This is a genomic window from Mesorhizobium sp. M0983 (assembly GCF_040318975.1).
In the GTDB taxonomy this organism is placed as follows: Bacteria; Pseudomonadota; Alphaproteobacteria; order Rhizobiales; family Rhizobiaceae; genus Mesorhizobium.
This window is the reverse complement of record NZ_JAMYNH010000010.1, coordinates 1-54,514: the sequence shown is the minus strand read 5'-3', so window position 1 is coordinate 54,514 and position 54,514 is coordinate 1. Positions and strand designations below refer to the sequence as shown.

The following is a 54,514-nucleotide window of genomic DNA, read 5'->3' as shown; positions in this document are numbered from 1 at the left end:
GCTCTGTCGACTTCGGCGAATTCCTTCATCGAGCCGGACCTTGGCGGCCATTCCATGACGAAGGTGTTGCTGCTGATGGCGTCGCTGTCGAAATCCGCCTCGACGCACCATGCGATGACGAGCTTGCCGCCCGGCTGCCGGTAGCTGCCAAGGTGTTCGAAACCTCCATCGATGGCGACGCCGAGTTCCTCTTCGGCCTCGCGTTTTGCCGCCGCTAGCTCGTCCTCGTTCTCGTCGATCAAGCCCTTCGGGATCGACCATGCGCCGTCGTCCTTCTTCGCCCAGAATGGGCCGCCCGGATGCACCAGCAAGACCTGGAAATGTCCTTCGCTTCGGCGAAAGATCAGCAACCCTGCGCTGCGTTTGGCCATTGCGCTATTCCCCTGACGAAAATGAAACGAACGTTCTCGTCCGGGCGGGCCTATGGAATAGCCTGCCACGGCGGAACGATTTCCGCTCGCAGCCGTTCCGTCCGTTCGGCAAATGAGTGATCGACATGGCGACGCCACGAGCTGCCTGGAAGGGCTTTATGAAAGTCGGATCTGTTTCCTGTGGCGTCAAGATCATCGGCGCCGTCAGCGAGGCCGAGAAAGTGCATTTCAGGATCCTGAACCGCAAGGACGGTCTTCCGGTCAAGAGCGCCTATATAGACGAGGAGACCGGCGACACGGTCGAGGCGGCCGAGCAGGTAAAGGGCTACGAGGTCGAAAAGGGCGAGTTCATCCGCATTGAGCCGGACGAAATCAAGAAACTGAAGATGGTATCGCAGCATACGCTCGAGATCGGCGAGTTCGTGCCCACCGCCGAAATCGACGCACGCTACCTCGAAAAACCCTACTATCTCGTTCCGGCCGACGCGCCCTCCACGGAGGCTTTCGCGGTGATCCGGGACGCCATGGCCAGGAAAAAGGTAGCAGCCCGCTCCTGCGTCGTACTGTACCAGCGTGGCCGAGAGGTGCTGATCCAGCCGCTGGGCAAGGGCATGGTGATGACTGAATTACGCAACCACAATGAAGTGGTCGCGGCGGACGCGGTGTTCGAAGGGCTGAAGGATCGCAAGGTCGATCCGGAGATGCAGGAAATCGCGCAATTGCTGATCGACAAGAAGCCGGCCAAATTCGACCCGTCGAAGTTCGAAGATACGTATGAACAGGCGCTGGTTGCGATGATCGAAGCCAAGCGCAAGGGCAAGAAACCGCCCAAGCCGGCACCCGAGCCGAGGACGAACGTCGTCAATCTCGCCGATGTTCTGCGCAAGAGCCTGGCGCAAGAAGGCGGCAAGGCTCCGAGCAAAGGTCCGGGAACGGCCGCGAAACGCAAATCAGCCTGAATGTCCGAAAGCAGCCCGAACGGAACCGAAAACGCTCGCGCGCATTTAGATGACGAAGCAATCCGTCGGCAAGCCAAGCGGAGCGGGGGACTGGTGGACGTCGTTGAACTAAAGACTGGCGGAATCCCGCAAGTTTCCTCCGCCGATCTGATGCAGGCGTTGCCTGTGGCCGTCTACACCACCGACAGACAAGGCTACATCACCTTCTTCAACGAAGCCGCTGCCGATCTTTGGGGATATCGTCCGGTTATCGGCCAGGACCGCTGGTGCGGTTCATGGAAGCTTCGCCACCTCGACGGGGGACCGATGGCGCACGACGAATGTCCGATGGCCGTTGCCTTGCTGGAAGAGCGGGACGTTCGTGGGGGCCGGGCGATCGTCGAGCGGCCGGACGGCCAGTTCATCCCGTTCAGCGCGCACCCGGCCCTGCTTCGCGATGCGACCGGCGAGGTCGTCGGCGCCATCAACACCTTGCTCGACCTCCGCACGCAGGCGCTGGCTGACGACGTCGGCATAAGGCTCGCTGCCATCGTCGAATCCTCGATGGACGCGATCGTGTCGAAAGACCTGAACGGCATTATCACCAGTTGGAACGACGCCGCACAACGCCTGTTCGGCTACACGCCCGCCGAGGCGATCGGCCGCCCGGTGACGATCCTCATCCCGCCCGACCACCTGGATGAGGAAGCCATGATTATCAGCCGCATTCGCGCCGGCGAACGGATTCCCTCATACGAGACTATCCGGCAGCGCAAGGACGGCACCCTGGTACCGGTTTCGCTCACCATCTCGCCGATACGCGACGGCATCGGGCGTATCATCGGCGCCTCCAAGATCGCGCGCGACATCAGCCCGCATAAGGAGAGCGAACGGCGCATCCGCACACTCATGCGCGAAGTCAACCACCGCGTCAAAAACCAGTACTCGGTGATCGTCTCGATGATCCGCGAGACCAGCAAGCTGGCGGGGACGCCAGAGGCTTTCCTTTCACAGGTCCGGGAACGCATCATGGCGCTTTCGGAATCGCACGATCTGCTGGTCGATGCCGAATGGCGCGGCGCGACTATCGGCGAATTGATCCATGCCCAGACCAAGGCCTTCGCGACACAGGCCCGTCTGTCGATGAGCGGGCCGATGATCATGCTGCAGCCGAACGCCGTGCAATATCTCGGCATTGCCTTTCACGAGCTGGCCACCAATTCGGTAAAGCACGGAGCGCTGTCGCGCCATGACGGACGGGTCGAGGTCGAATGGACCGTGATGCCAGCCGCCGATGGCAGCGACGGCTTCCGCCTTGTCTGGCGGGAACTGGACGGGCCATTGGTGGATGAAAACACGCGACGCGGTTTCGGAACGGTTGTGCTCAAACGCGTCACGCCGCAGGCGCTCAGCGGCACCGGACGCCTGGAATTCGACAGGAGCGGCATCACCTGGACGCTGGAGGCGCCGCTGCACTTCGTGCAGATGTCGATGACTGGCATCGCGGCTGATTGAAGGCCGCTACACCGGCCGCGGCTTGGCGGCCGTGTGGCAACGCAATCCCTGTGGAGGCAATCAGGAGGAGCAACGATGAGTTGGCTGGGCACCTGGCGGAACCAGTACGGGTCGGTGGTCGAAATAACCGGCGAAGAAGGCGGACGGATCAGCGGAACCTTCAGGACGGCGCTGGAGGACAGCGCCTTCTTCGGCATGACGGTGCCGCTGTTCGGTGCCTGCCATGGAGACGTCATCGGATTCACCTGCGCGGCCGAAGGGCGGGTCGGAGCCGCAGCGGTGAGCTATACCGGCATACTCAGGAACGGGAAGCTGGAGATGCTGTGGCACACTGTTGCCGATGCCGCTTTGTCGGCGGAAAAGGAAGGGGCGCCGGCCCGAGCCAGGAAACTCCCCGCCTGGCGCGCCTTTGGAACCAGCCTCGACAGTTTTGAACGCGTCTCCTGACGTGTCGCGCCTGCTGCGGCGGCATTCAGCACGCAAGTGAGGGAGCAGGGCGTCCCGTTGTGCATCGGAACTCGCGCTGACTATGGCGCGTTGGTGCGCCAGGAATGCGCTGTTCGTTACGGGGTCGATCCGATGAGCGTGCTGTATCGCGCGGCAAAAATCGCCGAACAGGCCCATGCCGCACAGGCGGACAAGACTGGAAGGCCTTATATCGAACATTGCCGCCGGGTCGTCGATGCCGTCGAAACGCTCGACCAGAAAGCCATCGCCTATCTTCACGACGTCATCGAAAAAGGCGACGGCTGGAACCGCGACCGGCTTGAGGCGGCCGGGTTTGGACCGTCCATCGTATCTGCCGTCGATGCCATGACGCGGCGGCCGAACGAGGACGATGCCGCCTTCGTTCGCAGGGCCGCGGCTAACCCGCTGGCATTGCCGGTCAAGCGCGCCGATCTCGCCGACAATCTATGGCAGGCACGGCAGATCGGTGCCTCGACGGCGAAATACGAAGACGGCCTGCGCATCCTCAAGGAAGAGTTCCCGAGCTGACGGAAAGCTGGCGGCTATCGCCGATGTGGGTCTACTCGGTGACGTGCGGCGTGTGCCGCTTGTCTTCCGCGGGATCGGCCTCGATCCGCGCCCGGTCGGGATCGAACGCACCATGGCGGGCGATCGCCAATGCCGGGGTGTCGGGCGTCTCGTAGGCCCACATGAAGTCTTCTGCCGACGAACCGACCGCATGAACACGCCAATAGCTTGCCGTGCCCTTCAGCGCGCCGTGGCTCGTTGTGTTCGTCTTCTCCAACAGGTCGAAATAGATGTCCTCGAAGGGGATGTAGAAAACCGGATCATGGCCGTCTTCATAGAGCAGCTTTGCCCGCTCGCTCGACGCAATAATGGCATCGGAGAACCGAACGGTCACAGTTCCATCGAACGGGACAATCCTGAGCGGGCCTGGGCGGGGGGCGGAATCTGCGGCTAAGGACTGCATTCGACTTCTCCGTTGACTGCGCTGCCTTCCCGAAACGTGTTGTTGCCCGTCTGAGTTCCAGACCGCGGGCGCGCCGAGGCCGGTGGTGGAACGGTTTTGCAAGGTCGTCGTTGTTTCAGACCTCCGCACGCGCCATAATCGCAATGGCCGCCACTCACCGACTCAACCGCAAATGGATCACATGCTGGATCGATCGCCTACCCTTCCAAGGTCGCTTGGCGCTGCGCTGCGAAGGGAAGTGCCGCGGTTTACGGTACCCGGCAATGAAATTTCGTGCACCACGGTCGCATCCTACAATGTGCATAAATGCGTCGGCACCGACGGCAGGTTCGATCCGGAGCGGGTCGCAGCCGTGGTCAAGGAACTCGACGCCGATATCATTGCTTTGCAGGAGGCCGACGAAAGAACCGGAAGCAGGCAGGGACTGCTGGATCTCGCAGCGCTCGAGCGGGACAGCGACCTCGTCCCCACCCATGTCCCGGAAAACCGCCGCAGCCATGGCTGGCACGGAAATCTGATCCTGGCGCGACGCGGCGTGGTCGAAAGCGTGAACCAGATCCGGCTGCCCGGCCTCGAGCCGCGCGGCGCGGTTATCGCGGACCTGGAGCTGAAGGGCGTCTCGCTCAGGATCATAGCCGCGCATTTCGGCTTGCTGCGGCGCTCGCGCTCGCAGCAAGCCAACGCGCTTGTCGAAGCCACGCACCCGGTTCTGCGGCCGACAATCTTGCTCGGCGATCTCAACGAGTGGCGCGTCCGCAACAGGTCTTCGCTGCTGGCCCTGCTGCCGCATTTCGGTCCGATCGATGCGGTTCTGCCGAGCTTTCCGTCGCGCTTTCCGCTGTTTGCGCTCGACCGCATCCTGGCCAGGCCGCCGCACCTCATTTCCAGCATCGAGGTGCACAAGACGCCGCTGGCGCAGCGCGCCTCCGACCATCTGCCCATCAAGGCCCGCCTGAACCTGGACGCGATAAGGCAGCCGCGACTGCAACCAGAATGAACCTGAAGGGTTGTTAGTCAGATTTTCAGATCGTTTGCTTCGCTGACGTTCGCCGGTGCATTTCATGGATACAGCCATTTCGCGGTTTGCCCAGGACAAGATCGCGGCCGGTAATAGCGGACTGCTGCTGATCGCCGACAATTATGACGCGTTTGCCGCGCGAATCCTTGCCGCGCGCAGTGCTACCAGCAGCCTCGACCTGATGTACTATCTCTGGCACGACGACCATAGCGGCCGGCTGCTTATGCAGGAGGTCGTCAAGGCGGCGGAGCGCGGTGTCCGCGTCCGCCTGCTGCTGGACGATATCAATCCGCGCAACAGCGACGCCGCTTACCTGGCGCTCAACAGCTACAAGAACATCGAGCTGAGGCTATTCAACCCCAGCGGCATGAGGAACGGCAGCATCTTTCGCTCGCTGGAGATGGTCGCCCGGCTGTTTGCGATGACCCGCCGCATGCACAACAAGGCCTGGATCGCCGACGAGAGCCTGGCCATCGTCGGAGGAAGAAACATCGGCGATGCCTATTTCGACGCTGCGGAGACGAATTTTCGTGATCTCGACCTGTTGCTTCTCGGTCCTGCCGTAGGGCAGACGATGCAGATCTTCGAGGCGTTCTGGAATTGCGAGGCGGCAAAGCCGATCCAACTGCTCAATCCGGCTACGGCGGGCTCGCGCGCCGATTTCCTCGACAATCTCGATGCGACCGCGGACGGCCAGCTTTTGAACAGCCTGCGTGCCTGGCGCACGATCACGGAGTTCATTGTAGCGCACAGCGACGTCTGCTGGACGAAAGGCGTTCGCGTCATTTCCGATCCGCCGGAAAAGGTGCGCGGCAAGAGGCGCAGGAACTGGCTGACAAAGGAGCTGCTTCCCGCTATCGCGGCGACCAGGCAGCGCCTCGAAATTGTCTCGCCCTATTTCATCCCCAGCCGCACCGGGTTGGCCATCCTGTCGAAGCTGGTGGACCGTGGCGCCGAGGTTGCAATCCTGACCAACTCGCTCGCCGCGACGGACGTCGCCGCCGTGCACGGCGCCTATGCCAAATACCGCCGCAAGCTGCTTAAAAAGGGTATCCAGCTTTTCGAATTGCAGCCATTCGACCGCCAGGCCAACATCTCCGTTTTCGGCTCAAAGGGAGCCAGCCTCCACACCAAGGCCTTCACGGTCGACGACACGTTGGGGTTTGTCGGTTCCTTCAATTTCGATCCGCGTTCGGTGTCGTTGAATGCGGAAATGGGCGTGCTTTTCCATGATACCAATCTGGTGATGGAGTTGCGCCGGCGGTTCGAGCGCGAAAAGTCGGCGCAGACGAGCTACCAGCTGGTCTTGGACAAAGGCGCCTTGCGGTGGCTCGGCATGGCGGATGGCGAGATGCGGCAATACTCGCATGAACCCGAGGCCAGTCTCTATCGGCGCATCGTTGCAGCGCTGGTTGGATGCCTGCCTATCGAATCGCAATTGTAGAGGCGACGGATTTGCCGGAACGCAACTCTTTGCTGGAACGGAACTCCGGGATGACGAGTTGTAACCGTTGTCCGGAGCATGCCGATGAAGACCACGATATACAGTTTTCTTGCCGAGCTCTTGCCATTCTGGATGGCGCATAAACGCAAAATGCGCGCCGACCGTGTCGCTGAGCGGCCGACACGATCTGCCGCAGATGACGATGTTCGGCCGTCCGGCGACCCGAATCGCGCAACACCGGCGCGACGGCGCAACGCGTCTTAGGGCGGGATGCCTTCAAATTACATCCCGCTCCAACTGTCTGGTTAGCCGCATTTCTGCGACGCCAAATGATTTCCCTGGCTGCAAAGCTCTAGCTCCTTGGCGATCACGCTATTGTCAAGTATCGCTATTCGAAATCCGGCGTTGCCAAGCATCCATTTTGCAGCACGTACGTTAATGGCACTACAGTTTGCCGCTACAGGTGAGCCCCATGAGTGATAGTGCGATAGAATTCTTGCAGGACTGGATTCACGAAAACGTTCATGTGCCGCCGCCTCCGATCAGGCTTGAAAGAGAGGCGGAAATCCTCGCCAGGGAATGCGAGGAAGAGGCGGCCGACGCCGGCGTACCCATCGAAGACATCGAGGAAGAGGTTGGCGACCTCAAGGATCTGCTCGTCGCCAAGCTTGAAGACGCAGCCGAGGACGAGGCCCGGCATCTGAATGGCGATGGCCAAAGGGCTTCCATGCCCGCGGCCGAGCAAAAGCCGTCCGTGCAAAGCCGTTCCGGAGCCGCTGTAAGGGTATGAACGAGGTGCGCCGCTTCGGCCTATTGTCCGATCAGCGTCAGCCCGAACAGGATCATCAGCCAAAGCCCGGCAGCAGCGACCGCAAGACGCGGCAGGACGCCGGCGCTGGGCAGATGCATGAACAGGATGGCGATGACGGCAGCCTTGGCCGCGGCGATCGTCAGGTTGAGTGCCGAATTGAAGGCGCCAAGCGCCAGGAAGGACGAGCCGACAGTCAGGGCCAGCAAGGCCAGAAGCCCGACATAGGCAAGCGTGAGTTTGCGGAACTCGCTCATCTGTTGATCAGATAGAGGACGGGGAACAGGAAGACCCAGACGATATCGACGAAATGCCAATAGAGGCCGATTGCCTGCACGCGGCGGAACCGGCTGGCCTCGATCGTGCGCGGCCACAGAGCGAGGATGCCGCCGATGACGATTACGCCGCAAATCAGATGCAAGGCATGCAGTGAGGTCATCGCGAAATAGAGGCCGAAGAAGAATTCGGCATGGACAGGATCCGGGCCCTTATAGATGAAAGGCGCGCCGAGCACCGGCGCCAGCCCTTCGCCGAATTCCCTGGCGTACTCCGTCGCCTTGATCGCCAGGAAGACGACGCCGAGCAGCGCCGTCGCAGCCAATGCCCGGCCGGCGGCGCGCCATCGCCGCGCGGCCGTGTACATATGGGCGAGCGCCATGGCGAAACTGCTGGTGATCAGGACGACGGTATTGGCCGTGCCCAGTGGCAGCGACAGATGCTTCGCCGCGCCGGCGAAGGCGTCGCCATAACTCAACCGGGCAAACATGAAGACGAGCAGGATGGCGCCGAACAGCATCGCCTCGGAGCCGATGAACACCCACATGGCAAAGCTGGCGGCTGCCGTTTCGCGAGCCGGCCGGTCGAAGGCGATGCTTGTCATCGGTGACTTCAAACCAGATCCTCCACCGGGTCCGACCGTTTCTCGGTCAGGCCTTTCATCGGATAATCGTAGGCTGGCCTGGTGACGGTCGGCATGCGATCGAAATTATGCGCCGGAGGCGGCGAGCTTGTTTGCCATTCGAGCCCGGTGGCTCGCCATGGATTATCCGGCGCCCGCGCGCCTCGAAACAGCGACCACGCCAAATAGAGGAGCGGCATCAGATAGCCGATCGCCAGCACCACGGCGCCTGCCGACGAAAGGATGTGCCAGAAAGCGAATTCCGGCGGATAGGTATGGTAGCGCCGCGGCATGCCCAAAAAGCCGAGCACATATTGCGGAAAAAAGGTCAGGTTGAAGCCGATGAAGGTCACAGCCGCGGCTATACGGCCCCAAATCTCCGAATACATGCGGCCGGTGAGCTTCGGCCACCAGAAATGCAGCCCGGCCATGTAGGCGGTCACCATGCCGCCGACCATGATGTAGTGGAAATGGGCGACGACGAAATAGGTGTCGTGAACGTGGACGTCGACGGCGAGGGCGGCAAGGAAAAGGCCGGCCAGCCCGCCAAAAGTGAATAGCGCCAGGAAGAACAGGGCATAAAGCATCGGCGTCTCGAAGCTGATTTCGCCCTTGCGCAGCGTCAGGCTCCAGTTGAACACCTTTATCGCCGATGGGATCGCGACGCAGAAGGACAGGAACGAAAACACCACGCCGGCATAGGCCGACTGCCCGCTGACGAACATGTGGTGGCCCCAGACGAGAAAGCCGAAGACGGCGATCGCCATTGAAGCCAGGGCGACGGCCTTGTAGCCAAACAGTGGCCGGCGGCTGAAGCACGGCAGCACTTCCGAGACCACCCCCATGCCCGGCAGGATCATGATGTAGACGGCGGGGTGCGAGTAGAACCAGAACAGATGCTGGAACAACAGCGGATCGCCGCCGAGGTCGGGATTGAAGATGCCGATGCCGAAGACGCGCTCCAGCACGATGAGGATCAGCGATGCTGCAAGCACCGGCGTTGCCAGCACCATCACCAGGCTGGTGGCGTACAGCGTCCAGACGAAGATCGGCAGCCGGAACCAGGTGAGGCCGGGCGCCCGCAAGGTGTGGACGGTAACGATGAAATTGATGCCGGTCATGATTGTCGAAAAGCCGACGATGAAAACGCCAAATGCCGCGGTCGAGACAAAGCCGTTGGCATAGAGCGTCGACAGCGGCGTGTAGAAGGTCCAGCCGGTGTCGACGCCGCCCAAAAGCACCGAGGCGAGCGCGAACAGGCTGCCGAACATGAAGACATACCAGCTGGCCAGGTTGAGGCGGGGAAAGGCAAGATCGCGCGCGCCGATCATCAGCGGCAACAGGAAATTGCCGAGCGTCGCCGGGATCGACGGCACCAGAAAGAACCATACCATGATGATGCCGTGCAGCGAAAACAGCCGGTTGTAGACATCGTCGGAGACCAGGTCGCCGGCCGGCGTCGCAAGCTCGATGCGCATCAGCACGGCAAACGCACCGCCGAGGAAGAAGAAGGCCGTCAGCGAGACGAGATAGAGCCACGCTACCCGTTTGTGGTCGGTTGTCAGCAGCCAGGCGCGCGGCCAGGCACCCTCACTGAGATAGTTTGCCGGCGCCAAATCGCGATTCATTGCGGCGCCTCGCTGTTTGCCGCCGGGAACGAGGGAAATTGGAACGAAAGCGACTTGAGATAGGCCATCAGCATCTGCAACTCGGCTTCATCGACCAGACCGTCGAAGCTCGGCATCACCGGCTGGTAGCCGGCGGCGATTTCCTTGTTCGGGACAAGGATCGAATCGCGCAGATAGCGTTCGTCGGCGATGACCGTCTGCCGGTTCGCCAGCGCCACCGGCCGGCCGAAAATCCCATCGAGGCCGGGCGCCCGCACCTTACTGGAATTGCCATGACAGCCGGAGCAGCCGAGCGCGCGGAACAGTTTCCCGCCGCTCGCGGCGAGGCTTTCGCCTTCATCTTGGCTGCCCAGCCACGACGCATATTGCTCCGGAGCCAGCACCGTTACCCAGCCGCCCATTTCGGAATGCTGGGTGCCGCAATATTCGGCGCAGAACAGATGGTAGCGGCCCGGTTCGGTGGCAATGAACCAGACGTTGGTGGTGCGTCCCGGCACCGCATCCTGCTTCACCCGAAAGGCCGGCACATAGAAGGAGTGGATGACGTCCTGCGATGCCAGCGACACCACCACCGCCTTGCCGACCGGCACGTGCAGCTCGTTGATCTCACGCTGGCCGCCGGAATGGCGGAACTCCCACATCCATTGCTTGCCGAGGCCGGCGATCTCGATAGCGTCCGGCGGCGGATGGTCGCGCCGCACAAACAGGACTGCGCCCCAGCCGAAGAAGATGAAGGCCATCACCAGGCTGGCAATGCTCCATGTCATCTCCAGCGGCAGGCTGCGGGCACGCGCCCCGGTACGGTCGGCGGCGGAGCCGACGCGATATTTGACGGCGTAGCCGACCACGAGAACGGTCAGGAACAGGCCGAGCGCGGCCGCGAAGGCCAGCAATGTATAGAACAACGCATCGATGCTGCTTGCGATCGACGAGGCTTCCGGCGGGAAAAACCGGATACCGAAGCTCACGCCCGCCTCCTGCGCGCCAGCTGCAGTATGGCCGTCGCCAACCCCACCACCATCACGATGCTGGCGAGCTTCAAGGCAGCCCAAATCGCCGGCGTATATTGCCCCTTAGAGGTATCGAAGCCGGCGCAGAGCAGGAAGGCATGATCGGCGATCGAGCCGAGCTTGCCGGAAGATGCCTCGACAAGGGCAAGCTTAAGATCGCGCGGCGTGAAGCTCAGCGCCGGCAGCACCTGCGCTATCCGGCCTTTCGGCGTCAGCGCGATGACGGCGATCGGATGGGCGAACTGGTCGATCCTGGCGCGTGTGTCGAAGCTGATGCCAGCCTCCGCCGCAAGGGCGGCACCGGCGCCGTCGGCACTGGTCAGGAACCGCCATGCCGACAGGTTCCTCGCGTCGGCCACAGCGGCGACGGTGGTTTGCGCATCGCTCGCATCACCGGCCGTGTCGGCGGCATCGATCGAGACGAACAAAGCGCGATAGGTTTCGGGATCGAGCAACGTCTTTTTCAAATCCGAAGCGACCGCCTGTTGGGTCACACCACAAAGGTTCGGGCATTTGTCATAGCCGAAAATCAGCAGCGCCGGCCGGCCCGCAAGCGTTTGGCCGATCGTGCGCTGCACGCCGGATGCATCACGAAACACCCGGTCGAGGCTGAGCTGTGCGCCGATCTCGGGATCGAAGGCCGGGCGTGCGACGGCTGAGGCGGGCAGCACCACGAGGAGGGAAAAAGCGGTTAGCCAAGCCTTCACGGCCGGCCTCCCTGGCCTGGCGCGGTCCGGCAGCGAGCGGCCTGTGGCGCGCGTGGTATCTCGGCCTCGACCAATCCGCAGTCGGCGCCGGCGGCCACCGGCGGCTGCCCCCAGTTCGGCAAACCGTGGCTGACGATCGCCCACATGGCGTCCTCGATCGGAATGCGAGCAATGCCGGCGGTGCGGTCGACCCAGCCGACTTTGTTCAGTGCCTGCTCCTCCGCCTTGCGGAAGGCGGCTAGGTCGTCTTCCGGAAAGCGCTGCAAGGCGGGACTGGCTCGGTTGCCGGCCGACGATGGCCCCGGCAGCGGCCACAACGGTCTGGTGTCGAAGACGAGCCCGAGGACGATGGCTGATGCCGCCAGGAACAGCAGCAAGCCGGCCGCGAAGGCAAGCAGCGCGCCCGGCCAGATATCGCGCGTTTCGGGATGGCGGGCCGCCCTAGCCATGCGCCGGCCCCCGGCGCCAGAAGCCGATACCGTCCGGCCGGCCAAGCACGAAAAGCAGCAGCGCAAGCCAGAGGCCGCCGGCTCCTGCCAGCGCGGCAAGGTCGCACCAGAACGCTGTCACACCGCCACCGGCAAGCGGCGGTCTGATCCGCCACAGGACATCGACATAATGGCCGGCCAGCACGATGCCGCAGATCGACAGAAGGCCGGCATGGCTGCGCTTTAGATCCCGGCTGAGCAACCCGGCAAAGGGGATCGCGAATTGCAGCGCAATCAGCAGCCAGAGCAGATATTGCCAGCCATTGCTGCTGCGAATGAGGTACCAGCGGATCTCGTTCGGCAGGTCGCCGCCCCAGGTCACCAGCCATTGCATGAACGACAGGTAGGCCCATAGCAGCACGAAGCCGAACAGCATGTTGGCCAAATCCTCGCTCAGCGCGACATCCTCCTCGCCGCCCGGCATGACCTCGATCGAGCGGTTCGCACACAGCACCGTCATTGCCAGAGCGTAAGCGCCGACGACTTCGGCGGATACTTCCAGCAGCGCATAGATCGTCGAGGAGAACTCCGGCTCGAGCGAGAGCATCCAGTCGATGGCAAAGATCGTCACCGTCAGCCCATGCGCAATCAATCCAGCGGCATAGGCCTTGCCGCGGCCGGCGCTGCCGCGGCCGCTATCGGTCGTTGTCCAGTCGAGCACGCGCCACGCCAGCACCAGCCAGATCGCAGCGCAGGCGGCAAAGCGCAACAAAAAGAACGGAACGTTCAGATAAGAGAATTTCAGGCGCACCGTCTCGGGCAATGCAGCCGCGTCGGCACTCGCCCAGGGAAACACCAGGTCGAGCCTGGGCAGAACCGGCAGCAGCAGAAGCAGCGCCAGCGGCAGCGTCGTGACCAAGCCGCGTAGCGGCTGGCGGATTGCCTCGCCCCAGCGGCCACCGGTCAGCCCATGCACCATCAGGATGGTCAGCGCACCGAGCGGCAGGCCGAGCAGGAACAGCGCCGCAGGCAGCCAGCCGGCCAACATGGCTCTGAGGTCGAAGGCCAATCCCGCGGCGCAAAGCACAAGTCCGGCGGCGGCCACGGCAAGCGCCGGCAAAATCAAACGTTCGGTGGCAAGCCGCATCATCGATCTGGCTCCGCATTGAGCTCGGCGCGGAGGCTTTCCGGCAGTTCGGCAATTGGCGCCTCGCGCGAATATTGCAGGGCGCGGATATAGGCGACGATCGCCCAGCGGTCGGCAGGCGGGACGCGCGCCGCGTAGGAAAACATGGCGCCATAGCCGTAGCTGATGACCTCATAGAAATGCCCGTCACTCGCCTTGCGCAGCGCGTCCTGATGATAGGTGGGCGGCGCTGGAAAGCCACGCTCGACGACCATGCCGTGGCCGTCGCCGGTGCGGCCGTGGCAAGGCGAACAGAAGATGTCGAAGCGCTGCCGGCCTCGCCGCAGCAGCGTCATGGTGACCGGATAGGGAAACGTGTCCGGCACCGGCGAAAGATCGGCATCGCGTGCGACCGTGTCCTCGGCCGGCGCCCGCGCCGACATGCCGTTGGCGAACTGGTTGCTCTTTTCGAGCGGATCGTAGCGCGGCTGGTCCTCCATGTCCTGCCGGCAGCCGGCGAGCAGCAAGGCTGCCGCCAGCAGACTCGTGCGCATGTTCACGCCTCCACCTCCTCGACGGTTTCGGCGCCAAGCCGGGTCAGCTGGCCCTTGGTCACGCCCTTGCGGAACTTCGGATCGGCGGCTTCGACGAGCAGGTAGAACTTGCCGCCGCGCGCGTAGGTGAAGCTCGTGGCATTGAAGACCGGGTGGTAATATTCGGGCAGGCGATTGGCGGCCAGCCCGCCGAAGAATGCGGCCAGCGCGGCGCCAAGTATCGCCGCCTCGAAGGCAATGACGAGAAAGGCCGGCCAGGAATGCAGCGGCCGGCCGCCGACATTGAGCGGATAGTCGATCTCGACCGAATAGAGGATCAGCCCGTAGACAAACACCGCGCCAGCGACGGCGCCGCCAAGGATGGCCCACGGCAAGCGCGTCTTGCGCATGCCGAGCATCTCGGCCAACCCACGCACATAGAATGGCGAGAACGCGTCCATGCGCCGGTAGCCACGCGCCCGCATGGTGCGGACCGCCTCGGTCAGCGCTTCGGGATCGGCGAAAGCCGCGATGACGCCGTAAAGTCTCATCCTGCGCTGCCCCTTTCCTCGGCCAGCTCCTCGACCTCGAAGATGGTGATGGCCGGGAGGATGCGGATGAACAGGAAGACCAGTGCTAAGAAGGTGCCGATCGAGCCGAACAGGATGCCGAAGTCGAGCCACCTCAATGACTGCTCGCCCCAGGACGACGGCAGGTAATCGCGGCTTGGCCCGGTGACGACGATGACATAGCGCTCGATCCACATGCCGACGTTGATGATGAGTGCAATGGCGAACAGCCCCGGCATGTTGAGGCGCACCCGTCGGAACCAGAGCAATTGCAAAACTGCGCCGTTGCAGGCGAGCATGGCCCAGAACAGCGGCGCATAAGGTCCGAAGGCGCGCTGCCACATCATCGTGCGCTCGTAGATCTCGCCCGAATACCAGGCGAAGAAGGCCTCGGACGCGTAGCCATAGATGACGATCATGCCGGCGGCGATCATCAGCTTGGCGGCATTGTCCATGTGCCGCAGCGTGATCAGATCCTGGACCGAAAACGCCCAGCGCAGCGGGATGGCGATGGTGAGCACCATGGCGAAGCCGGACAGCAGCGCTCCGGCAACGAAATAGGGAGGAAAGATCGTCGAGTGGAAGCCCGGCGTGATGGCGAAGGTGAAGTCGAGCGAGACGATCGAATGCACCGAGACGACCAGCGGCGTGGCCAGTGCCGCCATCAGGAAATAGACCGTCTGATAGCGCGCCCAATGAAAGGCCGAACCGCGCCAGCCGATTGCCAGTATGCCGTAGAACAGCTGCGCCGGGCGCGATTTCGCTCGGTCGCGCAGGACGGCGAGATCGGGCAGCAGGCCCATATACCAGAACATCAGCGAAACGCTGGCATAAGTGGCGATCGCCGCGAAATCCCAGACCAGCGGGCTGCGCCATTGCGGCCAGTGCATATGGGTGTTGGGCAGCGGCAGCAACCAGTAGAAGAACCACGGGCGGCCGAGATGCAGGATCGGGAAAAGCCCGGCCATTGCAACGGCAAACAGCGTCATCGCCTCGGCAAAGCGATTGATCGAGGCGCGCCATGGCTGGCGCAGAAGCAGGAGCACGGCCGAGATCAGCGTGCCGGCATGGCCGATGCCGATCCACCAGACGAAATTGCCGATCATCGTGCCCCAGACGACGGGGACGTTGATGCCGTAGGCGCCAACGCCGACCGAGATCAGATAGGTGATCGAATAGAGGAAGATGAGGACGAAGACGAAGCAGGAAAAAAAAGCTGCCCAGAAATAGCGCGGCAGCCTGCCGTCGAGGACGATCGCACTGATACGGCCGCTGATCTCCGGAAGGTCGTGCCTGCCATGCAGAACGGGCAATGCGCCCGGTTTTGCAGCAAAAGCCTCAGCCATCGGCTTTCCCGCCTGACGAGAGACGGCCATTGATATTTATGATCTTGCCGAGATAGGTGGTGCGCGGTCGCGTATTCAGCTCCTCGAGCAAGGCGTAGTGATGCGGTGCCGCTTTTTCCTGCGCCACCCTGGCGCCCTTGCTGTTGAGATCGCCGAAGACGATCGCCTGCGTCGGGCAGGCCTGCTGGCAGGCGGTCACCACCTCGCCGTCGGCGATGGCGCGGTTTTCGATCTGAGCCTTGATGCGCTTTTCGGAAATGCGCTGGACGCAGTAGGTGCATTTCTCCATCACGCCGCGCGAACGGACGCTGACGTCTGGATTGTGCACGGCCTGTTCAGGTCCCGCGGCATCCTTGTCGAATTCCTGGAAGTCCAGGAAGTTGAAGCGCCGCACCTTGTAGGGGCAGTTCTGCGAGCAGTAGCGCGTGCCAATGCAACGGTTATAGACCTGCGCGTTGAGCCCGTCATGGGTGTGGGTGGTGGCGTTGACCGGACAGACGACCTCGCACGGCGCCTTCTCGCAATGCATGCAAGGCACCGGCTGGAAAAAGACGTCGAGATCGTCGAGCGGGCCGGAATAGTAGCGGTCGATCCGCAGCCAATGCATTTCATGGCCGAGTGCCGACTCGTCCGGCCCGACGGTGGCGATGTTGTTTTCCGCCTGGCAGGCAGAAACACAGGCCATGCAGCCGATGCATGCCGACTGATCGATCGACATGGCCCAGGCTTCCTGGCTGTATTGCCAGTCAGGATAGAGCGACTCGCTTGGCGTCGGCGGCACGCCGTCGCGCACGAAGTGCGGATCTTTGCGAAAGGCATCGAGCGAGGCATGGCGAACGATCGCCCTGCCCTCCATCGCCTGGTGGTGTTGTGTGGTGATGACCCGTGCGCTGCTGTCGCGCGGCGTGATCATGGCGCCATAGACGATCCAGGGAGCCTCAGGGCTTCGCAGCCTGTACGCGTCGTGGCCGTCAGCGAGTGCTGCCACCGAACCGAGCTTCCGGCCGAAACCCAGAGCAAGCGTCACGGTGTCGTCGGGATGGCCAGGCATGATCCAGACCGGCGCATCGATGTCCATGCCGTTCGAGGCGATGTTGACGACCCGGCCGTTTTCCACCTGAAGCCGTCCTGATGTCGCCGGCGACATCAGGGCTGCGTTGCCCCAGACGATCTTGCTCAGCGGCCGCGGCAGCTCCTGCAGCCAGGACGAATTGGCATTGCGTCCATCGCGCAGCCAGGGATCGGCAACGAAACGGATTTCGACGCCTTTTGCCGCTTCGATGCGCGGCTTCAGGCCGCGCAAATCCGGGGGCATCGCGACATCGGCTGGAATGCTGGCACTGCCGGACACAAAGCCGTCGCGAAGCGCCTTTCGCCACGCAGGATCGTCCAGTGTCTGCGCCCAGGTCCGGCGGACGAGCTGCAGCGCAGAAACAGCTAATTCACCGCCAAGCACGGCGAGGAGTTCATGCACGGTCCGCCCCCGGTAAAGCGGCCTGATCAGCGGCTGCACGATCGACGCGGTTCCGTCATGGGCGCGCAGGTCACTCCAGCTCTCGAGATCATGCGCAGCAGGGATATGCCAGTGTGCGACGAAGGCGGTTTCGTCGCGGTGGAGACCCCAGTGGACAAGAAGCTTCAGCTGCGAAAACACGTCGTGGACATCAAGTCCCGCAGGCGCAGTGTGGAGAGGATTGGCGCCAAGTATGACAACGGTGTCGATGTCCCGCGCGGCGATCGCCTGGCAAAGTGCCGCGAGGTCGCCCTCGATGGGCATCGCGTCGGGCGGCTCGATCAGTTCCACGGTGTTGCCAAGCGCACCAAGCCGCGCATTCATGGCAAGAGCGGCGGCATGGACGAACGGCGTTTGATGGGCGCCCGGCACGATCAGCGCCGAGCGGCCGGCCGCCTTCAGGTCGTTCGCGGCGGCAGCCAGCCAGGTCGGGTCCAATGCCAAGGCGCTTGGCGCCGCTTCGCCGCCAAGCACGGCGCTCAGCGCCGCTGCGACGGTTTCGACCTCGCTCGGCCGCACCGGCCGGCGATGATCGGCGGCAGCGCCGGTGATCGTCGGCGTCGACTCCACCGCATAGAGCCGGCTCATCGTATCGTCCGCCCGGCGCACGCGGCGTCTTGCAGCGAAATCACGGGCGTAGGCGAGACGACCGGGGCCTTCGCCCAGGAAATCCGCGTCGAGACTGAAAATCACGTCGGCGCGATCAAACCGGCAGACCGGTGCAAGCGCCCTGCCGAACAGGATCTGTGTGGCTTCGGTGCCGGACGGCGTCGCCAGGGGATCGTGCCGGAACAGCCTCAGCCTGGGATAGCGCGCGCGCAGCGCCTCGAGCTGCGCCTTCATGGTGGGCGAGGTCGTTGCTTCGATCAGCAGCGCCGTGCCAGCTCCAGCGAGCCGCGAGGTGAGCTCGGCCATGTCGGCAAGGAAGTCGTCATAGGCTGCGGGTTCGCCATGCTTCAGCGGCATGCGCGAGCGATCGGGGTCGAACAGCGACAGCACCGCCGCCTGCATGACAGCGTCCGTCGCGCCGCGCGAGGCCGGATGGTCGGGATTGCCTTCCACCTTGGTCGGCCGGCCCTCATGGCTTTCGACCACCGCACCGATGCCGTAGCCGTCGCTCGACAGCGTGGTCGCGTAATAAAGCGGCCGGCCGGGAACGATGTTTTCCGGCTGGCGGATATAAGGCAGGATGTCTTCGGCCCGGCTGCAGGCGGCAAGCCCGGCCAGCGACAGCGATGCACCCATCAGCTTCAGCAGCGTGCGCCGGTCGAGCCGCGCCGGGATGCGCTCGGCGATCGAAGGAAATTCGGCATCGACGAAGCGGCGGAATTCCGGTGTATCGGCGAGTTCGTCGAGGCTCCGCCACAGCTCCGGACCAGGCGAAAGCCGTTCGCGCAGGCCGGCCATGTCTGGAGCCGCAATCGGCTTGTCAGCGGTGGCAGACATAACAGTCGGTCATGGTCTCGGGGTGGATATCGAGAAGGCTGATGAGCGACCGGCGGATTTCGGCGATGCCGGCCGGCGGCTTCCAGTGCATCAGGAACACGTCCTGCGGCGGACGCAAATTGGGCTCGGGATCGCGATGGCATCCCAGGCACCATTCCATCGACAGCGCGTGCGTCCGCCGTATCAGCGGCATGTCGTCGACCTCGCCATGGCACGTCTCGCAGGCGACGCCTTTGGCGATATGGATCGAATGATTGAAATAGACGAAGTCGGGCACACTGTTCACCCGCTGCCACTGCAATGGCTGCCCGGAGGCAAGGCTCGCCCGTACCGGCGCCAGCATGTCCGCGTTGGTGAAGAGCTGCGAATGGCAGGTCATGCACACCTCCGTCGCCGGCAGACCAGCCGATGACGAAGTCTCGACGCCGCTATGGCAATAACGGCAATCGAGGCCGAGCTCGCCGACATGGTGCCTGTGGCTGAACGGCACTGGTTGCGCCAACGGCCGGCCAACGCCGGTGACGAAGTCCGAACGCAGGATGGCGGTACCGCCGAGAGCCGCAAAGATGGCCATGAAACACGCGCCCCACAGAGCGAAGCGTGAAATGCCGTTGGCGCTCCTTGAAAAGACCTGCGGCATCCCCTCGCCGATTTCACATCCAGCAACCGTATCCACCCCCCAAAGCCCCTAACTGCGGCTGCGTGGGTAAGTTCCGGCCGGGGCAGCGGAGATCACAGAATGGTTACCCCGCCCTGGCCCATCGGGTCGGCTGACCGGAAACCATCGAACACTCCATGCGTTCGGATGAGGTCACGTTTCGTTTCACCCGGACAACCATCATGACCATCCCCGACCTCCATCCCATTCGCCGCTGGGCGCGCGCGGCATGAATCTCGCCGCATCATTCGCCAGGCGTTTCGTCGAAGGCACGCTGGCCGGCTACACAAGCGAACGCCACCCGATAGGGCGACGGTGGATCACCCTCAGCGAGCGCATCCTGTCAATGGCCCGGTCGGACAATGGCATCATGCAAAGCTTCAGGAACGCGGCCTTCAGCGTCGTCGGCCATCTACCGCGGCTGCAACGGCCACTGCTGGAGCGGGTCGCCGGGCTGAAGGAATGAAGTGGTCGCATAAACCTTTTCGCCGGACGTGCGTTGTTGGGTTTCAAGCCAGGGAGATGACCATGCAGATGAAATCGGAAATCGCCGGCGAGGCCGCCAAGCAACGGCACATCCAGCGCCGTATCGACGAGAAGGACAAGTCCAAGTCCAAGGGCAAGCCAAAAGGCGCCATGCAGGCCGGTGCCCGCAAATATCCCGAGCCGCCCTTCCCCGAGCAGCACCAGCCGAAGCCGGGGCATGAATGGGCGATCGAGCCGGCGCCGCTTTACGATGCGCCATTTTATATCGGATCGAAAAAGCTCGACGGCAAAGTGGCCGTCATTACCGGCGGCGATTCAGGCATCGGCCGCGCGGTGGCCGTGCTCTATGCACGTGAAGGCGCCGATGTGGCGATCGTCTATCTGTCGGAGGACAAGGACGCCGAAGAGACCAAAAGGGCCGTCGAAACCGAAGGCCGGCGATGCATCCTGATCAAGGCCGATGTCAGCGAACGCGGCCACTGCCACAACGCGGTGGCTGAGATCGTGCAGCAGTTTGGGCGGATCGACGTGCTGGTCAACAACGCCGCTTTCCAGGTCCATTCCAGCGATTTCAGCGAGTTGACCGAGGAGCATTTCGACACCACGCTGAAGACCAACCTCTACGGCTATTTCCACATGGCGCAGGAGGCCGTTCCGCACATGAAACCCGGTTCGGCGATCATCAACACCGGTTCAGTGACCGGCATCGAGGGATCGAAGCAACTGGTCGATTACTCCATGACCAAGGGCGGCATTCATGCCTTCACCCGCGCGCTCTCGGGCAACCTTGTCGACAAGGGCATAAGGGTCAACGCCGTGGCACCAGGCCCGGTTTGGACGCCGCTCAACCCCTCGGACAAGGAAGCCGGCGATGTTTCGAAATTTGGCGCCGACACACCGATGAAACGACCGGCACAACCGGAAGAGATCGCGCCAGCGTATGTGTTCCTCGCCTCGCCGCACTGCTCGAGCTACATCACCGGCGAGATATTGCCAATCGTCGGCGGCTACTGACGACATGTATTTCATAGCCTTGGCCACCGACTACGACGGCACGCTGGCGCATGAAGGGATTGTCGCCGAAAAGACACTTGCGGCGCTTCAACGCTTCAAGAAGAGCGGCCGCAAGCTCATTCTCGTCACCGGGCGCGAGCTGCCCGACCTGAAACGCGTCTTTCCCGAAGTCGCGATCTTCGACAAGGTGGTCGCGGAAAACGGGGCGCTGATCTACACGCCGGCCAGCGAGGAGGAGCGGACGATATCTCCGCCGCCCGCCCCCGAGTTCATCGCCAAACTCAGGAAACACGGTGTCAAACCGCTTTCGGTCGGACGCTCGATCGTCGCCACCTGGGAACCGCATCAGGTTACCGCGCTCGAGGTCATCAAGAAATTGGGGCTGGAGCTGGAAATCATCTTCAACAAGGGCGCGGTGATGATCCTGCCCAGCGGCATCAACAAGGCGACCGGGCTGACAGCCGCGCTTCAGGACCTCAGATTGTCGCCGCACAACGTCGTCGGTGTCGGCGACGCCGAAAACGACCACGCCTTCCTGCGCGCCTGCGGCTTCAGCGTCGCCGTCGACAACGCACTGCCGGCAGTCAAGGATACGGCGGATCTCGTGACACGAGGCGCGCGCGGAAAAGGCGTCGAGGAACTGATCGCCAAGGTGGTCGAGCGCGATCGCGAGCTTGTGCCAAGCCGCGATGGCATTCTGCTTGGCTCGGACGATGGCAAGGAGGTGTATCTGTCGCCAACCGATACGGTGCTGATCGCCGGCAGCTCGGGCATCGGCAAATCGACCTTGGCGACCGCATTGACGGAGCGTTTTGTCGAGAGAAAGTTCCAGTTCTGCATCTTCGATCCGGAAGGCGACTACGATGGCCTCGAGGGCGCCGTCCGGCTGGGCGACGGCTCGAACGCGCCGACGAAGACGCAGTTGCTCGATCTCCTGGAGAAGCCGGACAACAATCTGGTCGTCAACGGCCTGGCGCTGCGCGTCAACGAGCGGCCGGACTTCTTTGCCGACCTGCTGCCGGGCCTTGGCGGTGTTCGCTTCCGCACCGCGCGACCACACTGGCTGATCATCGATGAGGCGCATCACCTCTTGCCGAAGCGGCGCGACGACACGCCAATGGTTCTGGCGATGGAATTGCCGGGCACGATCCTGATCACCGTTCATCCGGATGCGATCTCAACCGAAGCATTGCGGCTGGTCACCGCCGTCATCGCACTCGGCCCCAAGGCGAAAAAGGTCGTCAAGACGTTCTGTCGCGAGACCGGCACCGAACCGCCAAAGGACAAGGATCTGAGCTCTCCAAAAGACGAGCACGTGCTGTTCTGGCGGCCGCAGGCGCACAAGAAACCTGCCATGGTCGAGCCGATCGAGCCGCGGCAGTCGCTCAAGCGCCATAGCCGCAAATATGCCGAGGGCCAGCTCGACGAGAAGGGCAGCTTCTATTTCCGCGGCCCCGACCATGCGATGAACCTGCGCGCCCATAATCTGATGATTTTCGCCCAGATCGCCGAGGGCATTGACGATAAGACCTGGGAACATCATTTGCGCGCCGGCGACTATTCCAAATGGTTTCGCCACCAGATCAGGGATAAGGAGCTGGCGCGCGAAACCGCCGAAGCGGAGAAAGACGACACACTTTCGGCGCAGGAGAGCCGCAACCACGTCCTGGACGCAGTGCGCCGCCGCTATACCGCGCCCGCCACCGCGCCGAAGGAATAGATGCAAACTGCGCCTAGCCGGTCCGAAGCCGGCTGAGTTGGAGAGGTCAGACGATCAGGTGATCGATCCTGATCGGCAGGTCGCGAATGCGCTTGCCGGTGGCGTGGTAGACCGCGCTCGCGACCGCCGCCGCGGTCCCGACATTGCCGAGTTCGCCCAAACCCTTGACGCCGGCCGGGTTCACCTCGTGGTCGATCTCCGGAACCAGTATCACTTCCATCTGCTTCACGTCGGCGTTGACCGGCACGAGATAGTCCTGCAGGTCGCGATTGACGTAGCGCGCATAACGCTTGTCGATTTCCGTCGCCTCGTGCAAGGCTTGGCCGATGCCCCAGATCATACCGCCCATCAGCTGGCTGCGCGCGGTGCGGGTGTTCATGATGCGCCCCGCGGCAAAGGCGCCGACGATGCGCGGGACGCGGATCTCGCGCGTATGGCTGTTGATGCGCACCTCGACGAATTCCGCGCCAAAGGCGTATTTCACCGAATCCTTGTCCTGGTCGCCGCCGTGGAACTCCGATTGCCCGGCATAGAGCTTCTTCAGCGCCTCCGGTGACGATCCCTTTGGCGCGAATTCGGCATATTCCTCGATCGCACCGATCTGCATCGTCTTGAAAACATCCGACAGCTTGGCCGATTTGCCGTTGTCCGCGACGATTTTCTCTTGGCTCATTTCAAGCTTGGCGTTGCCGGACCCGGCCAGCGGCCCGGCTTCGGCGACGGCCGCGGCGAAGAGCTTTGCGCGGACGGCATCGCAGGCCTTCAGCACCGCCGAGCACACGCTTGCCGTCGAAATCGACCCGCCGGACACCGGTGCCGGCGGCAAGGCGCTGTCGCCCATTTCGACGCTGACCTTGTCCATTTCTATCCCGAGCCGTTCGGCTGCCATCTGCGCTGCCACCGTGCGCACGCCGGTGCCGATCTCATGCGAGCCGCATTGGACGCGAACCTCGCCGTCAGTGGTCAGGCGGACGCGGGCGGCGCATGGCGCAGCCGCCGTCGGATAGATTGCGGTGGCGCAGCCCATGCCGACCAGCCAGTCGCCGTCACGCATCGAGCCAACCGCGGCCTCGCGCTTGGACCAGCCGAAGGCCTCGGCGGCCTGGTCGTAGCATTTCACGAGCGAGCGGCTGGAGAAGGGCTTGCCGCCGATCGGCTCCTTCTGCGGCTCGTTGACGCGGCGGAACTCGACCGGGTCCATGCCGAGCGCCACCGCCATCTCGTCCATGGCATTTTCCAGCGCATAGACATAGGGCGTCTCCGGCGGCGAACGCATGTAGCCAGGCGTATTGCGGTCGGCATGCACCAGCGAGACGTGGGTCAGCACCGAGCCGTAATCGTACATGCGTCCGGTGGCCGAAGTGCCACCGACGACATAGGGATCGGGCCGCGACGTGACTTCCCAGCCTTCGTGTGCAAAGGCGGTGATGCGGCCGTCCTGGTTTGCGCCGATGCGGATGCGGTGCCGGGTCTCCGCCCTGTAGGTCTGCGTGCCGTACGCCTGAATGCGGCTGACGACGCAGCGCACCGGCCGGCCGACGCGGCGGGCCGCAACGGCAACGATCGCCGTGCGGGCCGTCATCGGCCCCTTGGAGCCGAAGGCGCCGCCGACATAGGGACTGACGATCCGCACATTGGCCGGATCGATCTTCAACTGCCGGGCGAGCTCGGCCTTCCAGCCGGTGACGTTCTGGCTCGGTTCATAGACCGTGAGCTGATCGCCCTGCCAGACCGCCGTCGTCGAGAACAGCTCGATCGGGTTGTGGTGCTGGGTCGGCGTCGAATATTTCTCGTCGATCTTCACTGCGGCTGCGGCATAGGCAGCATCGAAGTTGCCGGCTTTGACGTCCTCCTTGAACAACGGACTCTTGCCGGCGGCCGGCTCCATCTCCGTTCCCCTGGAATCGAAGCCGGCGCTGGGCGTCTCTTCGGCGTAGTCGGCGCGGATCAGCGCCGCGGCTTCCTCGGCCGCCTCGAATGTTTCAGCCACCACCAGCGCGATGATCTGGCCGTCGTGGAAAATGGCCTTGTCATGCAGCGGCGCGATCGAACTTGCACCGGTGTTGCCGAATTTCGGCTTGTCGATGCCGTCCATGTCGCCGACGCTGACGATATCGAGAACGCCGGGCACCTTACGCGCCCTTTCGAGCCGGACGGCGGTGATGCTGCCCTTGGCGATGCTGCTGGTAGCAAGTGCGCCATAGGCCATATTGGCGGTTGGAAGATCAGCCGAATAGCCGGCCTGTCCGGTGACCTTCAGGCGGGCATCGATGCGCGGAACGGGATTTCCCATGTTCTCTTTCGGCGCGGGAGCAGCTTGGTTCATGGGTCAGACCTTCATGTCGCGCGTTTCGAGCAGTGCCCGCACAAGCGTGCGCTTGCCGAGCGGTATCTTGAACGCATTGTGTTCGCGCGGTTTCGCCTCGGCGAACGCGGCTTCGGCGGCAGCTTCGGCCGCCTCATCGTCGAGTGCCTTGCCGCTCAGTGCTTCCTCGGCCGCCTTGGCCCGCCATGGCACGGTTGCCACGCCGCCAAGCGCAATGCGCGCCTGGCTGACGGTGTCGCCGTCCATATCCAGAGCCACGGCCGCCGAGGCCAGCGCGAACGCATAGGACTCGCGGTCGCGGATCTTCAGGTAGCGTGAGCGGCGGCTCCAGGCGCCAAGCGGCACCTCGATGGCCGTGATCACCTCGTCGGAGGCCAGTTCGGTCTCAACGTTGGGCGTATCTCCCGGCAGGCGATGTAGCCTCGAAAACGCTATCTTGCGCATACCGCGCCTTGCCTCCACCTCGACCGTCGCGCCGAGCGCGATCAGCGCTTGGGCGAAATCGCCGTGGTAGGTGGCGATGCAGGCGTTGCTGGTGCCAAGGACCGCATGTTGCCGGTTGAAGCCTTCCATGGCCGCGCAGCCGGAGCCCGGCTCGCGCTTGTTGCATGGCCAGGAGGTCTCGCGAAAATACTCGCACCGCGTCCGCTGCAACACATTGCCGGCCAGGCTCGCCATGTTGCGGATCTGGCCGCTGGCGGCGAACTTCAGGCTTTCGGCAAGCATCGGGCAAAGGCGCTTGATCTCGCCTGTGTTAGCAGCCTCGCCCATGCGGACCAGCGCGCCGAAGCGGATGCTGTCGTCGCCGACCTCGATCTGCCGCAGGGCCCTGTCACCGAGACCATTGAGATCGACCAGCCGTTCCGGCCGGGCCACGCCAAGCTTCATGTAGTCGGCCAGATTGGTGCCGCCGGCGATGAATTGCGCGGCGGCCTCGGTCGGCGGAACACCCTCTGCGGCAAAACGGGAAGCAATGGCGGCCGCCGCGGACACGCTGGCCGGTCTCTCGTAAACGAAGGGGCGCATCTCAGGCTTTCCTTGTTTCGTCCCGGGCCTGCACGATGGCCGCGACTATGTTGGGGTAGGCAGCGCAGCGGCAGAGATTACCGCTCATATACTCGCGGATATCGTCCTCGGAGCCGGCATGGCCTTCGTTGATGCAACCGATGGCGGACATGATCTGGCCGGGCGTGCAGTACCCGCATTGGAAGGCGTCATTGTCGATGAAGGCCTGCTGCATCGGATGCAGATTGCCGTCGGCGGAAGCGAGCCCTTCCACCGTGGTGATCTCATGGCCCTTGTTCATCACGGCGAAGCTCAGGCACGACAGCACCCGCTTGCCGTCGACAAGAACGGTGCAGGCCCCGCACTGGCCATGGTCGCAGCCTTTCTTGGTACCCGTCAGGCCGACATGGTCGCGCAGCGCGTCGAGCAGGCTGGTGCGATTGTCGAGGGCGAGATTGTAGGGCTGCTTGTTGATGCGCAGTGAAATCGCCGACAGATCGCGCGGCTCGGCCGAAGCGGCAGGTTGCGGGGCGGCGGCTTTTGCCGACGTGGCCATGAGCGGCCCTGCCGCAGCCGCCGAAACGGATCCGGTCATGAAACTGCGTCGGCTCAGGCTGGCAAGAGGGGTTTCGGACATGGCTGGCTCCCGGCTGGCTGGGTCTCAAGCCGGCCGAACCAGTCACGCAAGGCAAGGTTCCTCCGCCTCACGTGGCTGTGATCCTATGTTCATCCGAACCGTGCCGGGGAACTCTCGAGCCGGCTTGCCGTTCAACCCCGATCGGACAGAACCGAAATGGCGTCTGGAGCGAGATCATGAAGTCACAGATTGTTGCCGAAAGCGCCGGCCAAAGAACGTTCGTCGTTGTGCTTGATCCCGGCGAAGAGGCGTTTGCGCAGCTGACCTCGTTTGCGGCCGACCACGGCGTTGGCAGCGCGTCGCTGAGCGCGCTCGGCGCTTTCGAAAGGGCAACTGTCGGCTGGTTCGACCCTAGGGAAAGGACCTACCGGAAAATTCCCATCCGGGAACAGTGCGAGGTGCTGAGCGCGATTGGCGATGTTGCCATCGGCGACGACGGCAAGCCCAGCCTGCACGTCCATGCCGTGCTCGGATTGAGCGACGGCAGCACAAGGGGCGGCCATCTGCTGGACGCCATCGTTCGCCCGACGCTCGAGGTCACGCTGGTGGAAACGCCTGGACATCTGCGCCGCAGGCACCGTCCCGAGCTCGGTGTCGCGTTGATCGACCTGGAGGCTTGATCCGAGCCGATCACTTCGTTGATTTAACTGCGGTCGTTTCGGGGGCGACTTCCCAACCGAAGACGCTGCGGCCGCCGAGCAGATGCGATTGCTCGAACTCCCCGGCGACGATTTCCTTCAGGCTCGGCCCGGTGGCATAGCGCTCGACTTGCCGCGACTGGTCGTCCAGCCGCCGCAAGGCGCCGACCTCTTCCTCACGGCCGAGCCTGGCCTTCTGGACAGCCGACTTCAGCACGCCGATCGTCTCGTCATAGACCTTCAACGGCACAGGGAACGGATGCCTGTCCTTGCCGCCATGCGCCAGCGAGAAACGTCCTGGATCGGAAAAACGGCATGGCGCGCCATGCACGACTTCGGCGACCAGCGCCAGCGCCCGCACCGTGCGCGCGCCGACATTGGGCACCAGGAGAAGGCCGGCGAAATCCGCCGGGCCGCGCTCGGCCGCCGCCGCGATGTTGCCGTGCAGGCGGCGCATGACGACATCGCTTTCGCGTACATCGTGGTGCGCCGGCATCACCAGATGCGGCAGCAGCTTCTGTGCCGGCTCCGGCACTGGCGCCGAACCCCGCTCCAAAGCGGCAAGCTCCCTCACGATGCGATCCGGTCCAAGATCGTGCAGAAGGTCCAGTTGTCCCTGGCGCGACGCTTCGGCGCGGCGGTCGGTCAGGTTGACGATCTCGCCCTGGTTGGCGCCTTCGATGGCGGCATGCGGCTGGTCGACAAAGCTCTTCAGGCCCTCCGACAGCCAGTGATAGCGGCGCGCCACCTTGCTGTCGCCGTTCATGCCTTGCTGCACCACCACCCACTTGCCGTCATCGGTGACGATGAAGCCGTGCAGATAGAGATCGAAACCGTCCTGGACCGCGGCGCTGTCCACCTTGGCGACAAGCCGGCTGGCAGTCGCCAGGCCCTGCCCGTCGAGGCCGACACGCTCGCCGATCAGGGCAAGCTCGTGCGGGGTCTTGCGCGAATGCGCGCCGCGGCCGCCGCAAACGTGAAGGCCGAGCTCGCTGGAAAGCGGCGACAGGCCGCGCTTCAAGGCACCGACGACGCTGGTGGTGATGCCGGAGGAGTGCCAGTCCATCCCCATCACGGCGCCAAAAGACTGGAACCAGAACGGATGCGCCAGCCGGCGCAGCAATTCATCGCGGCCGTAATGGTGGATGATCGCCTCGCACATGACCGCGCCAAGCCGCGTCATGCGGTCGCCGAGCCATTTCGGCACGCGCCCGCCGTGAAGTGGAAGGTCAGCACTTCCCGATCGCTGTGCCACGCTCTTTTGCTTGCTCCTTGAGTCCTGCCTCGACAGATAGGTATCGAAAGTGCCGCGAAGAAGCGATGGCCTGATTCAGGCCGCGATCGTTGCGAGCCGCTAGAGCTGTTCCAGGAAAAGTGTGAAACGGTTTTCCGTCCGGAATTGCGCAGAAACAAAGCGATAGAGCGGTTCGGCGTTTCCGTGAAACGATGAACCGCTCTACCGGGCAGGCTCGCTGAGGAGATCAAACTTCTGGATCTCGCAATGCTCGCCCACCGATGCCAGCAGATCCATTGGCGGTGCGCCAGTGTCGGGCCGCCTCCAACTGATCTCGAACGAGAACACAGGGTCCTTGAGATCTGGGCGCCTCTCTATTGCGACGAGGCGTGCCTGGTAGCCAAGCGGCCCGATGAGCGCATCGAGCTCCTGTCGAGCCGCGGCCTTCCACGTCAGTGCCAACTGGGCATGGTGTTCGCGCGACATTCGAAGGTCCACCCATTTCAGGACCAGCAAAGTGGCCAGCGTCAGCGCCGTGCCGGCCGCGCCCAAGCCGTATTGGCCACCACCGAAAGCCAATCCGATCGCCGTCATCACCCACAACGTGGCCGCTGTGGTGACCCCGCTGACAAGATTGCCGCGGCGAAGAATGGCGCCACCGCCGATAAAGCCGACGCCGGTCAACACGCCCAGCGGAAAGCGCAGGACGTCCATCGATGCAAACGAATCCGGGTGCTTGCCAACGGTCTCCAGCAGAATACTGGCCTGGATCATTGTGATGGCGGCGGCCAATCCCACCAGCACGGTGGTGCGTAGCCCCGCCGCGTGCCCGCGCGCCTCCCTGTTGAGGCCTATCAAAAGGCCTGCGAGCGCGGTCAGAAGCAGCCGTGCCGCGATGTCTTGCCAAACCGGAACAACGAGGAGCATCGCGGTCACCCGTCAGGCCAAGCGCTGCTGGCCTGGATTGGCGCCAGGGTCAAAGCGAACAAGGGTAACAGCGTCTTCATCGCAAATTCTTTTCGTCGATAAGCAACAAACGATGCGCTTAGGTTTTGGTTGCGCAGCCGACGATTCACCTCGGCTATGGGCAGCGACGGAACAAAACCTTCGGCCCGGGGTTGGTGGGTTCACGCCAACGAAGGATTTTCAAACATGGTCCGCTTGCTGGTTGCCGGAGCCGTCGCTTATCTGGCCTATCGCATTACCAAGGAGATCGGCGGGTCCGACGAAGTCGATCCGCTGTCGCCTGCGCCCGACCAGACCGGCCGCAAGGTGGCGAGGCGGCAAAGCAGGGCCCAGGGGAATGGCCGACCGCGGTAGCGAATGCCTCAGCGGCGGCGCGGACCAGCCATGACCGCATTTCCGTTGCCGCTCGACCTTCGTCCGATGGAAGCCAAAGCCGCCGACGCAATTCCTGGCGGCGACGGGCTTTGGCAGTACGAACCGAAATGGGACGGGTTTCGGTGCCTCGTGTTCAAGGGTGACGATGCCGTCGATCTGCGTGCAAAATCGGGCAAGCCGCTTGGCCGCTATTTTCCCGAACTGATCGCGGTGCTGCGCGATGTGAGGTCGCGACGGTTTGTTGCCGACGGCGAGATCGTCATCGAGGTCGACGGATCGTCCTCGTTCGAGGCCCTGCAAATGCGCCTTCATCCAGCCGAAAGCAGGATCCGCAAGTTGAGCCTGGAGACGCCTGCCATGCTGGTCCTGTTCGATATGCTGGCCGAACCCGGCGGCAAGATTATCATCGAACAACCCCTCACCGACAGGAGACGGGCGATCGAGGCCTTTGTCGCGTCGGCGGGACGGCGCGAACTGCGCCTGTCCAAATGCACGCACGATGCCGCTACCGCCGAGCGCTGGCTGCAAGGCGCCGGCCATGGCTCGACCGACGGTGTTGTTGCAAAACTGATCGCCGAGCCATACCAGCCCGGCGAGCGCGCCATGGTCAAGGTCAAGCGGCTGCGCACTGCGGATTGCGTGGTCGGCGGCTTTCGCTATCTCGCCGGCAGCAACGAAGTCGGATCCCTGCTGCTTGGCCTCTACAATAACGAAGGCAGGTTGGACCATGTCGGATTCACCTCGACCATCGGCAAGGACGACAGGGCGGCGCTGACCAGACGGCTGGAAAAACTGCGGGCCAAACCGGGTTTCACCGGCGAGGCGCCGGGCGGGCCAAGCCGCTGGAGCACGGAGCGCAGCGCACAATGGGAACCGATAAAGCCTGAACTGGTGGTCGAGGTTCGTTTCGACCATGTGACAGGCGACCGGTTCCGGCACGGAACCAAGCTGTTGCGCTGGCGGCCGGACAAGGAGCCCCGGCAATGTACGTTCGAGCAGATGGAGTAAGTCCCGCCGGAGGCAACGCTTCAAGGCGCTCTTGGTGTTCCGTTCTGCCGCCTACGACGGAACCGATGCAGAATTCACTGGTTCGCCGCACTAGCCGAGCCTCGGCAATCCATTGCCGAGGCTCGGGATGCAGTCTGAAAATCAAGCGGCTTCTTGCATTGCGCGTTCGTTGACACCGCTTTCGCCGAGCTTGGAAAGCGCTTCGTCGGTCGCGACCTCTTCCTTGAGTGTTGCCCTGAGCAGTTCGACAACGTCGCTCTTGCCGAGTTCTTCCGCCCATGCGATCAAAGTGCCGTAACGAGCGATCTCGTAATGCTCGACGGCCTGCGCCGCGCCGACAAGCCCGGCGTCGAGCGCAGGAGCACCGTTATACTCCTCGAGCACTTCCGAGCCCTCTTCGATGATGCCGTCAATCGCTGGACAGGTCTTGCCGCGGGCCGGCTTGCCGAATTTCTCGAACACCTCCTCCAGGCGATCGACATGTCCTTCGGTTTCCATGTGGTGTTTCTCGAAGGCGGCAGTCACTTCTTCCGACTCCGCGCCCTTGGCCATTTTGGGCAACGCTTTCAGTATCTTCTTCTCGGCGTAGTAGAGGTCTTTGAGCCCGTCGAGGAACAGGTCCTCGAGGCCCTTGCTTGCCGCCTTCGCGGCCTTTTTCGTAGTCGGCATGGTCGTCTCCCGGGAGTTGGTGGCAGCCTCGCAAAGTAGAGGCGTCCGATAACCCTCCGATGGGAAACAAGTTCCCTGACGGTTCAGGAGCTTTGAAAATTTTTCCGACGGCACTTGTGTCGTATCGCAAGGGGCCTCGACCTGCGGTAGCAACAGGCGAGAAAAGCACTCAGCGCTCGCCGGTATGTCCGACCAGGCGGATATATTCGGCCTCGGCCAGGCCGTAGCCGCCATCCGCTAGCGAAACGAGACCATCGCGGTCGCGGATAATGATTTCGCCGCGGCGGGACCGGATGAGCCCTCGGCCCTCAAGCAGCTGGAGCGCGACCGTGACGCCCGGACGTCTTACGCCGAGCATGATCGACAGGAATTCGTGGGTGATCGTCAGCCGGTCGCCGGCCACCCGATCGTCACACATGAGCAGCCAGCGCGCCAGCCGGTCTTCAAGCTTCGATCGCGCGTTGACCAGCGCGGTGTAGCCGGTCTGGATATGCAGACACTGCACGTAGCGCAACAAAAACAGCCGCAATGTCGGGCTTTGCGTCAGCGCTGCCTTGAATGGCTCGGCATCTATCCTGGCGGCTTCTCCCGCCAGTTGCACATAGCAATCATGGACCATGCGGTCGTCGCCCATCACCAAGGCCGAGCCGGTCATACCTTCCAAGCCAATGAGGCCAACTTCCGCATCGCTGCCATTCGGCATTTTCGCAACCACTGAACCAATGCCGTCCTCGACGAAATAGATGGCCTCGATCGGTGATCCGGATACTTCGAGCGATTGCCGCAACTCCAGCGAACAGCGCTCGATGTGCGGCTCGAGAAATGCAAAATCGCCGGCGCTCATCCGGCGCAACAGCTTGTTTTTGAATAGATTTTGATTGGAAATAGCTGGATCAGACATAGCTGGGCCCAAAACAGGGCAAGAGCTTTTTGATCTCCCAGCCGTCCGCGCCCGGTATAACCTGCTGACGATACGGCTTATATAAGCGCTGAAAGGTATGGAGCCTACTAAATAAATGAATTCGATGCACGGCAGTTTCTCCTGCCGCTTGCCTACGAAAACATCTGACTGAAAGTTAGAGTTGAAAACGTACCAAAGGTGCTTGGTACGAAATCGATAAATCAAAAATGTCGGGCGCGAAAGAGCCCGTCGCGAGGGATGCAACGGGCTCCATTCGGGCGTCGTGGGCTACGCCCAGTGATCCAAATGAGGGTGGCTTGGATCACTACAATAATGCAGGTGAAAGGCAGTCGTTCCCGATCTGTCCGCTCGGTAATTTCCGTACATTGAGTTTGGAGGCAAGCGGCGCTAATTGAATTTGAGTCATCCACACAGGCATGGCGAGTGGATGCTTGAAAGACGCTTCGCGCTTTCGCCCTTTTCAGGGAGGATGGCATGTCGATGCATGGTGCAGCAACTCCAGCCGAACTGAGCGTGCTGAGAAAAGCGCTCGACGACTGCTGCCGCGAGTTGGGTGTTGCGGACGACAGTCCGGTCCGCGAGCGGTTGGCCGCCCGTATCATGTCGCTGTTCAACGAGGGCGTGCTAAGCGCCGATCTAAAGGAAGCACTGGCCGCCGATCGCCAACACTAAAGCTGCTGCTATGGCGGGGTCCTCGGTGTCGAAGGGTCCGACGCCAGGTCGGCCTTTTTAGCCAGAGTCCTAGAGACTTTTCGTCTATTCACGACAAAACGCCCGCCGCTTATTACCCGGCGGCAGGCGTTTTGTCGTGAGCGTGACGCTAAATGCGCCCAAGCACGACCAAGATGATGACGATGAGCAGCACCAGGCCGAGGCCACCGCCACCGTAATAGCCGGTGCCGTAGAACGGTCCGCCGCCCAAGCCGCTGAAGCCGCCAAGCAAGGCAAGGACCAAGATGATGATGAGAATGGTTCCAAGGCCCATGATGTCTGCTCTCCTTGTTTGCGCTGCCGCCATTCGCATCAGCGCGTTCGCATTGTACAAAGGTATGAACTCGCAAGGAGCATTCCTGTTCCGGCGGGACAGCAAGGCGCACGCTCATGCAGCGAGGAAAACGCCGGGCTGTGCAATGGCGCGCCGGCCACCTTGAACACCTGAGAACATGCTGAATTCATAGGAAATTTGTCGGAACCTTCGCCCGCCCGAACGGTTGTTTTCGTAGTCGCAACGCGACGACCCTCGTGAAAAGGAGAAGCATCATGCTCACGAAAATTCTCGCAGCTTCGGCGCTTACGATCGGTCTGGCCACGTCAGCGATGGCCCAGAACGTCGGCGACCCCTCCGGAGCCGCTGCCGACGGCAGCGGGCGGACGGTCGTAGTCCCGGATAATGGCGGCCCTGACACCGGCACGGATTCGACCATCACCAACAGCATTCGCGATTTCTCAACGACGAATTCGAATGCCGACCGGAATTGCCCGCCGGGCCCGCAGGGGGCTCTGCCCGATGCGACCGGCAAGGCTCCGGGAACGATGGCGCCGACGGTGAACGATAACCACTGCGGCAAGTAAACGCCCTGTGATCATAGCCTGACGAGGCTGCGGAGCGTGCGCTCCGCAGCCTCGTCAGTTTGCCATGAATCAGCCGCCTAACGGCCGCGGTGGTCGAAGCTGACGGCGATCTCCCGACCGTCCAGCGCCCGAACGATGAAGCCAACCAGCTCCTCGTCGGTTTGCCGGCACCAAGGAAAGCGTCTGCGCAAATCGGCTATGACGACGGTGGTCGAGAGAATGTCGCCGGAATGGTAGTCGGCCATGATGGTGTGAACGGCAGCGTCGGTATCAATACCGATTCCTAGCGGCGACCTGATCTGCCCCACGGAAGCCTCCACCCATCTCTCCCAGCCAACGATAGCAAGACTGCGGCAAAGCGAAAGAGCTTGTACGATTCCGTACGATCTCGCGGCTTGCGTTGCACTTTGCGCGACGCGGCCGGCGTCCTTTGTTTTGCCTTTCCAAACCATTGTTTGGCGTCGCAGCGGCTCTGGCCGCCGCGACCAGGCAACCTCGCCGCAGCTTCCGCGTTGAGCCATCGGAGGGATGACATCAGCCTCGGAGAACTTCCATGAAAACACTTCTATCCATCACTGCGGCAGCGCTGATGGCCGGCGCGCCTTTGGCTGCTTTTGCCCAATCGGCGACGCTGACACCTCTGACGACCGACACCATGAGCAAGGTTGACACGGCGACGTTCGTGAAGACGGTGCCCATCGCCAATACATTTGAAATCGAGTCGAGCCGACTTGCACAGAAGCAGGCGACGGCCGACGATGTGAAGGCCTTCGCGGCGCAAATGGTCACGGACCACACCAAGGCCGGCGAGGACTTCAAGGCGGCGCTCAGCAAAGGTCAGACAACTTCGGCCACCACGCCGGCCGGCCCGCCGCTGGACACCAAGCACCAGGCGTTGCTCGACCAACTCAAGGAGGCCAGCGGGGACAGCTTCCAATCGAAATATATCGACATGCAGACCCAGGCGCATAAGGAAGCAGTGGCGCTGTTTTCCGCTTACTCAAATTCCGGCGACGATCCGGCGATGAAGGAGTTTGCCAAGAAGACGCTGCCGGTGCTGCAAATGCACGAACGTCACGTGAAGGATCTCGCTGCTGCGCATCAATGAGGGCGAAGACCGCCTGCGGTCTTGCCAACGGAAACGCCCCGGCATGAATGAAGCGGCTGTCGTCCGGCCCGGAACAAAGCACCGAGAGTGCCGTTATTCACCTGGCTTATTCCGGGGAGTATCCAATGGAAGGCGGCATTCGCGAGGCGCCAAGGGCATTAGCGCTGGGTTTCGGCGCCATCCTGGTCGCCGCTGTCACAGGCTGAAATCGCTTTCCGAACGGGACAGGCTGCCTTCATGCGCTACGGCGAGATATTTGCAAATGTTACGGCACTCATGTTGCTGGCCTTGATGATTGGCGGCGTCTTCGTCCTGTTTGGAGAGCCGCTGTGGCCGCGGCACTACGCGAGAATGGTGCTAGTTACGGATATCGAGGGCATGACCACCGCGTCAGTCCGAACAAGCTGCGTGCCCAGTCCATGCCTGCCCGACACCATCGATCACACCGTGCTCACTCCTCGCCCCGAGGACGGACCGTGATCTGCGATTTGCAGCAGACGCGGAGCGAGGAGATGCGGAAAGGGCCGCCACGCGACCTGCGCGACGGACCCTTTGGTTCAATCAAACCGTCTGGCCGCGACTAGGTCAGGATAATCACGATCTTGTAGGTATTCGGGTCGACGATGACGATCCGACCATCGGCGAGCACGAAATACTCATAGCCTTCGTAAGCCGGAACGATCTTGACGATGCGCGCCGGCAGACGATGCAGCCGGACCTTCTTCCGCGGAACCTCGATACCGACAGAGATGTCGAAATCGACGCTGGAAACGGGTTGGACGTTGGTCTCCTTGATGACCTGAGTGATCTGGGTTTTCTGTTCAACGGTCACATTGCTGATGGAAGCGGTCGAACTCTGGTCCTGCGTCTGCGTAGAAGCATTGCCCTGAGTCTGCTCGGTGGTCGTGGTCCCAGTCTTGCCCTGAGCCTGCTCCTCGGTCTTCATTTTCGTGTTGCCTTGGGCCTGCTCGGTAGTGGTGGTTCCGGTTTTGCCTTGGGCCTGTTCCTCGGTCTTCATCTTGGTGTTGCCCGTGGCCTGCTGGTCGGTCGTGGCGCCGGCCTTGCCTTGGGCTTGCTCGTCGGTCTTCAGCTTCGGTTTGCCCTGCGCCTGTTGATCAGTCGCAGCGCCGGCCTTGCCCTGAGCCTGCTCGTCCATCTTGGCGCCATTCTGGCAATTGGCAGCGCCGGCTGCGCAATTGGCGCCGGACTGGTCGTCGGTCGACTGCTGCGTCTGGGCAAGTGCAGCTCCGCAGCTGACGCTGATTGCTAGCAAGCTGGTGATCAGAACGCCTTTCATGAGAGATCTCCTTGGAAAATGCGTCCCTTCACCGCGTAAAACTGCGGCTAAAAAATTTTGTTCCAAACCAATGGAGCGAAACGGCAAGCGATCCGAGCGGCGGAACAAGCTCCACCTGATGACGTTACCCGCCTATAGCGACCCCGCTGCGAACAGCATGACGCGGCGCAGCGCAGAGGTGGCCCACCACGAAAGGAGACAATCATGAGCATGCATCTTTCGGCAGCCGCGGCTGGGTTCTTGCTGCTTGCGGGTATTGGCGCCGCTGCCGCTCAGGACGTGGTCATCGAACCGCAGCAGGAGACGATCGTACGCGAGTATGTGAAAAAGCAGCCTCTGGCGTCCGTCCAGCTTCCCGGCGTGGAGCTCAATGTCGGCTCGACCCTGCCCGATACCGTCGAGCTTCATGAGGTTCCCGACGTCAAATACCGCTATGTCGTCGTCGACAACCAGACCGTCCTGGTCGATCCGGGCACACGCAGGATCGTGAAGGTCATCCAGTGAGCAATGCGCGTCGTTTTTTGAAGGGACATGCGGCGCGTCCTGCATTGTCGACATCCCAAACTGGTGCCCGTGCCTGGGCATTCGGACGCAGAAAGGCCCGCCGTTCCGACGCACGGCGGGCCTCATAGCGGAGTCAGCGCGCTAGGCGGCAGCGTCCTGTGCTCGCTAGGCCAGAAACTTTGAGAGAATATTCCAGGCTCCTCATTTGGCGGGAAATACCGTTCTTTGATCTGGCGATCAGCATTTCCGATGATGCCCGCAAGGCTTCGCATTCCGCTTGGCCGCAATGATTTCAAAACCGATGGGATTGACCATGCCTGGGACTATCAACACTTTGCTTCCATTCTTCTCAGCAACTATAAACCGGCGCGCCGGTCTGGCTGTACTTTTCGCGTCGGCGGCTGCGATTGTCGGCCTTGCTGCGCCGTCGTTCGCCGAAGACAAGACGGCGGTCAAGGTCGGCATCATGAGCGGCGAGGACGAGGATGTGTGGCGGGTCGTGACCGCCCAGGCGGCGGAGAGGGGGCTGACGATCGAGACCGTGGTGTTCAACGACTACACCCAGCCGAATGAAGCACTCGAGCGTGGCGAAATCGACGCCAACGCCTTCCAGCACAAGCCCTATCTCGACAACCAGATCAAGACGCAGGGCTATCACATCGTCCCGGTCGGCTATACCGGGGTCTGGCCGATCGGCCTCTATTCCAAGAAGTACGCGAAGATTGGCGACTTGCCCGAAGGCGCCGTCGTCGGCGTGCCGAACGATCCGTCCAATGAAGGGCGCGCGCTGCGTGTCCTGCAGAGCGAAGGTCTGATCAAGCTCAGGGAAGGAACCGGCATTCTGGCTACGACGACCGACATTGCCGAAAACCCGAAGAAATTGGTCGTCAAGGAGCTCGACGCTGGCATTGTCGGGCGCTCGGTGGAAGATCTCGACGGGGCCGTGGTCAACACGGATTGGGCGCTTAAAAGCGGCCTCACACCGGAGAACCGCATCGCCCAGGAGGCGGTGGCCGACAATCCCTACCGCAACTTCATCGCGGTCAAGGCCGGCAATGAAAACCAGCCCTGGGTAAAGACATTGGTCGCCTCCTACCAGAACGAAAAGGTGAAGGCCGAATTCGACCGGGTCTACAAGGGAACCGGCATCAGCGCCTATTGATACCGAGCTCGACTTGGCGCTGAAGCCCGGCATGATAAAGCGGTCCGCGCTCCAACGCGGACCGCGATCGCGTTTTGCGGGACACCAATACAGGAACTTTCATGAACCAGCATTTCGCCCCGGTCACCGAAGTCATGCATCCCGTCGGCAGCCGTTCCGCGGGACCGCACGATGTCGTACGCCTCATCGAGCTGAAGCGCCGCTTCGGCGCAACAGCGGCGCTGGACGGCGTATCGCTCAGCGTGCGCCAGGGCGAGATCCTCGGCATCATCGGCCGGAGCGGCGCCGGCAAGTCGACGCTGATACGCTGCCTAAACGGCCTGGAGCGGCCGGATACAGGACAGGTCTTCATCGAAGGCCGCGACATCAGCCGGCTCGGCGAGTGCGAATTGCAGCCGCTGCGCCGGCGTATCGGCATGATTTTCCAGCATTTCAACCTGCTGTCCGCCAAGACGGTCGAAGACAATGTAGCGCTGCCGCTCAAGATCGAAGGCCGGCCCAGGGCCGAACGCCTGGCGCGCGCTGCCGAGCTGCTCGAGCTCGTCGGCCTGTCGGAGAAGGCGAAAGCCTATCCGGCGTCGCTGTCGGGCGGACAGAAACAGCGCGTCGGCATTGCCCGGGCGCTTGCGGCGCGCCCAGCGCTGCTGCTGTCGGACGAAGCGACCTCGGCGTTGGACCCGGAGACGACGCGCTCCATCCTTGCCTTGCTCAGAGACATCAACCGGCAGCTCGGCCTGACCATCCTGCTCATCACCCATGAGATGGAGGTGATCCGTTCGATCGCCGACCGGGTCGCGGTGATCGACGCCGGACGAATCGTCGAGCAAGGGCCGGTGTGGTCGGTGTTTGCCGATCCGAAGTCGGCGATCACACAAAGCCTGCTCGGCGGCATCAGGCCGCAATTGCCGGCGGAGATCGCAAGCCGGCTAACGCAGAACGCCGGCGTGGAGGCGATCCTCAGGATCGACGTGGCGGGTGAGGCCGCGCGAAGCCCGCTTTTGTCCGATCTTGCCTCGGCAGTTCCCGGCTCGTTCCGCCTCGTTCATGGAGGCATCGATCACGTCCAGCAGCAGCCTGTCGGGACGCTGTTCGTCGCGGTCGCCGGTAGCAATGAAGCTCACCTGGCACAGGTGATCGCGTTCTTGAAAGCCCGCAATGCGCGGGTGGAGGTGCTTGGCCATGTCGCCAATTCTGTTTGAACTCCTGCTTCGATCCATCTGGGAAACGATCCTGATGACGGCCGCCTCCGGCCTCATCTCGCTGGTTTTCGGGCTGCCGCTCGGCCTGGCGCTGGTCGCCACCGACCGCGGCGGCATCGCCGAAAACCTGTGGGTGAACCGTGCGCTCGGCGCGGTCATCAACGGTTTCCGCTCGGTGCCTTTCATCATCCTGCTGGTTGCGCTGATCCCGGTGACGCGGCTGATCGTCGGCACCTCGATCGGCACATGGGCCGCCATCGTGCCGCTGTCGATCGCGGCCACGCCCTACTATGCCCGGATCGCCGAAGTGTCGCTGCGCGAGGTCGACCACGGGCTGATCGAAGCGGCGCGCGCCATGGGCGGCAACCGCTGGACGATCATCCGCGAGGTGCTGGTGCCGGAAGCGCTGCCCGGCATCGTCGCCGGCTTCACGGTGACGCTGGTGACGCTTATCGGCGCCTCGGCCATGGCCGGCGCCATCGGCGCCGGCGGGCTGGGCGACCTCGCCATCCGATACGGTTACCAGCGCTTCGAAACGTCAGTCATGATCGCCGTGGTCATCGTCCTGATCGTCCTGGTCTGCGGCATCCAGTGGGCCGGCGACCGGCTGGTCGCGAGGCTGGATCATCGGAACTGAGCGTGGCACAGCGGAGATGCTGGCCAGCATCGTCAGCCGGCGCGCTTCTTTTCGGTCGCTGCCCGGTCAATCGCCAACCCGTTCGCCGACAGCGCGACGCCGAACTTTTCGCCGGCTTCTGCGGGTGTGTAATAGCCTAGGGCGATATCCCGAGCGACCAATTCCGGATCACGCTGCCAGGGATTGCCGTAGCCGCCGCCGCCCGGCGTGCCAACTCGCACGCGGTCGCCGGCCTTCAGCGCGATGTCCTGTTCCTTGGAGAGGTGCGGCGGCACATGGGCCTCACCGTCGCGGAACACGGTCACCGTGTTGACCGCGCCGTCCTTGCCGCCGAGCGCGCCTTGCGGGCCGAAACGGCCATGGTCCATGACGAAGGAGGCGCGGGCGTCGCCACGCAGGATCTCGACCTCATAGGCGAGGCCAAAACCGCCGCGATGCTTGCCGGCGCCACCCGAGCCTTCGCGCAAGGCATAGTGGCGATAGAGCACAGGGAAAGCCTGTTCCATGATCTCGACCGGCGGCGATTTGGAAATGCCGATGGTCGAGCAGCCATTGGTCAGGCCATCATGATCGGCATTGCCGCCATAGCCGCCGCCGGATATCTGGTACATGACGTAGTCGCGGCCACGGAGCGGATCGTTGCCGCCGAGCGCGAAATTGCCGCTGGAGCCGGCGGGAGCCGCAGTCACCCTGTCCGGCAGCGCCTGCACCATGGCCGCGAACACCGCCTCGGCGATGCGCTGCGAAACCTCGGCCGCGCAGCCCGATACCGGCCGCGGATATTTGGCATCGAGGAAGGTGCCTTCTGGCCGCTTGACGATGAGCGGCTCGAAGGCGCCGGCGCTGATCGGCACGTCGGGGAAAATGTGGCGCATGGCGAGGTAGACCGAGGACAAGGTCGTCGCCAGCACGCTGTTCATCGGCCCGGCGCAGGGTTTTGACGAGCCTGAGAAGTCGAAGCGGAGCGTGTCGCCTTTTTTCTCGACGGCAAGCGCAATGGTCAGCGGCTCGTTCACCACCCCATCGGAATCGACGAAGGCCTGCGACCGGTAGATGCCATCGGGAATTGCCGCGATGTTGGCACGCATCTGTTCAGCGGCCCGGCGGCGCAATTCGGCGATTGCTTCGACGACTGTTTCGTCTCCGTAACGATCCGAAATGCCGTTGAGCCGGTCCTGGCCGATCAGCAGTGCTGCCGCTTGCGCGCGGATGTCGCCGATGCGCTGGTCGGCAACCCTGATGTTCGAGCAGATGATGGCGTAGATCTCAGGGTCGAGCACGCCCTTCTTGAACAATTTCACCGGCGGCAGCCGCAAGCCTTCCTGCTCCACCGCAGTCGCCGAGGCGGAGAAGCCGCCCGGCACCGAACCGCCAATGTCGGGCCAATGGCCGGTGTTCGACAGCCAGCAGAATATCTTGCCGTCGCGATAGACCGGCATGGCGAAGCGCACATCCATCAGATGGGTGCCGCCGAGATAAGGATCGTTGACGATGTAGATATCGCCCGGCTCGGGCGGCAGGCAGCGTCCGTCGGCGATCATCTCGATCACCGTTTTGGTCGAATACTGCATGACGCCGACGAACACCGGCAGGCCTTGGCTGCCTTGCGCGATCAGCGAACCATCGACTGCCGAATAGATGCCGTCGGAGCGGTCATTGGCCTCGGCGATGACGGGCGAGAAAGCGGCGCGCGAAAACGTCAGGTCCATCTCGTCACAGACCTGCTGCAGCGCCGCCTGGAGGACCGAAAGGGTGATGGCGTCGAGCTTTTGCATCTCAGGCCTCACCAATGTCGATGATGATGTTGCCGTCGGCATCCGAGCGCGCCCGGTCGCCGGGCTCGAGTACGGTTGTGGCATCCATCTGTTCGAGGATCGCCGGGCCTTCGATGATGGCGTCAAGCGGCAACTTTTCCCTACTGTAGACCGGCGTGTCGTACCAGCGCCCGCCATACCAGACCGGCCGGATCTCGCGCCGCGCCTCTTCGAGCGTTTTGGCGCGGCCAGCCGGATCGATCAGCCGCGACAGATCGATCGCCGGCCGCACGCCGGTCACCGAGGTGTTGAGATTGACCAGATTGGCGCGGATTTCCGGCAGCTCGACCTTGAAGCGGGCGAAATAGGCCTTCTCGAACAGTTGCTGCAGGACCTCGCGCGTCACCGCAAACGACGGCAGCGGCACGTTAATAATATGCGTCTGGCCGACGAACTGCATGTCGGCGGAATGCGTGACGCGGATCGTCTCCGGCTTCACCGCTTCCTTGCTGATCAACTCTTCGCCTTCGTTTCGGTGCCGTTCCAATATAGCGTGGAGCTGGGCTTCATCGAGCCCCGCCACCGGCTGGTTGACCGTGTTGACGAAGTCATGGCGCAGATCGGCGACGACGCAGCCGAGCGCATTGGTAATGCCCGGCCGCGCCGGCACCAGCACCCGCGGCAGGCCGAGCTCGCGCGCCAGGGCGGTCGCATGCAGCGGCCCGGCGCCGCCGAAGGCGAACAGCGCGAAATCGCGCGGGTCGTGACCGCGCGACACTGAGACCATGCGGATGGCGCCGGCCATCTTCATGTTGCCCAGTCGCAGCACCGCTCCCGCCGCCTCGACGCCGGACAGGCCGGTTGGTCGGCCGATCCGGTCCTCGAATATGCCGGTGACATGCTCGACGGTGACTGGGTTCTCGACCGCCAGCAGCTTCTTCGGCGCCAGCCGGCCGAGCACCAGATTGGCGTCGGTGATGGTCGGCTCGACGCCGCCGCGTCCATAGCAGATCGGGCCGGGATTAGCACCGGCGCTTTCCGGGCCGATCTGGATCAGGCCGGCCGCGTCGACGCGGGCGATCGAGCCGCCGCCGGCGCCGACCGTGTGCACCGCCACCATCGGCACGTGGATCGGCATCGCATATTCGATCTCGATCTCGTTCGACACCGCCGGTTCGGCCTTGCGGATCAGCGCCACGTCGGTCGAGGTGCCGCCCATGTCGTAGGTGACCAGGTTTTCGAAGCCGGCGCGCTTGCCGGTATAGGCCGCGGCAATGACGCCGGAGGCGGGGCCGGACATAACGGTCTTGGCCGATTCACGTGTGACAAAGCGGGCCGATATCATGCCGCCATTGCCGTTCATGATCAGGAAGTCGCGGGCGTAGCCTTTTGACGCCAGCTCCTTGCGCAGCCGTTCGACGTAGCGTTCGAGGATCGGTTGCACCGAGGCGTTGACCGAAGCGGTAACGCCGCGCTCGAATTCGCGCGCTTCCGAAAGCAGCGCATGGCCTGTCGTGATGTAGCCGTTCGGCCAAAGCTCGGCGCCGATCTCGGCCGCGCGCCGCTCATGCGCCGGGTTGGCGTAGGAATGCAGGAAATGGATGACGAGCGATTCGCAGCCGGCTTCGATCAGTTGTGAAATCGCTGCCCGCATCTCGGCCTCGTCGAGCGGTATGCGCACCGCGCCCGACGCCTCGACCCGCTCCGACACTTCGAGCCGCAGATTGCGCGGAATGATCGGCACAAAGGTGCCTGTCATGCCATAGGCTTGCGGCCGTGTCCGCCGGCCAAGCTCGATGACGTCACGAAAGCCGCGCGTGGTGATCATGCCGGTTTTGGCCAGCCGGCGCTCCAGCACCGCGTTGGTTGTGGTCGTCGTGCCATGCACGATGAGGTCGATGCCGTCCACGGGAAAGCCGGTGGCACCAAGAGCTGCAACGACGCCGAAAGCCTGGTTGTCGACCGTGGTCGGGGTCTTGGCGATATGCACCCGGCCACCGTCGCGGCCGTCGATCAGAAGCAGGTCGGTAAAGGTGCCGCCGACATCGATACCGGCGACGACGCTGCCCGTCGAATCCAGAGCTTGCGCCGAAAAATTCTGTTCCATTGTCGAAACCCGAAATGCCCGAACTGCTTACATGCCTCAGTTTGGAAAGCTGTTTTACGGCGGCGTCTTGACGCAAATATCGTTTGTATACTAATAAATTCCGGACACAAGAGCTTACCGCTTCGGAGTGTGCAAGGGCACGCAGGAACCTGACCGGTTCGGGCGCGCAGGTGAAGATTTGGCGCGGGCGCTGAGCTGGCCCAGAAGGTTAGGTTTGATGAACACCACATCCGCGTTCAACACCGCCGGCGCGCGGCCGCTGCAGTTTCCGATACCGGCCAATGTCTATGCCGAAACCGTCGTCTCGGTGAAGCACTATACCGACCGGCTGTTTTCGTTCCGCATCACCCGGCCGCAGTCGCTGCGCTTCCGCTCCGGCGAGTTCGTCATGATCGGCCTGCCCAATGCCGAGAAGCCGGTGTTCCGCGCCTATTCGATCGCCAGCCCGTCCTGGGACGACGAGCTGGAATTCTTCTCGATCAAGGTGCCGGACGGCCCGCTTACCTCGGAGCTGCAGAAGATCCAGATCGGCGATACCGTCATCATGCGGCAGAAGTCGACCGGCACGCTGGTGGTCGACGCGCTGACGCCGGCCAAGCGCCTGTTCATGATCTCGACCGGCACCGGCATTGCGCCCTTCGCCAGCCTGCTGCGCGATCCCGACACCTATGAGAAGTTCGGTGAAGTCGTGCTGACCCACACCTGCCGCGACAATGCCGAGCTCATCTACGGCCAGGAACTGGTGGCCGCGCTGGAGAACGACCCGCTGATCGGCGAACTGACCGGCGGCCGCGTCACGCTCTATAATTCGACGACGCGTGAGACGTCCGAACGCATGGGCCGCATCACCGCGCTGATCGGCTCGGGCAAATTCTACACCGATCTCGGCATCGACAAGCTCAATCCCGAGACCGATCGCATCATGATCTGCGGCTCGATGCATATGCTGAAAGACGTGAAGGAACTGGCCGAAAGCCTCGACTTCCAGGAAGGCTCGCTGCATCATCCGGCAAGCTTCGTAGTCGAGCGCGCCTTCGTCGGCTGAGACGCGGCAGTTCAGCGTCCACTGCTTTGAGACCCTGATTTTGACCGGACGGTCAAAAATCGGCTGCCTTGACTGTCTTTTTCCGCTATGACCGCCTGAAGGACTCGTGAAGCGCTGCTTCACGGTCTATCTTCGGCATAAGTCGCTGAACAAGGGGCAGGAGATGAGCAGCACAATCCGCGAAACCGATCTCGGCACGTCCAAGATCACGCCGCTGCCGGCGCGCGCCGCCGCCAATGCGCCGATGCCGCAGGCCCATGCTATTGCTCGCAATCCCGGCATGAGGCTCGATCTTGGCTTCATGGAATCGATGCGCAGCGTCAACCGCTCGGCGCTGGAACGCCGCGTCGCCAGCCTGACCAAAAGACGCTCGATCAAGGCCGATAACCAGGCTGCCTGGCTGCTGCGCGCCGTCGCCTGCATGGACCTGACGACGCTGAACTCGAACGATACGGAAGAGCGCGTGCGCCGGCTCTGTGCCAAGGCGGTCAACCCGTTCCGCCGCGACATTGCCGAGGGGCTCGGCATTGCCGGTGAAAACATCCGTCCGGCGGCGGTCTGCGTCTATCATCCCTTCGTCGCCACTGCCGTCGAAGCACTGCGCGGCAGCGGCATCCGTGTCGCCGCCGTTTCCACGGCTTTCCCGCATGGCCTTGCCCCGCTTTCGACGCGTCTGCAGGAGATCGAAGCATCGGTCCGCGACGGCGCCGACGAGATCGACGTCGTCATCCCGCGCGGCTTGGTTTTTGGGGCGAAATGGCAGGAGCTCTATAACGAGATCGTCTCGATGCGGGCCGCCTGCGGCGAGGCGCATCTGAAGGTGATCCTCGGCACAGGCGACCTCGCCACGCTGCGCAATGTCATGCTCGCCTCGATGGTGGCGATGATGGCGGGTGCGGACTTCATCAAGACCTCGACCGGCAAGGAAAGCGTCAACGCGACACTGCCGGTTGGCCTTGCCATGGTGCGCGCCATCCGCGCCTATTTCGAGGAAACCGGCTATCTCATCGGCTTCAAGCCGGCCGGTGGCATTTCCACGGCAAAAGCCTCGCTCGATTGGCTGGTGCTGATGAAAGAAGAGCTGGGCCGGCCGTGGTTGGAGCCGGAGCTGTTCCGCTTCGGAGCATCGAGCCTTTTGACCGACATCGAGCGCCAGCTCGAGCATCACCTGACCGGCCACTACTCGGCCAATCATCGCCACGCAATGGCGTGATTCGGAGCGCTTCATGAACATTCTCGAACGCTATCACGCCATGGATTACGGCCCGGCGCCGGAGGCCCGCAACGAGGCCGATGCCTGGCTGACGACCCGTGATTTCTCGAAAGCCCTGTTCATCGGCGGCGACTGGAAAGCAGCTGCAAATGGAAAGACCTTCGACACCAGCGATCCCGCCTCCGGCAAATTGCTGGCCAAGGTCTCGGATGCCGGTGCTGCCGATATCGATGCGGCGGTTTCGGCCGCCACAAAAGCGCTGCCGAAATGGAGCGCCAGCACCGGTTATCAACGCGCCAAAGTGCTCTATGCCATCGGCCGCGCCATGCAGCGCCACCAACGGCTGTTCGCGGTGCTGGAATCGATCGACAACGGCAAGCCGATCCGCGAAAGCCGCGACATCGACGTGCCGCTGGCGATCCGTCATTTCATCCATCATGCCGGCTGGGCGCAGGCGCTGGACAGGGACTTTCCAGCCCATAAGGGCGTCGGCGTCGTCGGCCAGATCATCCCGTGGAACTTCCCGCTTTTGATGCTGGCCTGGAAGATCGCGCCGGCGCTCGCTGCGGGCTGCACCGTGGTGCTGAAGCCCGCGGAATTCACGCCGCTCACCGCCATCCTGTTTGCCGAGATCTGTGAACGCGCCGGCGTGCCGAAGGGCGTCGTCAACATCGTCCAGGGCGGGCCGGAAGCGGGTGGGGCAATCGTCAATCATCCCGGCATCCAGAAGATCGCCTTCACCGGTTCGTCCGAGGTCGGCAAGATCATCCGCAAGGCCACCGCCGGTTCGGGCAAGAAACTTTCGCTGGAGCTTGGCGGCAAGTCGGCCTTCGTCGTTTTCGAGGATGCCGATCTCGACAGCGCCGTCGAGGGTCTGGTCGACGGCATCTGGTTCAACCAGGGCCAGGTCTGCTGTGCCGGCTCGCGCCTTCTGGTGCAGGAAGGCATCGCCGACGCCTTCATCGCCAAGGTCAAGACGCGGATGAGCCGGCTGCGCGTCGGCAGCCCGCTCGACAAGAACACCGATATCGGCCCGCTGGTCGATTTGACCCAACTCGACCGCGTCAAGGGCCTGATTGCCGAAGGCGCCAAGCAGGGCGCGATATGCTGGCAGCCGGACTCGGCACTGCCCGCCTCGGGCTATTACCATCTGCCAACGCTGGCGACAGGTGTTTCGCCGGCTAACACTCTGGCCCAGGAAGAGGTGTTCGGGCCGGTGCTGGCGACCATGACCTTCCGCAATACCGAGGAAGCGGTCGAGCTCGCCAACAACACACGCTATGGCCTAGCCGCCTCGGTGTGGAGCGAGAACATCAATCTTGCGCTGCACGTCGCGCCGCAATTGAAGGCCGGCGTCGTCTGGGTCAACGGCACCAACATGTTCGACGCCGCCTGCGGCTTCGGCGGCTATCGCGAGAGCGGCTTCGGCCGCGAAGGCGGGCGCGAGGGCATGTTCGAGTACCTCTCGGCAAAACTGCCGCTCGGCCCGATCATCAAACCGGCTGTGGCCACTGCCCAGCCCATCGAGCGCCCGGAAGGCGATGCCATCGACCGCACGGCAAAGCTGTTCATCGGCGGTAAGCAGGTCCGGCCGGACGGCAATTATTCCCTTGCCGTCGCCAGCGCCAAGGGCAAGCTCGCCGGCGAGGTCGGTCTCGGCAACCGCAAGGATATCCGCGACGCCGTCGCGGCCGCGCGCGCCTGCAAGGCCTGGCCGGAAGCGACCGCCTACAATCGCAGCCAGGTGCTTTACTATCTGGCCGAAAACCTGTCCGGCCGCGCCGACGAGTTTGCCGCCCGTCTGACCCAGCTCACCGGCGCGACGGCCAAGGCGGCGAGTGAAGAGGTCGAGCTATCGATCGAGCGGCTGTTCCTCTATGCCGGGCTTGCGGACAAGTTCGAGGGCCGCGTCCACCAGCCGCCGGCCCGTGCCGTCACATTGGCGCTGCACGAACCGGTCGGCGTCGTCGGCATCGTCGCGTCGGACAACGCACCTTTGCTCGGCCTGATCTCGCTGGTTGCGCCGGCGCTCGCCATGGGCAACACCGTGGTCGCCGTGCCGTCCGAACGATACCCGCTGCTTGCCACCGACCTTTACCAGGTCATCGAATATTCCGATGTCCCGGCGGGCGCCATCAATATCGTTACGGGCCGTAGCGCCGAGCTGGCCGGCGTGCTGGCCAAGCACGACGATGTCGACGGGCTCTGGATGTTCGCCGATGCCGAGACCTGTGCCAAGGCGGAGGCCGAGTCCATCGGCAATCTCAAGCGTGTCTGGACCGGCAACGGCCACAGCCTCGACTGGGCGTCGAGCGAAGCAGCCGGCGATGCCTTGCTGCGCCGTGCGATCGAAGTCAAGAACGTCTGGGTGCCCTACGGCGACTGAGTGTCCCGGAGGGACGTCCGGGCTTGACGGGCCAAAAGATGTTCTTTACCGAGAAAAAACATTTGGCCGGCAGGGCGAATATCGAAACAGGCGGGATGGTAGCGCCCTTCTGGCACATTGCGCCCCGGCCTTGTGCCGGTAAAAAGCCGAACGACCACAGACAGGCGAGGAGAAAAGCATGGCGGATCTGACAGGCAAGGTCGTTGTCGTCACGGCGGCGGCGCAAGGCATCGGCCGGGCAAGTGCGCTGGCTTTCGCCAAGGCCGGCGCTGTCGTCCATGCCACCGACATCAACGAAGTGGTACTCGCCGACCTCGGCAAGACCCCCGGTATCAAGACCCGCAAGCTGGATGTGCTAAACGACGAGGCGGTGAACGCCGCTTTTGCCGAGATCGGCGTCGTCGACGTGCTGTTCAACTGCGCCGGCTTCGTCCATTCCGGCTCGATCCTCGAGATGAAGGACGGCGATCTCGACTTTGCCTATGATCTCAATGTCCGCTCGATGATCCGCACCATCCGCGCCGTGCTGCCCGGCATGCTGGAGCGCGGCGACGGCTCGATCATCAACATGGCGTCGCTGGCCAGCTCGACCAAGGGCGTGCCCAACCGTTTCGTCTACGGCCTGACCAAGGCGGCCGTTATCGGCCTGACCAAATCGGTTGCCGCCGACTATGTCGGCAAGGGCATACGCTGCAATGCGATCTGCCCGGGCACGGTCGAAAGCCCGTCGCTGCACGACCGCATGCACGCGCAGGGCGACTACGAAGCAGCCCGCGCCGCCTTCATCGCCCGTCAGCCGATGGGCCGGCTCGGCACGCCCGAGGAAATCGCCGACCTCGCCGTCTATCTCGCCGGTGCCACCTATACGTCGGGGCAGGCCTATAATATCGACGGTGGCTGGTCGATCTAGGAGTCTGAAAATCCAATTCTGCCGGGCGCCTGGCGCGGCGTCCGCGCTTGCCTAGGCTCACGTACTTTAAGTACGCTCCGCTCCGGTTCTCGAAACCCACGCCATTCGCCGCAGCGGAGCGAGTTTGCAAACGGCCTCTGGTCGCAACTGGGAGAAAACTGCATGAAACTGCTGCGCTATGGCGAGGCGGGGAGCGAACGCCCTGGCCTCCTTGATGCGGATGGAACGATCCGCGACCTCTCCGCCCATGTCACCGACATTGCCGGCAGGGCGATCGACCCGGCATCGCTCGAGTCATTGTCGAAGCTCGATCCGAAATCGCTGCCGGCAGTTTCCGGCAAACCGCGCATCGGCGCCTGCGTCGCCGGCACCGGCAAATTCATCTGCATAGGCCTCAACTATTCCGACCATGCCGCAGAAACCGGCGCAACCGTGCCGCCGGAGCCGATCATCTTCATGAAGGCAAGCTCGGCCATTGTCGGGCCGAACGACGACGTGCTGATCCCGCGCGGCTCGGTGAAGACCGATTGGGAAGTCGAGCTCGGCGTGATCATCGGCAAGACCGCAAAATATGTCACCGAAGCCGAGGCGCTGGACTATGTCGCCGGCTACTGCGTCGCACATGACGTCTCTGAACGCGCCTTCCAGGCCGAGCGGCAGGGCCAGTGGACCAAGGGCAAGTCCTGCGACACATTCGGGCCGATCGGCCCGTGGCTGGTGACCAAGGACGAGGTCAAGGACCCGCAGAACATTCCGATGTGGCTGACGGTCAACGGCAAGACGATGCAGAACGGCTCGACCAAGACCATGGTCTTCGGCGTCGCTTATCTCGTGTCTTATCTCAGCCAGTTCATGTCGCTGCATCCGGGCGACATCATCTCGACCGGGACGCCGCCCGGCGTCGGCCTCGGCATGAAGCCGCCGGTGTTCCTGAAGCCCGGCGATGTGGTTGAGCTCGGTATCGAAGGGCTGGGTATCCAGAAGCAGACGTTCAGGGCGGATGCGTAGAAACCTTCCCTTCTCCCCTTGTGGGAGAAGGTGGATCGGCGCGCAGCGCCGAGACGGTTGAGGGGTGTTGGAAGGAACTCCAACGCCTCATTCCGTCTAGCACCTCTCATCTGACCGAGCTTCGCTCGGCCACCTTCTCCCGCAAGGGGAGAAGGAAGAGGGGCGCTACTTCATCACCTTGCCATCCGCTCCAAACCGATAGGTCTTTACCGGATCCGGCGTCGCATAGAGCGTGGTGCCGGGTTCGGCATTGTAGACGCCAAAAATGCGCACGGTGATCAAGCCGGCCTTCTCGCAGTCGAGATAGAGGTTGGTGTCGGCGCCAAGATGTTCGGCATGCACGACCGTGCCTTTCCACGCGCCGGATTTGGGATCGACGGTCAAATGTTCGGGCCGGACGCCGATGGTCTTTGCCGTTTCGCCAAGCCTGGCGCCGTCGACGAAATTCATCTTCGGTGAGCCGATGAAGCCGGCGACGAATTCGTTAGCCGGCGAATTGTAGAGCTCCATCGGGCCGCCGATCTGCTCGATCTTTCCCGCGTTGAGGACCACAATCTTGTCGGCCAGCGTCATCGCCTCGACCTGGTCGTGGGTGACATAGATCATCGTCGCCTTCAGCCGGCGGTGCAGCTGCGCGATCTCCAGCCTGGTGTTGACGCGCAGTGCGGCATCGAGGTTGGACAGCGGCTCGTCGAACAGAAAAAGCTTGGGTTCGCGCACCACGGCGCGGCCGATGGCGACGCGTTGACGCTGGCCGCCGGACAATTCGGCCGGGCGCCTTTCGAGGTAGGGCTCCAGCGACAGCATCGACGAGGCGATGCCGATGCGGCGGTCGATCTCGGCCGCCGGCGTGCCCGCCTGCTTGAGGCCGAGGCCCATATTGTTCTTCACCGTCAGATGCGGGTAGAGCGCGTAGGTCTGGAACACCATGGCGATGCCGCGCTTGGCCGGCGGCGTTGCGGAAACGTCCGCCCCGTCGATCACCACGCGGCCCGAGGTCGAGTCCTCCAGCCCGGCAATGACCCTGAGCAGCGTCGACTTTCCGCAGCCGGAGGGGCCGACGAAGACGACGAACTCGCCATCCGTCACCTCGAGGTTGATGCCCTTCAGCACCTCGACCGGCCCAAAGGCCTTTTTCACGTTCTCGATGTTCAGCGAGCCCACGGCTTAGTCCCTGTTCTAGAGTTTCACGGCGAGGCCGCTGCGCACGCTCTCGTCGGCGGCAAGGCAGACGGCGAGCGACTTCACCGCGTCGTCCATGTGGCGGCCAAGATCGAGATCCTCGCGGATCGCCTTCAGCACAAACGCCTGTTCGAGGTCGCAGAGGTCCTGATGGCCGGGCTCGCCTTCCATCGACAGCATCTCGTCCGGCTTGGCGAACTTGCCATCCGCGCCGGTTGCAGCACTGTGCAGGCGGATGGTCGAGGTCTTGGTGTGGGTGTCGATGTCGTCGGACCTGACGCCCTCCTTCATGACGATCGACACGCAGCCGTTGGGCGAGATCACGTCTTTGACGAAGAAAGCCGTCTCCGAAATCATCGGCCCCCAGCCGGCCTCGTACCAGCCGACCGAACCGTCGTCGAACAGCACCTGCAGGTGGCCGTAATTGTACATCGTGGGCGCAATCTCGTCGCTCAGCCGCAGCCCCATACCGCGCACCTCGACCGGCCTGGCGTCGGTGATCTGCAGCATCACGTCGAGATAATGCACGCCGCAGTCGACGATCGGCGACGTCGTTTGCATCAGCTGCTTGTGCGTCTCCCAGCTGTGTCCGGAGGATTGCTGGTTGAGATTCATGCGGAATACGTAAGGGCCGCCGAGCTTCCGCGCCTCGGCGATCAGCCTGATCCAGGACGGGTGGTGGCGCAGGATGTAGCCGATCACCAGTTTCTTGCCGTTGGCCTTGGCCGCGGCTACGACGCGTTCTGCGTCCGCGACCGTCGTTGCCAGCGGCTTTTCGACAAAGACGTGGCAGCCAGCCTCGAATGCCTTGACCGCATAATCGGCATGGCTGTCGGAATAGGTGGCGATGCAGGCGACGTCAGGCCGTTCGTCACGCAGCGCCTCGTCGAATGAACGCCGGATGCCATAGCTCGAAAGCCCTTCCGGCAGCGGCACATCCGAGCGGTTGACCAGTGCGGTAATCTGGAAGCCCGGGTTGGTGTGATAGGCCAGCGCATGGCTGCGCCCCATATTGCCGAGCCCGGCGACGACGACGCGAAGGGGTGTTTGCGAACTCACTTGACCGCTCCCGAAGTGATGCCGCGGATCAGCTGCCGCGAGAAGATGACGTAGAGGATCAGCACCGGCATGATCGCCAGCGACAGTGCGGCCAGAATGGCGTTCCAGTTGGTGACAAACTGGCCGAGGAACAGCTGCGCGCCGAGCGTCACCGTCTTGGTCTCCTCCGACGGCGCCAGGATCAGCGGGAACCACAGGTCGTTCCAGATCGGGATCATGGTGAAGACCGCGACCGTCGCCATCGATGGCCGCACAAGCGGCAGCACCAGCCGGAAGAAGATGGTGTATTCGGACAGGCCGTCGATCCTGCCGGCATTCTTCAGATCGTCGGAGACTTGCTTCATGAATTCCGACAGGATGAAGACGGCGAGCGGCAGGCCTTGCGCCGTGTAGACCAGGATCAGCGCCGTCAGCGTGTTGACCAGCCCGCTCGCCACCATCAGCTGCAGGATGGCGACGGTGCCGAGGCGGATCGGGATCATGATGCCGAGCGCCAGGTAAAGCCCCATCAGCGAATTGCCGCGGAAGCGGTATTCCGACAGCGCGAAAGCCGCCATGGCGCCGAACAGAAGCACGAAGAACAGCGAGGCGACGGTGACGACAAGGCTATTCTGGAAATAGTGGATGAAGTCGCCCTGGCCGATCACCGTGGTGTAGCCGATCAAGTCGAAGGTCCCTGGCGTCGGCGGCGTCAGCGGCGCGCCGAAGATACCGGCACGTGATTTGAACGAATTCATGATCACGAGGATCACCGGAAACAGCGCGATCGCGGTGTAGGTCAGAAGGATCGCATGCGCGCCGATGGTGCGGGGCAGCGAACGGGTTGCGGTGCTCATGGTCACGCTCCCCTAAAACTGGTAGCGACGCAAGCGCGTCTGCACGAGGAATAGGTAGACGCAGACGCCGCCGAGGATGATCAGGAACATCATCGTGGCGATCGCCGCGCCCATATTGGGGTCGCCGACCTGCAGCTGGAAACCGAAGAAGGCGCGGTAGAGGAAGGTGCCGAGGATATCGGTCGAATAGTTCGGCCCGGCCAAGGCGCCTTGCGCCGTGTAGATCAGGTCGAAAGCGTTGAAATTGCCGACAAAGGTCAGGATCGAGATAATGCCGATCGACGGCAGGATGAGCGGCAGCTTGATCTTCCAGAATTGCGCCATGCCGGTGATGCCGTCGCATTCGGCGGCCTCGATCACCTCTTCGGGGATGGACAGCAGTGCCGCATAGATCAGCATCATCGGGATGCCGACGAACTGCCACACTGAGATCAGGCTGAGCGCGGTCAGTGCATATTGCGCCTTGCCGAGCCAGGGCGTGAACAGGCTTTTCAGGCCGACAAGGTCCATCATATGCGGCGCCACGCCCCATAGCGGCGACAGTATCAGCTTCCAGGCGAAGCCGACGATGACGAAGGACAGGATCGTCGGCACGAAGATTGCCGTGCGGTAGAAGGCGGAAAACCGCAATCGGGGGCTGGACAGAAGTGCTGCCAAAAGGACGCCGATCGGGTTCTGCACCAGCATGTGGATGATGAAGAACCAGACATTGTTCCGCAGCGCGTTCCAGAAATTGACCGACCAGTTGGGATCACCGAACAGCATGCGGAAATTTTCCAGTCCGACGAACACCTGCGACTGGTTGATGTTGCGGAACAGCGACAGCTGCAGCGTGCCGGCCAGCGGCAAGATCATGATCGCCGTGTAGACCAGCAACGCCGGTGCCAGGAAAACGCCGATATGCCAGCGGAACGGTCTTTTCGGTGCTGCGGCCATGCGTTCGGTCCCCGCCGATCAGGTCTTGCTATTGCCGTCAAAAGCCACGGCGCCTCCCTCCCCCTCGAGGGGAGGGTGCCTCGCGAAGCGAGGCGGGTGGGGTGGGGCCCGGGCGCGCGCCCGCGGGGGTGGGCCCGGGGTTGCCGCCCCCCTCAACCAGGCCCCGGCCGGGGCCCCCCCCCACAGTGGCCGGTTTGGGCAAAAA

General features: G+C 63.0%; 57 protein-coding genes (1 of these 57 cut by a window edge). 27 read left to right on the top strand and 30 right to left on the bottom strand.

The features are described from left to right. Positions 1-371, bottom strand: the 5' portion of a protein-coding gene (locus NKH71_RS19260; protein WP_023720514.1) for an NUDIX hydrolase. Its footprint begins 94 nt before the window's first position; the window shows 371 of its 465 coding nt (coding positions 1-371); it begins with the start codon at positions 369-371; its stop codon lies beyond the left edge, outside the window. Positions 372-496: 125 nt separating this feature from the next. On the opposite strand from NKH71_RS19260, the gene ku reads away from it, so the two are divergent. The 4 genes from ku to NKH71_RS19240 all read left to right on the top strand — a co-directional run bounded on the left by ku (position 497) and on the right by NKH71_RS19240 (position 3,820). Further along, positions 497-1,330 carry a non-homologous end joining protein Ku gene (gene ku / locus NKH71_RS19255; protein ID WP_352481441.1) on the top strand — a complete coding sequence of 278 codons (834 nt, stop codon included), beginning with the start codon at positions 497-499 and terminating at the stop codon, positions 1,328-1,330. A gap of 93 nt (positions 1,331-1,423) precedes the next feature. Next, positions 1,424-2,824 (top strand): PAS domain-containing HWE histidine kinase family protein, encoded by a 1,401-nt coding sequence (locus NKH71_RS19250; RefSeq protein ID WP_352495086.1) that lies wholly within the window; start codon positions 1,424-1,426, stop codon positions 2,822-2,824. Between the two features lie 75 nt (positions 2,825-2,899). Beyond that, positions 2,900-3,271 carry an avidin/streptavidin family protein gene (locus NKH71_RS19245; RefSeq protein WP_023720517.1) on the top strand — a complete coding sequence of 124 codons (372 nt, stop codon included), beginning with the start codon at positions 2,900-2,902 and terminating at the stop codon, positions 3,269-3,271. 132 nt (positions 3,272-3,403) lie between these two features. Then, on the top strand, positions 3,404-3,820 hold the full coding sequence (locus tag NKH71_RS19240; protein WP_023720518.1) for an HD domain-containing protein: 417 nt from the start codon (positions 3,404-3,406) through the stop codon (positions 3,818-3,820). Positions 3,821-3,851: 31 nt separating this feature from the next. Here NKH71_RS19240 and NKH71_RS19235 read toward each other — a convergent pair whose 3' ends face one another. Further along, the gene (locus tag NKH71_RS19235) at positions 3,852-4,262 is read right to left on the bottom strand and encodes a DUF427 domain-containing protein (RefSeq protein ID WP_023720519.1); all 411 of its coding nucleotides are present in this window, start codon (positions 4,260-4,262) and stop codon (positions 3,852-3,854) included. A 181-nt stretch (positions 4,263-4,443) separates the two neighbouring features. Here NKH71_RS19235 and NKH71_RS19230 point away from each other — a divergent pair, with 181 nt between their 5' ends. The 3 genes from NKH71_RS19230 to NKH71_RS19220 all read left to right on the top strand — a co-directional run bounded on the left by NKH71_RS19230 (position 4,444) and on the right by NKH71_RS19220 (position 7,514). Continuing rightward, positions 4,444-5,259, top strand: a complete 816-nt coding sequence (locus tag NKH71_RS19230; RefSeq protein WP_502899431.1) for an endonuclease/exonuclease/phosphatase family protein — start codon at positions 4,444-4,446, stop codon at positions 5,257-5,259. A gap of 64 nt (positions 5,260-5,323) precedes the next feature. Beyond that, a complete protein-coding gene (locus NKH71_RS19225; protein WP_352495087.1) occupies positions 5,324-6,724 on the top strand; it encodes a phospholipase D family protein in 1,401 nt (466 codons plus the stop codon). Positions 6,725-7,196: 472 nt separating this feature from the next. Then, complete coding sequence (locus tag NKH71_RS19220; protein WP_023720522.1) at positions 7,197-7,514, top strand: DUF768 domain-containing protein; 318 nt, start codon at positions 7,197-7,199, stop codon at positions 7,512-7,514. 20 nt (positions 7,515-7,534) lie between these two features. On the opposite strand, the gene NKH71_RS19215 is transcribed toward NKH71_RS19220, so the two are convergent. The 12 genes from NKH71_RS19215 to NKH71_RS19160 are packed head-to-tail and all read right to left on the bottom strand — an operon-like array spanning position 7,535 to position 19,376. Next, the gene (locus NKH71_RS19215) at positions 7,535-7,789 is read right to left on the bottom strand and encodes a cytochrome C oxidase subunit IV family protein (RefSeq protein ID WP_352791025.1); all 255 of its coding nucleotides are present in this window, start codon (positions 7,787-7,789) and stop codon (positions 7,535-7,537) included. After that, on the bottom strand, positions 7,786-8,412 hold the full coding sequence (locus NKH71_RS19210; protein ID WP_352495088.1) for a cytochrome c oxidase subunit 3: 627 nt from the start codon (positions 8,410-8,412) through the stop codon (positions 7,786-7,788). Before NKH71_RS19210 ends, NKH71_RS19215 begins: the two co-directional genes overlap by 4 nt. 8 nt (positions 8,413-8,420) lie before the next feature. Further along, on the bottom strand, positions 8,421-10,058 hold the full coding sequence (gene ctaD / locus NKH71_RS19205; protein WP_352481434.1) for a cytochrome c oxidase subunit I: 1,638 nt from the start codon (positions 10,056-10,058) through the stop codon (positions 8,421-8,423). Beyond that, positions 10,055-11,026, bottom strand: a complete 972-nt coding sequence (coxB, locus tag NKH71_RS19200) for a cytochrome c oxidase subunit II (RefSeq protein WP_023720526.1) — start codon at positions 11,024-11,026, stop codon at positions 10,055-10,057. Before coxB ends, ctaD begins: the two co-directional genes overlap by 4 nt. Beyond that, a complete protein-coding gene (locus NKH71_RS19195; protein WP_352791022.1) occupies positions 11,023-11,775 on the bottom strand; it encodes an SCO family protein in 753 nt (250 codons plus the stop codon). Before NKH71_RS19195 ends, coxB begins: the two co-directional genes overlap by 4 nt. Then, complete coding sequence (locus tag NKH71_RS19190) at positions 11,772-12,224, bottom strand: hypothetical protein (protein ID WP_352895276.1); 453 nt, start codon at positions 12,222-12,224, stop codon at positions 11,772-11,774. Before NKH71_RS19190 ends, NKH71_RS19195 begins: the two co-directional genes overlap by 4 nt. Continuing rightward, positions 12,217-13,353 (bottom strand): hypothetical protein, encoded by a 1,137-nt coding sequence (locus tag NKH71_RS19185; RefSeq protein WP_352791456.1) that lies wholly within the window; start codon positions 13,351-13,353, stop codon positions 12,217-12,219. Before NKH71_RS19185 ends, NKH71_RS19190 begins: the two co-directional genes overlap by 8 nt. Further along, complete coding sequence (locus NKH71_RS19180) at positions 13,350-13,883, bottom strand: c-type cytochrome (RefSeq protein WP_352495090.1); 534 nt, start codon at positions 13,881-13,883, stop codon at positions 13,350-13,352. Before NKH71_RS19180 ends, NKH71_RS19185 begins: the two co-directional genes overlap by 4 nt. A 2-nt stretch (positions 13,884-13,885) precedes the next feature. Beyond that, complete coding sequence (locus NKH71_RS19175; protein WP_352791458.1) at positions 13,886-14,413, bottom strand: DUF3341 domain-containing protein; 528 nt, start codon at positions 14,411-14,413, stop codon at positions 13,886-13,888. Then, positions 14,410-15,777: an NrfD/PsrC family molybdoenzyme membrane anchor subunit gene (gene nrfD / locus NKH71_RS19170; RefSeq protein WP_352791460.1), complete on the bottom strand. Its 1,368-nt coding sequence runs from the start codon at positions 15,775-15,777 to the stop codon at positions 14,410-14,412. The genes NKH71_RS19175 and nrfD overlap by 4 nt, the downstream gene beginning before the upstream one ends. Next, complete coding sequence (locus NKH71_RS19165; RefSeq protein ID WP_352548015.1) at positions 15,770-18,736, bottom strand: TAT-variant-translocated molybdopterin oxidoreductase; 2,967 nt, start codon at positions 18,734-18,736, stop codon at positions 15,770-15,772. The genes nrfD and NKH71_RS19165 overlap by 8 nt, the downstream gene beginning before the upstream one ends. Then, on the bottom strand, positions 18,720-19,376 hold the full coding sequence (locus tag NKH71_RS19160; RefSeq protein WP_502900402.1) for a cytochrome c3 family protein: 657 nt from the start codon (positions 19,374-19,376) through the stop codon (positions 18,720-18,722). Before NKH71_RS19160 ends, NKH71_RS19165 begins: the two co-directional genes overlap by 17 nt. A gap of 247 nt (positions 19,377-19,623) precedes the next feature. Between NKH71_RS19160 and NKH71_RS19155 the strand changes: the two genes are divergently transcribed. From NKH71_RS19155 to NKH71_RS19145, 3 genes are all read left to right on the top strand, one after another. Further along, positions 19,624-19,860, top strand: a complete 237-nt coding sequence (locus NKH71_RS19155) for an FAD-dependent monooxygenase family protein (protein ID WP_352548013.1) — start codon at positions 19,624-19,626, stop codon at positions 19,858-19,860. A 62-nt stretch (positions 19,861-19,922) separates the two neighbouring features. Further along, positions 19,923-20,894, top strand: a complete 972-nt coding sequence (locus NKH71_RS19150; RefSeq protein ID WP_352481428.1) for an SDR family oxidoreductase — start codon at positions 19,923-19,925, stop codon at positions 20,892-20,894. Positions 20,895-20,898: 4 nt separating this feature from the next. Continuing rightward, positions 20,899-22,614 (top strand): HAD family hydrolase, encoded by a 1,716-nt coding sequence (locus tag NKH71_RS19145; RefSeq protein ID WP_023720538.1) that lies wholly within the window; start codon positions 20,899-20,901, stop codon positions 22,612-22,614. 46 nt (positions 22,615-22,660) lie between these two features. Here NKH71_RS19145 and NKH71_RS19140 read toward each other — a convergent pair whose 3' ends face one another. The 3 genes from NKH71_RS19140 to NKH71_RS19130 are packed head-to-tail and all read right to left on the bottom strand — an operon-like array spanning position 22,661 to position 26,582. Beyond that, a complete protein-coding gene (locus NKH71_RS19140) occupies positions 22,661-24,940 on the bottom strand; it encodes a xanthine dehydrogenase family protein molybdopterin-binding subunit (protein ID WP_352895275.1) in 2,280 nt (759 codons plus the stop codon). 3 nt (positions 24,941-24,943) lie between these two features. Continuing rightward, positions 24,944-25,966 carry an FAD binding domain-containing protein gene (locus NKH71_RS19135; protein WP_352895274.1) on the bottom strand — a complete coding sequence of 341 codons (1,023 nt, stop codon included), beginning with the start codon at positions 25,964-25,966 and terminating at the stop codon, positions 24,944-24,946. A gap of 1 nt (position 25,967) precedes the next feature. Continuing rightward, the gene (locus NKH71_RS19130; protein WP_352548009.1) at positions 25,968-26,582 is read right to left on the bottom strand and encodes a (2Fe-2S)-binding protein; all 615 of its coding nucleotides are present in this window, start codon (positions 26,580-26,582) and stop codon (positions 25,968-25,970) included. A 176-nt stretch (positions 26,583-26,758) separates the two neighbouring features. On the opposite strand from NKH71_RS19130, the gene NKH71_RS19125 reads away from it, so the two are divergent. After that, positions 26,759-27,202, top strand: coding sequence for a PPC domain-containing DNA-binding protein (locus NKH71_RS19125; protein WP_352481423.1), 444 nt, complete (start codon positions 26,759-26,761; stop codon positions 27,200-27,202). Between the two features lie 10 nt (positions 27,203-27,212). Here the strand turns inward: NKH71_RS19125 and NKH71_RS19120 are convergent, their stop codons facing one another. Further along, a complete protein-coding gene (locus NKH71_RS19120; RefSeq protein ID WP_352895273.1) occupies positions 27,213-28,475 on the bottom strand; it encodes a DUF763 domain-containing protein in 1,263 nt (420 codons plus the stop codon). Positions 28,476-28,676: 201 nt separating this feature from the next. Then, positions 28,677-29,381: an MgtC/SapB family protein gene (locus NKH71_RS19115; protein ID WP_031194456.1), complete on the bottom strand. Its 705-nt coding sequence runs from the start codon at positions 29,379-29,381 to the stop codon at positions 28,677-28,679. Positions 29,382-29,606: 225 nt separating this feature from the next. Between NKH71_RS19115 and NKH71_RS19110 the strand changes: the two genes are divergently transcribed. Both NKH71_RS19110 and NKH71_RS19105 read left to right on the top strand, forming a co-directional pair. Continuing rightward, positions 29,607-29,774 (top strand): hypothetical protein, encoded by a 168-nt coding sequence (locus NKH71_RS19110; RefSeq protein WP_352895272.1) that lies wholly within the window; start codon positions 29,607-29,609, stop codon positions 29,772-29,774. A gap of 30 nt (positions 29,775-29,804) precedes the next feature. Next, positions 29,805-30,803, top strand: coding sequence for an ATP-dependent DNA ligase (locus tag NKH71_RS19105; protein WP_023720544.1), 999 nt, complete (start codon positions 29,805-29,807; stop codon positions 30,801-30,803). A gap of 141 nt (positions 30,804-30,944) precedes the next feature. Here the strand turns inward: NKH71_RS19105 and NKH71_RS19100 are convergent, their stop codons facing one another. Then, positions 30,945-31,472: a YciE/YciF ferroxidase family protein gene (locus tag NKH71_RS19100; RefSeq protein WP_023720545.1), complete on the bottom strand. Its 528-nt coding sequence runs from the start codon at positions 31,470-31,472 to the stop codon at positions 30,945-30,947. Between the two features lie 169 nt (positions 31,473-31,641). Next, a complete protein-coding gene (locus tag NKH71_RS19095; RefSeq protein WP_023720546.1) occupies positions 31,642-32,373 on the bottom strand; it encodes a Crp/Fnr family transcriptional regulator in 732 nt (243 codons plus the stop codon). 495 nt (positions 32,374-32,868) lie between these two features. Between NKH71_RS19095 and NKH71_RS19090 the strand changes: the two genes are divergently transcribed. Continuing rightward, positions 32,869-33,066 (top strand): hypothetical protein, encoded by a 198-nt coding sequence (locus NKH71_RS19090; protein ID WP_023720547.1) that lies wholly within the window; start codon positions 32,869-32,871, stop codon positions 33,064-33,066. A gap of 148 nt (positions 33,067-33,214) precedes the next feature. Here NKH71_RS19090 and NKH71_RS19085 read toward each other — a convergent pair whose 3' ends face one another. Then, a complete protein-coding gene (locus tag NKH71_RS19085; protein WP_023720548.1) occupies positions 33,215-33,379 on the bottom strand; it encodes a DUF3309 family protein in 165 nt (54 codons plus the stop codon). 275 nt (positions 33,380-33,654) lie between these two features. On the opposite strand from NKH71_RS19085, the gene NKH71_RS19080 reads away from it, so the two are divergent. Further along, entirely contained in the window at positions 33,655-33,966 is a 312-nt protein-coding gene (locus NKH71_RS19080; protein WP_023720549.1) for a hypothetical protein, read from the top strand. Between the two features lie 77 nt (positions 33,967-34,043). Here the strand turns inward: NKH71_RS19080 and NKH71_RS19075 are convergent, their stop codons facing one another. Further along, positions 34,044-34,274 (bottom strand): hypothetical protein, encoded by a 231-nt coding sequence (locus NKH71_RS19075; protein ID WP_156948137.1) that lies wholly within the window; start codon positions 34,272-34,274, stop codon positions 34,044-34,046. Between the two features lie 281 nt (positions 34,275-34,555). Here NKH71_RS19075 and NKH71_RS19070 point away from each other — a divergent pair, with 281 nt between their 5' ends. From NKH71_RS19070 to NKH71_RS19060, 3 genes are read left to right on the top strand one after another with little or no spacing between them, the layout of a single operon-like run. Next, positions 34,556-35,074, top strand: coding sequence for a DUF4142 domain-containing protein (locus NKH71_RS19070; RefSeq protein WP_245278645.1), 519 nt, complete (start codon positions 34,556-34,558; stop codon positions 35,072-35,074). Between the two features lie 47 nt (positions 35,075-35,121). Then, entirely contained in the window at positions 35,122-35,280 is a 159-nt protein-coding gene (locus tag NKH71_RS19065; protein WP_352816788.1) for a hypothetical protein, read from the top strand. Between the two features lie 31 nt (positions 35,281-35,311). Beyond that, the gene (locus NKH71_RS19060; protein WP_023720552.1) at positions 35,312-35,554 is read left to right on the top strand and encodes a hypothetical protein; all 243 of its coding nucleotides are present in this window, start codon (positions 35,312-35,314) and stop codon (positions 35,552-35,554) included. Positions 35,555-35,654: 100 nt separating this feature from the next. Here NKH71_RS19060 and NKH71_RS19055 read toward each other — a convergent pair whose 3' ends face one another. Beyond that, positions 35,655-36,479, bottom strand: a complete 825-nt coding sequence (locus tag NKH71_RS19055; protein WP_502896335.1) for a DUF1236 domain-containing protein — start codon at positions 36,477-36,479, stop codon at positions 35,655-35,657. 96 nt (positions 36,480-36,575) lie between these two features. Between NKH71_RS19055 and NKH71_RS19050 the strand changes: the two genes are divergently transcribed. The 4 genes from NKH71_RS19050 (at position 36,576) to NKH71_RS19035 (ending at position 39,873) form a co-directional block, all read left to right on the top strand. Then, positions 36,576-36,875: a DUF1236 domain-containing protein gene (locus tag NKH71_RS19050; protein WP_352481420.1), complete on the top strand. Its 300-nt coding sequence runs from the start codon at positions 36,576-36,578 to the stop codon at positions 36,873-36,875. A 313-nt stretch (positions 36,876-37,188) separates the two neighbouring features. Continuing rightward, positions 37,189-38,037 (top strand): MetQ/NlpA family lipoprotein, encoded by an 849-nt coding sequence (locus tag NKH71_RS19045; RefSeq protein ID WP_352895271.1) that lies wholly within the window; start codon positions 37,189-37,191, stop codon positions 38,035-38,037. A gap of 134 nt (positions 38,038-38,171) precedes the next feature. Further along, positions 38,172-39,236 carry a methionine ABC transporter ATP-binding protein gene (locus NKH71_RS19040; protein WP_352791481.1) on the top strand — a complete coding sequence of 355 codons (1,065 nt, stop codon included), beginning with the start codon at positions 38,172-38,174 and terminating at the stop codon, positions 39,234-39,236. After that, positions 39,217-39,873 (top strand): methionine ABC transporter permease, encoded by a 657-nt coding sequence (locus NKH71_RS19035; RefSeq protein ID WP_023720558.1) that lies wholly within the window; start codon positions 39,217-39,219, stop codon positions 39,871-39,873. Before NKH71_RS19040 ends, NKH71_RS19035 begins: the two co-directional genes overlap by 20 nt. A gap of 32 nt (positions 39,874-39,905) precedes the next feature. Here NKH71_RS19035 and NKH71_RS19030 read toward each other — a convergent pair whose 3' ends face one another. Beyond that, positions 39,906-41,648, bottom strand: coding sequence for a hydantoinase B/oxoprolinase family protein (locus tag NKH71_RS19030; RefSeq protein ID WP_023720559.1), 1,743 nt, complete (start codon positions 41,646-41,648; stop codon positions 39,906-39,908). 1 nt (position 41,649) lies between these two features. Next, positions 41,650-43,734, bottom strand: a complete 2,085-nt coding sequence (locus tag NKH71_RS19025) for a hydantoinase/oxoprolinase family protein (protein ID WP_023720560.1) — start codon at positions 43,732-43,734, stop codon at positions 41,650-41,652. Positions 43,735-43,951: 217 nt separating this feature from the next. Here NKH71_RS19025 and NKH71_RS19020 point away from each other — a divergent pair, with 217 nt between their 5' ends. The 5 genes from NKH71_RS19020 (at position 43,952) to NKH71_RS19000 (ending at position 50,296) form a co-directional block, all read left to right on the top strand. After that, positions 43,952-44,779, top strand: a complete 828-nt coding sequence (locus NKH71_RS19020) for a ferredoxin--NADP reductase (protein ID WP_352481417.1) — start codon at positions 43,952-43,954, stop codon at positions 44,777-44,779. Between the two features lie 163 nt (positions 44,780-44,942). Further along, a complete protein-coding gene (gene deoC, locus NKH71_RS19015; protein ID WP_031194457.1) occupies positions 44,943-45,992 on the top strand; it encodes a deoxyribose-phosphate aldolase in 1,050 nt (349 codons plus the stop codon). Positions 45,993-46,005: 13 nt separating this feature from the next. After that, positions 46,006-48,378: an aldehyde dehydrogenase family protein gene (locus NKH71_RS19010; RefSeq protein WP_352791477.1), complete on the top strand. Its 2,373-nt coding sequence runs from the start codon at positions 46,006-46,008 to the stop codon at positions 48,376-48,378. Between the two features lie 178 nt (positions 48,379-48,556). Further along, entirely contained in the window at positions 48,557-49,288 is a 732-nt protein-coding gene (locus NKH71_RS19005) for an SDR family oxidoreductase (RefSeq protein ID WP_352791479.1), read from the top strand. 162 nt (positions 49,289-49,450) lie between these two features. Further along, positions 49,451-50,296, top strand: a complete 846-nt coding sequence (locus NKH71_RS19000; protein WP_352495109.1) for a fumarylacetoacetate hydrolase family protein — start codon at positions 49,451-49,453, stop codon at positions 50,294-50,296. 165 nt (positions 50,297-50,461) lie between these two features. On the opposite strand, the gene NKH71_RS18995 is transcribed toward NKH71_RS19000, so the two are convergent. The 4 genes from NKH71_RS18995 to NKH71_RS18980 are packed head-to-tail and all read right to left on the bottom strand — an operon-like array spanning position 50,462 to position 54,309. Next, entirely contained in the window at positions 50,462-51,460 is a 999-nt protein-coding gene (locus tag NKH71_RS18995; RefSeq protein WP_352481413.1) for an ABC transporter ATP-binding protein, read from the bottom strand. A 15-nt stretch (positions 51,461-51,475) separates the two neighbouring features. Beyond that, a complete protein-coding gene (locus tag NKH71_RS18990; RefSeq protein ID WP_023718924.1) occupies positions 51,476-52,537 on the bottom strand; it encodes a Gfo/Idh/MocA family protein in 1,062 nt (353 codons plus the stop codon). Beyond that, complete coding sequence (locus tag NKH71_RS18985; protein WP_023718923.1) at positions 52,534-53,373, bottom strand: carbohydrate ABC transporter permease; 840 nt, start codon at positions 53,371-53,373, stop codon at positions 52,534-52,536. Before NKH71_RS18985 ends, NKH71_RS18990 begins: the two co-directional genes overlap by 4 nt. A gap of 12 nt (positions 53,374-53,385) precedes the next feature. Then, a complete protein-coding gene (locus NKH71_RS18980; protein WP_023718922.1) occupies positions 53,386-54,309 on the bottom strand; it encodes a carbohydrate ABC transporter permease in 924 nt (307 codons plus the stop codon). Between the last annotated feature and the right edge of the window lie 205 nt (positions 54,310-54,514).

What these genes read in the sequence shown, in the direction of transcription:
- NKH71_RS18985 (WP_023718923.1), bottom strand. Translation starts at nt 53,373, where the DNA reads ATGAGCACCGCAACCCGTTCGCTGCCCCGCACCATCGGCGCGCATGCG.
- NKH71_RS19135 (WP_352895274.1), bottom strand. Translation starts at nt 25,966, where the DNA reads ATGCGCCCCTTCGTTTACGAGAGACCGGCCAGCGTGTCCGCGGCGGCC.
- NKH71_RS19190 (WP_352895276.1), bottom strand. Translation starts at nt 12,224, where the DNA reads ATGGCTAGGGCGGCCCGCCATCCCGAAACGCGCGATATCTGGCCGGGC.
- NKH71_RS19210 (WP_352495088.1), bottom strand. Translation starts at nt 8,412, where the DNA reads ATGACAAGCATCGCCTTCGACCGGCCGGCTCGCGAAACGGCAGCCGCC.
- NKH71_RS19150 (WP_352481428.1), top strand. Translation starts at nt 19,923, where the DNA reads ATGCAGATGAAATCGGAAATCGCCGGCGAGGCCGCCAAGCAACGGCAC.
- NKH71_RS19020 (WP_352481417.1), top strand. Translation starts at nt 43,952, where the DNA reads ATGAACACCACATCCGCGTTCAACACCGCCGGCGCGCGGCCGCTGCAG.
- NKH71_RS19130 (WP_352548009.1), bottom strand. Translation starts at nt 26,582, where the DNA reads ATGTCCGAAACCCCTCTTGCCAGCCTGAGCCGACGCAGTTTCATGACC.
- NKH71_RS19030 (WP_023720559.1), bottom strand. Translation starts at nt 41,648, where the DNA reads ATGCAAAAGCTCGACGCCATCACCCTTTCGGTCCTCCAGGCGGCGCTG.
- NKH71_RS19070 (WP_245278645.1), top strand. Translation starts at nt 34,556, where the DNA reads ATGGCCGGCGCGCCTTTGGCTGCTTTTGCCCAATCGGCGACGCTGACA.
- NKH71_RS19165 (WP_352548015.1), bottom strand. Translation starts at nt 18,736, where the DNA reads ATGTCTGCCACCGCTGACAAGCCGATTGCGGCTCCAGACATGGCCGGC.
- NKH71_RS19085 (WP_023720548.1), bottom strand. Translation starts at nt 33,379, where the DNA reads ATGGGCCTTGGAACCATTCTCATCATCATCTTGGTCCTTGCCTTGCTT.
- NKH71_RS19100 (WP_023720545.1), bottom strand. Translation starts at nt 31,472, where the DNA reads ATGCCGACTACGAAAAAGGCCGCGAAGGCGGCAAGCAAGGGCCTCGAG.
- NKH71_RS19025 (WP_023720560.1), bottom strand. Translation starts at nt 43,734, where the DNA reads ATGGAACAGAATTTTTCGGCGCAAGCTCTGGATTCGACGGGCAGCGTC.
- NKH71_RS19040 (WP_352791481.1), top strand. Translation starts at nt 38,172, where the DNA reads ATGCATCCCGTCGGCAGCCGTTCCGCGGGACCGCACGATGTCGTACGC.
- NKH71_RS19050 (WP_352481420.1), top strand. Translation starts at nt 36,576, where the DNA reads ATGAGCATGCATCTTTCGGCAGCCGCGGCTGGGTTCTTGCTGCTTGCG.
- deoC (WP_031194457.1), top strand. Translation starts at nt 44,943, where the DNA reads ATGAGCAGCACAATCCGCGAAACCGATCTCGGCACGTCCAAGATCACG.
- NKH71_RS19180 (WP_352495090.1), bottom strand. Translation starts at nt 13,883, where the DNA reads ATGCGCACGAGTCTGCTGGCGGCAGCCTTGCTGCTCGCCGGCTGCCGG.
- NKH71_RS19225 (WP_352495087.1), top strand. Translation starts at nt 5,324, where the DNA reads ATGGATACAGCCATTTCGCGGTTTGCCCAGGACAAGATCGCGGCCGGT.
- NKH71_RS19245 (WP_023720517.1), top strand. Translation starts at nt 2,900, where the DNA reads ATGAGTTGGCTGGGCACCTGGCGGAACCAGTACGGGTCGGTGGTCGAA.
- NKH71_RS19060 (WP_023720552.1), top strand. Translation starts at nt 35,312, where the DNA reads ATGCGCTACGGCGAGATATTTGCAAATGTTACGGCACTCATGTTGCTG.
- ctaD (WP_352481434.1), bottom strand. Translation starts at nt 10,058, where the DNA reads ATGAATCGCGATTTGGCGCCGGCAAACTATCTCAGTGAGGGTGCCTGG.
- NKH71_RS19185 (WP_352791456.1), bottom strand. Translation starts at nt 13,353, where the DNA reads ATGATGCGGCTTGCCACCGAACGTTTGATTTTGCCGGCGCTTGCCGTG.
- NKH71_RS19010 (WP_352791477.1), top strand. Translation starts at nt 46,006, where the DNA reads ATGAACATTCTCGAACGCTATCACGCCATGGATTACGGCCCGGCGCCG.
- NKH71_RS19095 (WP_023720546.1), bottom strand. Translation starts at nt 32,373, where the DNA reads ATGTCTGATCCAGCTATTTCCAATCAAAATCTATTCAAAAACAAGCTG.
- NKH71_RS19240 (WP_023720518.1), top strand. Translation starts at nt 3,404, where the DNA reads ATGAGCGTGCTGTATCGCGCGGCAAAAATCGCCGAACAGGCCCATGCC.
- NKH71_RS19045 (WP_352895271.1), top strand. Translation starts at nt 37,189, where the DNA reads ATGCCTGGGACTATCAACACTTTGCTTCCATTCTTCTCAGCAACTATA.
- NKH71_RS19000 (WP_352495109.1), top strand. Translation starts at nt 49,451, where the DNA reads ATGAAACTGCTGCGCTATGGCGAGGCGGGGAGCGAACGCCCTGGCCTC.
- NKH71_RS19080 (WP_023720549.1), top strand. Translation starts at nt 33,655, where the DNA reads ATGCTCACGAAAATTCTCGCAGCTTCGGCGCTTACGATCGGTCTGGCC.
- NKH71_RS19155 (WP_352548013.1), top strand. Translation starts at nt 19,624, where the DNA reads ATGAATCTCGCCGCATCATTCGCCAGGCGTTTCGTCGAAGGCACGCTG.
- NKH71_RS19115 (WP_031194456.1), bottom strand. Translation starts at nt 29,381, where the DNA reads ATGCTCCTCGTTGTTCCGGTTTGGCAAGACATCGCGGCACGGCTGCTT.
- nrfD (WP_352791460.1), bottom strand. Translation starts at nt 15,777, where the DNA reads ATGGCTGAGGCTTTTGCTGCAAAACCGGGCGCATTGCCCGTTCTGCAT.
- NKH71_RS19090 (WP_023720547.1), top strand. Translation starts at nt 32,869, where the DNA reads ATGTCGATGCATGGTGCAGCAACTCCAGCCGAACTGAGCGTGCTGAGA.
- NKH71_RS19160 (WP_502900402.1), bottom strand. Translation starts at nt 19,376, where the DNA reads ATGCCGCAGGTCTTTTCAAGGAGCGCCAACGGCATTTCACGCTTCGCT.
- NKH71_RS19230 (WP_502899431.1), top strand. Translation starts at nt 4,444, where the DNA reads ATGCTGGATCGATCGCCTACCCTTCCAAGGTCGCTTGGCGCTGCGCTG.
- NKH71_RS19220 (WP_023720522.1), top strand. Translation starts at nt 7,197, where the DNA reads ATGAGTGATAGTGCGATAGAATTCTTGCAGGACTGGATTCACGAAAAC.
- NKH71_RS19065 (WP_352816788.1), top strand. Translation starts at nt 35,122, where the DNA reads ATGAAGCGGCTGTCGTCCGGCCCGGAACAAAGCACCGAGAGTGCCGTT.
- NKH71_RS19110 (WP_352895272.1), top strand. Translation starts at nt 29,607, where the DNA reads ATGGTCCGCTTGCTGGTTGCCGGAGCCGTCGCTTATCTGGCCTATCGC.
- ku (WP_352481441.1), top strand. Translation starts at nt 497, where the DNA reads ATGGCGACGCCACGAGCTGCCTGGAAGGGCTTTATGAAAGTCGGATCT.
- NKH71_RS19035 (WP_023720558.1), top strand. Translation starts at nt 39,217, where the DNA reads ATGTCGCCAATTCTGTTTGAACTCCTGCTTCGATCCATCTGGGAAACG.
- NKH71_RS19005 (WP_352791479.1), top strand. Translation starts at nt 48,557, where the DNA reads ATGGCGGATCTGACAGGCAAGGTCGTTGTCGTCACGGCGGCGGCGCAA.
- NKH71_RS19235 (WP_023720519.1), bottom strand. Translation starts at nt 4,262, where the DNA reads ATGCAGTCCTTAGCCGCAGATTCCGCCCCCCGCCCAGGCCCGCTCAGG.
- NKH71_RS19125 (WP_352481423.1), top strand. Translation starts at nt 26,759, where the DNA reads ATGAAGTCACAGATTGTTGCCGAAAGCGCCGGCCAAAGAACGTTCGTC.
- NKH71_RS18980 (WP_023718922.1), bottom strand. Translation starts at nt 54,309, where the DNA reads ATGGCCGCAGCACCGAAAAGACCGTTCCGCTGGCATATCGGCGTTTTC.
- NKH71_RS19140 (WP_352895275.1), bottom strand. Translation starts at nt 24,940, where the DNA reads ATGAACCAAGCTGCTCCCGCGCCGAAAGAGAACATGGGAAATCCCGTT.
- NKH71_RS19145 (WP_023720538.1), top strand. Translation starts at nt 20,899, where the DNA reads ATGTATTTCATAGCCTTGGCCACCGACTACGACGGCACGCTGGCGCAT.
- NKH71_RS19105 (WP_023720544.1), top strand. Translation starts at nt 29,805, where the DNA reads ATGACCGCATTTCCGTTGCCGCTCGACCTTCGTCCGATGGAAGCCAAA.
- NKH71_RS19175 (WP_352791458.1), bottom strand. Translation starts at nt 14,413, where the DNA reads ATGAGACTTTACGGCGTCATCGCGGCTTTCGCCGATCCCGAAGCGCTG.
- NKH71_RS19215 (WP_352791025.1), bottom strand. Translation starts at nt 7,789, where the DNA reads ATGAGCGAGTTCCGCAAACTCACGCTTGCCTATGTCGGGCTTCTGGCC.